Annotated in this window: 54 protein-coding genes and 1 other annotated feature (1 of these 55 running past the window's edge); of the genes, 36 read left to right on the top strand and 18 right to left on the bottom strand. The window is 34.6% G+C overall.

What is annotated here, in order from left to right; all coding sequences use genetic code 11:
* The 28 genes from HMPREF1140_RS01105 to topA form a co-directional block, all read left to right on the top strand.
* Positions 1-219 carry the 3' portion of an energy-coupling factor ABC transporter substrate-binding protein gene (locus HMPREF1140_RS01105; RefSeq protein WP_007592086.1) on the top strand. Its footprint begins 99 nt before the window's first position, so only the last 219 of its 318 coding nucleotides appear in the window; its start codon lies beyond the left edge, outside the window; its stop codon occupies positions 217-219.
* 227 nt (positions 220-446) lie between these two features.
* Positions 447-1430, top strand: a complete 984-nt coding sequence (locus HMPREF1140_RS01100) for a diaminopimelate dehydrogenase (protein ID WP_009662040.1) — start codon at positions 447-449, stop codon at positions 1428-1430.
* A 379-nt stretch (positions 1431-1809) separates the two neighbouring features.
* Entirely contained in the window at positions 1810-4662 is a 2853-nt protein-coding gene (locus tag HMPREF1140_RS01095; RefSeq protein WP_009662056.1) for an FMN-binding protein, read from the top strand.
* Between the two features lie 174 nt (positions 4663-4836).
* On the top strand, positions 4837-5103 hold the full coding sequence (gene rpsO / locus HMPREF1140_RS01090; RefSeq protein WP_009444716.1) for a 30S ribosomal protein S15: 267 nt from the start codon (positions 4837-4839) through the stop codon (positions 5101-5103).
* Between the two features lie 172 nt (positions 5104-5275).
* Positions 5276-7378, top strand: a complete 2103-nt coding sequence (locus tag HMPREF1140_RS01085; protein WP_009662068.1) for a polyribonucleotide nucleotidyltransferase — start codon at positions 5276-5278, stop codon at positions 7376-7378.
* Between the two features lie 30 nt (positions 7379-7408).
* Positions 7409-8758, top strand: a complete 1350-nt coding sequence (gene mgtE, locus HMPREF1140_RS01080) for a magnesium transporter (protein WP_009662069.1) — start codon at positions 7409-7411, stop codon at positions 8756-8758.
* Positions 8759-8865: 107 nt separating this feature from the next.
* A complete protein-coding gene (locus HMPREF1140_RS01075; RefSeq protein ID WP_009662060.1) occupies positions 8866-9498 on the top strand; it encodes a GTP pyrophosphokinase in 633 nt (210 codons plus the stop codon).
* Complete coding sequence (locus HMPREF1140_RS01070) at positions 9479-10150, top strand: response regulator transcription factor (RefSeq protein WP_009662041.1); 672 nt, start codon at positions 9479-9481, stop codon at positions 10148-10150. Before HMPREF1140_RS01075 ends, HMPREF1140_RS01070 begins: the two co-directional genes overlap by 20 nt.
* Before the next feature lies 1 nt (position 10151).
* Entirely contained in the window at positions 10152-11411 is a 1260-nt protein-coding gene (locus tag HMPREF1140_RS01065) for a sensor histidine kinase (RefSeq protein WP_009662076.1), read from the top strand.
* A gap of 108 nt (positions 11412-11519) precedes the next feature.
* Positions 11520-12152: a DUF421 domain-containing protein gene (locus HMPREF1140_RS01060; protein WP_009662105.1), complete on the top strand. Its 633-nt coding sequence runs from the start codon at positions 11520-11522 to the stop codon at positions 12150-12152.
* A gap of 74 nt (positions 12153-12226) precedes the next feature.
* Positions 12227-12577: a TraX family protein gene (locus HMPREF1140_RS01055; protein ID WP_035619662.1), complete on the top strand. Its 351-nt coding sequence runs from the start codon at positions 12227-12229 to the stop codon at positions 12575-12577.
* Positions 12578-12679: 102 nt separating this feature from the next.
* Positions 12680-12811, top strand: a sequence feature (ribosomal protein L10 leader region).
* 52 nt (positions 12812-12863) lie between these two features.
* On the top strand, positions 12864-13352 hold the full coding sequence (rplJ, locus tag HMPREF1140_RS01050) for a 50S ribosomal protein L10 (RefSeq protein ID WP_007592058.1): 489 nt from the start codon (positions 12864-12866) through the stop codon (positions 13350-13352).
* Between the two features lie 27 nt (positions 13353-13379).
* Positions 13380-13754, top strand: coding sequence for a 50S ribosomal protein L7/L12 (gene rplL, locus HMPREF1140_RS01045; RefSeq protein WP_009218717.1), 375 nt, complete (start codon positions 13380-13382; stop codon positions 13752-13754).
* Positions 13755-13890: 136 nt separating this feature from the next.
* Positions 13891-15189: a dihydroorotase gene (locus HMPREF1140_RS01040; RefSeq protein ID WP_009662086.1), complete on the top strand. Its 1299-nt coding sequence runs from the start codon at positions 13891-13893 to the stop codon at positions 15187-15189.
* Positions 15190-15211: 22 nt separating this feature from the next.
* Positions 15212-15643: an HIT family protein gene (locus HMPREF1140_RS01035; RefSeq protein ID WP_009662077.1), complete on the top strand. Its 432-nt coding sequence runs from the start codon at positions 15212-15214 to the stop codon at positions 15641-15643.
* Positions 15644-16108: 465 nt separating this feature from the next.
* A complete protein-coding gene (locus tag HMPREF1140_RS01030) occupies positions 16109-16498 on the top strand; it encodes a GntR family transcriptional regulator (RefSeq protein WP_009662088.1) in 390 nt (129 codons plus the stop codon).
* Between the two features lie 8 nt (positions 16499-16506).
* Positions 16507-17076, top strand: coding sequence for a UvrB/UvrC motif-containing protein (locus HMPREF1140_RS01025; RefSeq protein WP_009662053.1), 570 nt, complete (start codon positions 16507-16509; stop codon positions 17074-17076).
* On the top strand, positions 17066-18097 hold the full coding sequence (locus HMPREF1140_RS01020) for an ATP--guanido phosphotransferase (RefSeq protein ID WP_009662059.1): 1032 nt from the start codon (positions 17066-17068) through the stop codon (positions 18095-18097). Before HMPREF1140_RS01025 ends, HMPREF1140_RS01020 begins: the two co-directional genes overlap by 11 nt.
* A 12-nt stretch (positions 18098-18109) precedes the next feature.
* A complete protein-coding gene (locus tag HMPREF1140_RS01015) occupies positions 18110-20599 on the top strand; it encodes an ATP-dependent Clp protease ATP-binding subunit (RefSeq protein ID WP_009662099.1) in 2490 nt (829 codons plus the stop codon).
* A gap of 157 nt (positions 20600-20756) precedes the next feature.
* The gene (locus HMPREF1140_RS01010) at positions 20757-21431 is read left to right on the top strand and encodes an ABC transporter ATP-binding protein (protein WP_009662066.1); all 675 of its coding nucleotides are present in this window, start codon (positions 20757-20759) and stop codon (positions 21429-21431) included.
* Between the two features lie 5 nt (positions 21432-21436).
* The gene (locus HMPREF1140_RS01005) at positions 21437-23179 is read left to right on the top strand and encodes a COG1361 S-layer family protein (protein ID WP_009662108.1); all 1743 of its coding nucleotides are present in this window, start codon (positions 21437-21439) and stop codon (positions 23177-23179) included.
* The gene (locus tag HMPREF1140_RS01000; RefSeq protein WP_009662073.1) at positions 23180-24541 is read left to right on the top strand and encodes an ABC transporter permease; all 1362 of its coding nucleotides are present in this window, start codon (positions 23180-23182) and stop codon (positions 24539-24541) included.
* A gap of 8 nt (positions 24542-24549) precedes the next feature.
* The gene (locus tag HMPREF1140_RS00995; RefSeq protein ID WP_009662050.1) at positions 24550-25251 is read left to right on the top strand and encodes an IMP cyclohydrolase; all 702 of its coding nucleotides are present in this window, start codon (positions 24550-24552) and stop codon (positions 25249-25251) included.
* Positions 25251-26429 (top strand): phosphoribosylaminoimidazolecarboxamide formyltransferase, encoded by a 1179-nt coding sequence (locus tag HMPREF1140_RS00990; protein ID WP_009662085.1) that lies wholly within the window; start codon positions 25251-25253, stop codon positions 26427-26429. Before HMPREF1140_RS00995 ends, HMPREF1140_RS00990 begins: the two co-directional genes overlap by 1 nt.
* 110 nt (positions 26430-26539) lie before the next feature.
* A complete protein-coding gene (gene galE / locus HMPREF1140_RS00985; RefSeq protein WP_009662042.1) occupies positions 26540-27607 on the top strand; it encodes a UDP-glucose 4-epimerase GalE in 1068 nt (355 codons plus the stop codon).
* A gap of 54 nt (positions 27608-27661) precedes the next feature.
* The gene (locus tag HMPREF1140_RS00980) at positions 27662-29176 is read left to right on the top strand and encodes a YifB family Mg chelatase-like AAA ATPase (RefSeq protein ID WP_009662075.1); all 1515 of its coding nucleotides are present in this window, start codon (positions 27662-27664) and stop codon (positions 29174-29176) included.
* A 9-nt stretch (positions 29177-29185) separates the two neighbouring features.
* The gene (dprA, locus tag HMPREF1140_RS00975) at positions 29186-30301 is read left to right on the top strand and encodes a DNA-processing protein DprA (RefSeq protein ID WP_009662064.1); all 1116 of its coding nucleotides are present in this window, start codon (positions 29186-29188) and stop codon (positions 30299-30301) included.
* A 12-nt stretch (positions 30302-30313) separates the two neighbouring features.
* The gene (gene topA, locus HMPREF1140_RS00970; RefSeq protein ID WP_035619653.1) at positions 30314-32392 is read left to right on the top strand and encodes a type I DNA topoisomerase; all 2079 of its coding nucleotides are present in this window, start codon (positions 30314-30316) and stop codon (positions 32390-32392) included.
* Between the two features lie 70 nt (positions 32393-32462).
* Here the strand turns inward: topA and HMPREF1140_RS00965 are convergent, their stop codons facing one another.
* The 4 genes from HMPREF1140_RS00965 to HMPREF1140_RS00950 form a co-directional block, all read right to left on the bottom strand.
* Entirely contained in the window at positions 32463-33296 is an 834-nt protein-coding gene (locus HMPREF1140_RS00965; protein WP_009662038.1) for a nucleotidyl transferase AbiEii/AbiGii toxin family protein, read from the bottom strand.
* On the bottom strand, positions 33289-33882 hold the full coding sequence (locus HMPREF1140_RS00960; RefSeq protein WP_009662092.1) for a type IV toxin-antitoxin system AbiEi family antitoxin domain-containing protein: 594 nt from the start codon (positions 33880-33882) through the stop codon (positions 33289-33291). The genes HMPREF1140_RS00965 and HMPREF1140_RS00960 overlap by 8 nt, the downstream gene beginning before the upstream one ends.
* Positions 33883-34037: 155 nt before the next feature.
* Positions 34038-34250 (bottom strand): hypothetical protein, encoded by a 213-nt coding sequence (locus HMPREF1140_RS00955; RefSeq protein WP_009662093.1) that lies wholly within the window; start codon positions 34248-34250, stop codon positions 34038-34040.
* 1 nt (position 34251) lies between these two features.
* Entirely contained in the window at positions 34252-36180 is a 1929-nt protein-coding gene (locus HMPREF1140_RS00950) for an ABC-F family ATP-binding cassette domain-containing protein (RefSeq protein ID WP_009662057.1), read from the bottom strand.
* Positions 36181-36419: 239 nt separating this feature from the next.
* Between HMPREF1140_RS00950 and HMPREF1140_RS00945 the strand changes: the two genes are divergently transcribed.
* From HMPREF1140_RS00945 to HMPREF1140_RS00910, 8 genes are read left to right on the top strand one after another with little or no spacing between them, the layout of a single operon-like run.
* Positions 36420-37076 carry a redox-sensing transcriptional repressor Rex gene (locus tag HMPREF1140_RS00945; protein WP_009662054.1) on the top strand — a complete coding sequence of 219 codons (657 nt, stop codon included), beginning with the start codon at positions 36420-36422 and terminating at the stop codon, positions 37074-37076.
* Positions 37069-37437: a holo-ACP synthase gene (acpS, locus tag HMPREF1140_RS00940; protein ID WP_009662048.1), complete on the top strand. Its 369-nt coding sequence runs from the start codon at positions 37069-37071 to the stop codon at positions 37435-37437. Before HMPREF1140_RS00945 ends, acpS begins: the two co-directional genes overlap by 8 nt.
* Positions 37438-37454: 17 nt before the next feature.
* Positions 37455-38333, top strand: coding sequence for an NAD(P)H-hydrate dehydratase (locus HMPREF1140_RS00935; RefSeq protein ID WP_009662043.1), 879 nt, complete (start codon positions 37455-37457; stop codon positions 38331-38333).
* Positions 38320-39498, top strand: coding sequence for an alanine racemase (gene alr, locus HMPREF1140_RS00930; RefSeq protein ID WP_009662097.1), 1179 nt, complete (start codon positions 38320-38322; stop codon positions 39496-39498). Before HMPREF1140_RS00935 ends, alr begins: the two co-directional genes overlap by 14 nt.
* Positions 39499-39538: 40 nt before the next feature.
* Positions 39539-40873 (top strand): hemolysin family protein, encoded by a 1335-nt coding sequence (locus tag HMPREF1140_RS00925; protein ID WP_009662082.1) that lies wholly within the window; start codon positions 39539-39541, stop codon positions 40871-40873.
* A 19-nt stretch (positions 40874-40892) separates the two neighbouring features.
* Positions 40893-42251 (top strand): MATE family efflux transporter, encoded by a 1359-nt coding sequence (locus tag HMPREF1140_RS00920; protein WP_009662074.1) that lies wholly within the window; start codon positions 40893-40895, stop codon positions 42249-42251.
* Between the two features lie 46 nt (positions 42252-42297).
* Positions 42298-43026, top strand: coding sequence for a YebC/PmpR family DNA-binding transcriptional regulator (locus HMPREF1140_RS00915; protein WP_007592007.1), 729 nt, complete (start codon positions 42298-42300; stop codon positions 43024-43026).
* 1 nt (position 43027) lies between these two features.
* Positions 43028-43204 (top strand): DUF4250 domain-containing protein, encoded by a 177-nt coding sequence (locus HMPREF1140_RS00910; RefSeq protein ID WP_009662104.1) that lies wholly within the window; start codon positions 43028-43030, stop codon positions 43202-43204.
* 737 nt (positions 43205-43941) lie between these two features.
* Here HMPREF1140_RS00910 and HMPREF1140_RS00900 read toward each other — a convergent pair.
* The 14 genes from HMPREF1140_RS00900 to HMPREF1140_RS00835 form a co-directional block, all read right to left on the bottom strand.
* Positions 43942-44598: a precorrin-8X methylmutase gene (locus HMPREF1140_RS00900; RefSeq protein WP_009662103.1), complete on the bottom strand. Its 657-nt coding sequence runs from the start codon at positions 44596-44598 to the stop codon at positions 43942-43944.
* Between the two features lie 18 nt (positions 44599-44616).
* Entirely contained in the window at positions 44617-46122 is a 1506-nt protein-coding gene (locus HMPREF1140_RS00895) for a cobyric acid synthase (RefSeq protein ID WP_009662101.1), read from the bottom strand.
* A 5-nt stretch (positions 46123-46127) separates the two neighbouring features.
* Positions 46128-47159, bottom strand: coding sequence for a pyridoxal phosphate-dependent aminotransferase (locus HMPREF1140_RS00890; RefSeq protein ID WP_009662078.1), 1032 nt, complete (start codon positions 47157-47159; stop codon positions 46128-46130).
* Positions 47146-47907, bottom strand: a complete 762-nt coding sequence (cobM, locus tag HMPREF1140_RS00885) for a precorrin-4 C(11)-methyltransferase (RefSeq protein ID WP_009662039.1) — start codon at positions 47905-47907, stop codon at positions 47146-47148. Before cobM ends, HMPREF1140_RS00890 begins: the two co-directional genes overlap by 14 nt.
* The gene (gene cbiB / locus HMPREF1140_RS00880; protein WP_009662071.1) at positions 47892-48914 is read right to left on the bottom strand and encodes an adenosylcobinamide-phosphate synthase CbiB; all 1023 of its coding nucleotides are present in this window, start codon (positions 48912-48914) and stop codon (positions 47892-47894) included. The genes cobM and cbiB overlap by 16 nt, the downstream gene beginning before the upstream one ends.
* A gap of 6 nt (positions 48915-48920) precedes the next feature.
* Positions 48921-49679 (bottom strand): adenosylcobinamide-GDP ribazoletransferase, encoded by a 759-nt coding sequence (locus HMPREF1140_RS00875; protein ID WP_035619646.1) that lies wholly within the window; start codon positions 49677-49679, stop codon positions 48921-48923.
* A complete protein-coding gene (locus tag HMPREF1140_RS00870) occupies positions 49676-50200 on the bottom strand; it encodes a bifunctional adenosylcobinamide kinase/adenosylcobinamide-phosphate guanylyltransferase (protein WP_009662049.1) in 525 nt (174 codons plus the stop codon). The genes HMPREF1140_RS00875 and HMPREF1140_RS00870 overlap by 4 nt, the downstream gene beginning before the upstream one ends.
* Positions 50197-51354, bottom strand: a complete 1158-nt coding sequence (locus HMPREF1140_RS00865) for a nicotinate-nucleotide--dimethylbenzimidazole phosphoribosyltransferase (protein ID WP_009662063.1) — start codon at positions 51352-51354, stop codon at positions 50197-50199. The genes HMPREF1140_RS00870 and HMPREF1140_RS00865 overlap by 4 nt, the downstream gene beginning before the upstream one ends.
* The gene (locus HMPREF1140_RS00860) at positions 51347-52699 is read right to left on the bottom strand and encodes a cobyrinate a,c-diamide synthase (protein ID WP_009662081.1); all 1353 of its coding nucleotides are present in this window, start codon (positions 52697-52699) and stop codon (positions 51347-51349) included. The genes HMPREF1140_RS00865 and HMPREF1140_RS00860 overlap by 8 nt, the downstream gene beginning before the upstream one ends.
* Before the next feature lie 4 nt (positions 52700-52703).
* The gene (locus HMPREF1140_RS00855) at positions 52704-53297 is read right to left on the bottom strand and encodes a DUF6707 family protein (protein ID WP_009662070.1); all 594 of its coding nucleotides are present in this window, start codon (positions 53295-53297) and stop codon (positions 52704-52706) included.
* The gene (locus tag HMPREF1140_RS00850; protein ID WP_009662080.1) at positions 53287-53844 is read right to left on the bottom strand and encodes a hypothetical protein; all 558 of its coding nucleotides are present in this window, start codon (positions 53842-53844) and stop codon (positions 53287-53289) included. The genes HMPREF1140_RS00855 and HMPREF1140_RS00850 overlap by 11 nt, the downstream gene beginning before the upstream one ends.
* 132 nt (positions 53845-53976) lie before the next feature.
* Positions 53977-54807, bottom strand: coding sequence for a formate/nitrite transporter family protein (locus tag HMPREF1140_RS00845; RefSeq protein WP_009662045.1), 831 nt, complete (start codon positions 54805-54807; stop codon positions 53977-53979).
* Positions 54808-54908: 101 nt separating this feature from the next.
* A complete protein-coding gene (locus HMPREF1140_RS00840; RefSeq protein ID WP_009662107.1) occupies positions 54909-56153 on the bottom strand; it encodes a bifunctional cobalt-precorrin-7 (C(5))-methyltransferase/cobalt-precorrin-6B (C(15))-methyltransferase in 1245 nt (414 codons plus the stop codon).
* A gap of 437 nt (positions 56154-56590) precedes the next feature.
* The coding region (locus tag HMPREF1140_RS00835; RefSeq protein WP_009662094.1) for an IS110 family transposase at positions 56591-57671 on the bottom strand (1081 nt) is incomplete at its 5' end.

Here is a 57671-nt window from a genome sequence, read left to right as displayed (position 1 = left end):
TCTGATGATGCCGGAAGTGAAGTTGTATCGGAGATTCAGGGCGGAGAATATGAGCCTTGGTTTAATCCTATTATAGAAACCGCACTGGGAAAGGAACTTCCGGGTGAGGTTGAAAGCCTGCTTTTCTGTGTTCAGACAGGTATAGGTGTAGGGATAATTGCATTCTATATGGGAAGACTTGTTGAAAGGAAAAAGCACGAAGATAAAAGCAAAGAATGATACAGTGAAAGAAAGATTTGAAAAAGTTCTTGCAATTTTTTAAAAAAGTATTATTATATATACAGCAAACAACATAGTTCGTTGTGAATGATTTACATATTTAGGATAGAATGCTCAAAGTGGAGTCTTGGAGTAGTTCTATCCTTTTTCATTAAGATCTATGTATGTTAAAGCAATTAAGAAAGGATTTGCCCGGTTGATTAATTTAGCTGATGGCTGGTGAGAAAATGATAAGAATAGGTATTTTGGGATATGGTAACCTTGGAAGAGGAATTGAGTGTGCTATCAAACATACAAAGGACATGAAGCTTGTCGCAGTATTTACAAGAAGAGATCCTTCAAGTGTAAAGATTCTTACATCTGATGCTAAAGTTGAAAATATTGAAAATGTTTTAAATTATAAAGATGATATTGATGTAATGATACTTTGCGGAGGAAGTGCTACAGACTTACCTAAGCAAACCCCTGAGTATGCTAAGTATTTCAATGTTGTTGACAGCTTTGATACTCATGCAAATATTCCTGAGCATTTTGAAAGAGTAGATGATGCCGCAAAGGTAAGTCATCATTTCGGACTTATATCTGCAGGATGGGATCCGGGTATGTTTTCATTAAACAGAGTTTATGCAAATGCGGTTCTTCCTACAGGTGCAGACTATACTTTCTGGGGTAAGGGAGTAAGTCAGGGACATTCAGATGCTATAAGAAGAATTGAAGGTGTTGTTGATGCAAGACAGTATACAGTTCCTGTTGAAGCGGCACTTGAAGCTGTAAGAAGCGGCAGCAATCCTGAACTTAGTACAAGACAGAAGCATACAAGAGAATGCTATGTAGTTGCAAAGGAAGGTGCGGACAAGGCAAGAATTGAAAATGAAATAAAGACAATGCCGAATTATTTCGCAGATTATGACACAACTGTACACTTTATTTCCATGGAAGAAATGAAGAAAAATCATTCAAGACTTCCACATGGAGGATTTGTTATAAGAACAGGTAAAACAGGTTGGGATAATGAGAACAATCATGTTATCGAATACAGTTTAAAACTTGATTCAAATCCTGAGTTCACAGCGTCTGTAATTGTTGCATATTCAAGAGCTGTATATCGTATGCATAAAGAAGGTAAAATAGGAGCTCATACAGTATTTGATGTTCCACCTGCATATCTTCTTGATATGTCTGCCGAAGAAATGAGAGCACATCTTTTATAAAGTAATAAATGATAAATTTTCCCTATAGGTTGATTATGTATCAACTTATAGGGATTTTTTATATTATTAGGCATAACTGACGGTTAAGGTTTATAACGTATATTTATGAAAAATTGTTATATATTATAAATGCGTTAGGGATTGCTAACAAAATAACATAATGATATAATAGCAAGCATTAAGAAATATGTAAATTTTTAATATATTTTTATATTTTAATTTATAAAGTTAAGCACTAATTTATAAATAAGATTAGTACTTTTATTTTTTATACCAAAAATCGGAAAACATGTTGAAATTAATTCATATATTAAGAAGGGAGGTGGCAGTGTTTTCAACTGTATTCCGTTAATATAAATTATAAAATGGGGGAAAAATTGTGATTAATAAATTAAATAAAGCATATTTATTATTGCTTGCCGTTGTAATGACGGTAATTTTAGGTAACTTCAGTTCTTTTGCCGCAGTTACAGCAGGTAATTGGGAGCTGATTGAAGGAAATTGGAAGTTTTATGATGAAAGTCATAATGAAGTCAGGGGTTGGATCAATACCGAAAACGGTTCATATTATATAGATCCTGAAAACGGTATGATGGTAACAGGATGGAAGAATATTGAAGGTAAGTGGTATTATTTTAATTCCGTACCTTCAAATCCTAAGTTTGGAGAAATGCTTAGAGGATGGCAGTATATTGACGGTGAATACTATTATCTTGATTCTGTTTCACCCAAAAGACTGCAAAGAAACGGCGGTAATTCCGGAGGAAGTTCTCATAGCACAAATAGCGGAGCAAAAAGTTCCGATACAAAAAACATAAAGCCTGTACAACCTGATAAAAGGACAGAGGATACAAAGCCTGAAATCGGAAAGGAAAATTCTAAAGAAAATTCACCTGAAAATACTGAACAGGTAACACCGAATAAGGTTGTAGAGCCTGAAACTCCTAAGAACAAAGATATAAATAAGCCTGAAGAAAAGGTTGATACTACTAAAAAAGAAAATAGTGACACAAAATCAGAACCTGAAAAAAAGACTGATAATGAGAATACAGGAAGTGATGATACGGTAGTAATAAGACCTGATAACAGCGGCGAACTTGTAGACGGGGAATGGTATGGAACAGCTACATGGAGTAGATATAGTATTCAGAGAGGTCCAAATGTAGTTAAAGTAACTATTAAGGACGGTAAAATTGAAAAAGTTGATTCGGTCGTTTATACTGATGATGATAAACAGGCCGGATCTTATGAAATAAAGAGAGACCGTATTTTAAAGATGTTGGAAGGACTTAACAGTACCAAGGAGATTGCAAAGCAACTTCAAAACAGTACAGGAGAGGCCTATGATGCGGTAAGCGGTGCAACAGAAACTGCTAAAGGACATGTAAGTGCTGTAGAAAATGCACTTGAAAGATCAAGAAAGTTTAAAAAAGACGGAAAGAAATCAGATATTGATTATATAGAATTTGTAAAGAGGCCTGACGGAGTTGCAAAGGGTAAGACTCTTGATTTAACAAATACAGTACTTAGACTTCATATGTCAGGTGATACAAAGGATATAGGTTTTGATGATTTTGTAAACTACGGAATAGTTACAGATCCTGCAAACGGTACAGAACTTCCAAAGCAAGGGGAGTTTAGACGTGTAACATTTAGACAGAATGCGGCTCTTATTAAGCTTGAAACTGATATACAGACTGAAAAGAAGATAACCAAAAAATATGCGAGTCATATTTTGGTTAATTATGAGTCCGGAGAAACAAAGAAAATAGAACTGAGTAATGACGAGTACCGTTATAAGATTGAGGCTGCAGGCAAGATAACAGGTATGTCTATTTTTGACGGAGAAAATAAACTTACAGATGGTGAATATGACAGCCATATTTCACAGTGGCAGTTTAATCTGAAGAATATAAGCCATGAGGGGTATGATTTCTGGGGATTTGAAACTTATGCTGTAATAGTTGATTCATCTCATGATTCTTCAGACATAGCATCATTTGAAATAATATCTGACAATGTAAAGAAAAACTTCTATGTAGGAGATGTGCTGAATTTAGATGAGATTGCTATAAAGGCTGTAACTAAGAATGGAAATAATAAAACATTTACTACATTCGAAGTTGTAAGAGAAAATAAGTTCAGTTTCAGTCCTGACAATAAGTATATCTTTACAACTGCGGATATCGGCACAAAAAAGATAAGTGTAAGCCATGAGATAGACGGAAAGACTGTAACTGAAACATTTGATGTAAATGTTTCGGATCCGCATAATGATGCTCCTGCAAAGGTTGAAATTTACGATAAAGATAAGCTTGTAGTAACAAAGAACATCAGTTTTGAAGAATTTACAAACAATAGTGGCTACATGAGTTTTTTCAATACTGAAATACCGAAAAAATATGAGGGCAAATGGAATAAGGACACATTTACTGTAAAGGTATACAACGCATCAGGCAATCTTTTAAATATTAACGTAAAAAAAAGAACGGCAATTTTAAATGTTGAATTACCGGATTACATGGCTCTTCATGGTAGTGGCGGCTATATTATGTTTTCATTCAAATATGTAGACAATGAGCCTAAAACAGAACCCAAAACAGATTCTAAACCGGAGCCTAAAACAGAGGTTGTAGATATAGTTTCAGAAAACACTCCTTCTACTGTAGAGCTTTATGACGGAAGTGAACTGTTAAAAAAGGAGACTATAACAAGAGAACAGTTTGAAAACAGCAATGCGCATTATATGATATATGATGTGACGATTCCTAAGAAATATGAAAATTGGACAAAGTCTACATTTAATGTAAAAGTATTGAACTCAAAGGGTGGTGAAATTGAGAATACTATTAACAAGAGTGATAATATACTTGGCATAAATCTTACTAAATATAAGAGCCCACGTTATGGCAAAGGCTATGTGGGACTAAGGCTTAAATATAAGGACGAAATAGTTACAAAGACCGTCACTGCAAGTGCACCTGTAGATTTATATGATTATGACGCCAGAGTAAAGGTGGTTTATAATGCAAAAACAGGTGAAATAATAAGTGTGGAAGATGATGATACCTATTCAGGCTCAAATCAGCCTTTCTGGAGAAAAGCTCAGAAAATATTTGAAAAACTTGTCGGAAAGAAAAAATCGGAAGTTGACGGTGTGGATGCTATAAGTTATGCCACTCTTTCATCAAATGCTATTAAAGCTGCCGTTAAAAAAGCTCTTTCAGAGTAGATTTTTTAGCTGCAAATAGAATTTGGCCATTTTTTAGCTGCAAATAGAATTTGGCCATTGACATCGCCTGATGATTTTGTTATTATTTTGGAGTAGTAACGCCTATACATGAGATTTGGATACTCCAACCTTTCCTTATGTATACGGTAAGATTTTTTAAAGGAGAAAGAAAAAATGATTACAAAAGAGAAAAAGACAGCTATCATGGAAGAGTATGCAAGAAAAGCAGGCGATACAGGTTCACCTGAGGTTCAGATAGCAGTTCTTACAGCAAGAATCACTGAGTTAACAGAGCATTTAAAGGCAAATCCTAAAGATCATCACTCAAGAAGAGGTCTTTTAAAGATGGTTGGTAAGAGAAGAAATCTTTTACAGTATCTTAAGAATAAGGATCTTGAGGGTTATCGTGCACTTATAGAGAAGCTTGGACTTAGAAAATAATAAAAGTCTTTGGTGGAGAGTTTTTCTCCACCTTTTTTATAATTAATCATATGGCTTGTAGCCGAAGCTAGTGATAAGCATTAAAGCATTGTTTTAGTTTTTATCACTAGTTCATATTTTTATGTTTCAAGAAGAGCTCTTCTCGAATATCGGCAAGCCAAAAGGAGATGAAATGAGTAAGGAATTTAAAAGTTATTCAATGGAACTCGCAGGTCGTACTCTCAGAGTTGATATCGGGAGAGTCGCTGCACAGGCTAACGGTGCCGCATTTATGCACTATGGTGATACAACGGTTTTATCTACAGCAACAGCATCAGATAAGCCAAGAGACGGTATTGATTTCTTCCCTCTTTCAGTAGAATATGAGGAGAAGATGTATGCGGTAGGTAAAATGCCGGGCGGATTTAATAAAAGGGAAGGAAAAGCAAGTGAGAATGCTATACTTACATCAAGAGTTATAGACAGACCTATGAGACCGCTTTTCCCTAAGGATTACAGAAATGATGTTACATTGAACAATCTTGTAATGTCGGTAGATCCCGATTGCTCACCTGAACTTACAGCTATGCTTGGTTCTGCAATAGCAACAGCTATCTCAGATATACCTTTTGACGGACCATGTGCTACTACACAGATTGGCATGGTAGGCGGTTTCTTTGTTGTAAACCCTAATGAAGAGCAAATGGCCGTATCGGATCTTAAGCTTACAGTAGCATCTACAAGAGATAAGGTAATAATGATTGAGGCGGGTGCAAATGAGATACCTGATGAGAAGATGATTGAGGCTATATACAAGGCTGACTCTGTAAATAAGGAGATTATTGCATTTATCGATAAGATTGTAGCGGAAGTAGGTAAGGAAAAGCATGCTTACACAGCATTTGTTATTCCTGAGGAGCTTACTTCGGCTATTAAGGAAATTGTACCTCCACAGGAGATGGAAGTAGCGGTTTTCACAGATGAAAAGCAGGTTAGAGAAGAAAATATAAAGGCAATCACACAAAGACTTGAAGAAGCATTTGCAGACAAAGAAGAGTGGTTACCGCTACTTGGTGAGGCTATTTATCAGTATCAGAAAAAGACTGTAAGAAAGATGATTCTAAAGGATCAAAAGAGACCTGACGGAAGAGCTATGAATCAGATTCGTACACTTGCGGCTGAGACGGATATTATTCCGAGAGTACACGGTTCAGCTATGTTTACAAGAGGACAAACTCAGATTTGTAATATAGTTACACTTGCACCTTTAGCAGAGGCACAAAAGATTGACGGACTTAATCTTTTAGAGACTACAAAGAGATATATCCATCAGTACAATTTCCCTTCATACTCAGTAGGTGAGACCAGACCTTCAAGAGGTCCGGGAAGAAGAGAGATTGGACATGGTGCATTGGCTGAGCGTGCGCTTATTCCTGTACTTCCTTCTCCTGAAGAGTTCCCATATGCTATAAGATCAGTATCAGAGACTTTTGAGTCAAACGGTTCTACTTCTATGGCATCTACATGTTCTTCATGTATGGCACTTATGGCTGCCGGAGTTCCGGTAAAGAAGATGGTAGCAGGAATCTCATGTGGACTTGTAACAGGTGATTCTGATGATGACTATGTTCTTCTTACAGACATTCAGGGACTTGAGGATTTCTTCGGAGATATGGACTTTAAGGTAACAGGAACCGATGCGGGTATTACAGCCATTCAGATGGATATCAAGATTCATGGTCTTACAAAGGACATTGTAAAGGGCGCTATTGCAAGATGTCATGAAGCAAGAGATTTCATCATGGATACATGTATGAAGCCATGTATATCAGAGCCTAGAAAAGAACTCAGCCCGTATGCACCTAAGATTTCACAGATTCAGATTAATCCTTCTAAAATCGGTGATGTTGTAGGCAAGCAAGGTAAGACCATTAATAAGATTATTGAGGATACAGGAGTAAAAATCGACATAAGCGAAGAAGGACTTGTTTCTGTTGCAGGTACGGATCAGGCTATGATTGATAAAGCTATCGATATAATCAGAGGAATAACAATAGAAATTGAAACCGGAATGGTTATGAGAGGTACGGTTGTTCGTATGCTCGAGTTCGGCGCTTTTGTAGAGCTTGCACCGGGTAAGGACGGTATGGTTCATATTTCAAAGCTTTCAGACAAGAGAGTGGAGAAAGTTGAAGATGTTGTAAAAATAGGAGATGAGGTTACTGTAAAGGTAGTTAAGGTTGATCCTATCAAGGGAAGAATCGATCTATCTATGAAGCCTTCAGATCTTGAGTAAAAATAATTTTTTGCAGAGAAAGGTGGGACTATGGAAGAGAATGTAAAAGAAGTATTATTTGATCTTGTATCAAGAAAACAGTTCCGACAACTAAAAGATGAGCTCTGCGAGATGAATGAGTTTGATATTGCATCCTTCTTAGAGGAGCTGGATTCCGAAAAGCAGATTATTATTTTCAGAATGCTCCCCAAGGAGCTTGCAAGTGATGTATTTGCTTGTTTAGAGGTAGAGACTCAGGAACATATAATAAACAGTATCACAGATAAAGAGCTGGCATATATTATTGAAGAATTATATGTGGATGACGCTGTAGACATGCTCGAGGAGCTCCCGGCAACCATTGTAAAGAGAGTTTTACAAAATGCCGCTCCAAGTACAAGATTACAGATAAATGAGTTTCTTAAGTATCCAGAAAATTCTGCAGGATCTATAATGACTGCAGAGTATATAGGTTTAAAGAAGAATATGACCGTGCAGGAGGCCTTTGCCTATATCAGAAAGCATGGTTATGATAAGGAAACCATATATACCTGCTATGTTATGGATGCCAAGCGAATGCTTGAAGGAGTTGTTACGGTTAAGGATCTTTTAATGAATGACTATGAAGTCAAAATTGAAGATATAATGGATACAAATGTTATCAAAGCTGTAACTACAGACGATAAAGAAGAGATTGCGGATTTATTCAATAAATACGATTTGTTATCTTTGCCGGTTGTTGACCATGAAAACAGACTTGTAGGTATTGTTACAATTGACGATGCCGTCGATGTTATGGAAGAAGAGGCTACAGAGGACTTTGAGAAGATGGCGGCTATGCTTCCGTCTGAGAAGCCTTACTTAAAAACAAGCGTATTGGAGCTTGCAAAGAACAGAATTACATGGCTTTTGGTACTTATGATAAGTTCGATGCTTACAGGTGGAATACTTACAAGGTATGAGGATGCATTCCAGGTAATGCCTTTGCTTGTTTCATTTGTACCTATGCTTACGGATACAGGCGGTAATGCAGGTTCACAGTCATCTACCATGATTATCCGTGGTATGACTATAGGTGAAGTCGCAAGTTCAGATATATTTAAAGTTATTTGGAAAGAGGCGAGGGTATCCGTTATTGTTGGTTTAATACTTGGTCTTGTAAACTTTATAAGATTGGTTATTCAGTATCCGGGACAGCCACTTGTAGCACTTACAGTAGTTTTGGCATTGTTTGCCACAGTATTTGTAGCAAAGGTAATCGGTGGTATACTTCCTATAATTGCAAAGAGACTTAAGCTTGACCCTGCTATTATGGCGGCTCCGCTTATTACAACAATAGTAGATGCGGTTTCTTTAGTGATTTATTTCCAGATTGCTGTAGAGCTTTTACATATCAATTAAATATGAATATTTTCTTAGGCTAAACATGAAAAAAGTTTAGCCTTTTTTCATTCTTTATACACTTATTTATGCTAAACTATATACAAAAGATAAAAGGATCTTACGTGATGAATATATATGGTGAATATGAAAAATACTTGGAATTGATTTTGGAAACATTGTCAAAAGAAGTATATAAATTAAATGATGAGTATAAGAATAAAACCGGATACAAACTCTTTGAACATTTTATTTCAAGGATAAAGACAAATGAAAGTATGATTGAAAAATGTATCAGAAGAGAGTTTGAACCTACAACATATAATGCTTTAAAGGAAATGAAAGATGCCATAGGTGTAAGGATAGTATGCGGATTTGTGGATGATATATACGCTTTGGCAGGTATGTTTAAAAAGATGTCAAATATTAATGTGGTCGAAGAAAAGGACTATATTCTTAATGTGAAGCCTAACGGATACCGCTCTTATCATATGATACTTGAAATTATTACACCATTTCCGGATTGTGATGGAAATGAAAACGGAAGGTATTATATAGAAGTTCAACTAAGAACTATAGCTATGGATTCATGGGCATCACTTGAGCATCAAATGAAGTATAAGAAAAATATAAGAAACCATGAGAGAATTACAAAGGAACTAAAAAGATGTGCCGATGAGTTGGCATCCTGTGATTTGAATATGCAAACTATAAAAAATTTAATTGAGGAGTCAGACATTAATGAAGATATTATTAGCTGAGGATGAAATAGCTCTTTCAAGAGCATATGCTACCGCACTGGAAATGCAAGGTTATGAAGTTGTACAGGCATTTGACGGAGAAAGAGCACTTGAACTTGCAAACAATGAAGTTTTTAATCTGATGATATTTGATATAATGATGCCGAAAAAATCCGGGTTGGAAGTTCTAAAAGAGCTTAGAACATCAGGTAATACCACTTATGTTATTATGCTTACAGCAATGAGTGAAGTGGATGATAAGATTTCAGGACTTGATATGGGCGCTGATGAATATCTTACAAAGCCTATTTTATTAAAGGAGCTTGTTGCAAGGATTCGTTCTTTGGAAAGAAGAATTGATACAAGTTTCAATGAAAATGTACTTACATTCGGAAGTGTCAAGTTAAATGTCTCGGAGCAGGAACTGTCAGCAAAAAATTCTATCATTCTTGCCGGTAAGGAAACCAAACTTATGGAAGTCCTTATGAAAAATAAGAATAAAAAGTTGTCAACCGAGTATATATACAATCATGTATGGTCAAAGGATGATGAATGCGATGCCGGTTATGTATGGATTTATATATCATATTTAAAGCAGAAGCTGAAAGCAATCAATGCCAATATTGAAATAATGGGAGAAGAAAATCGAGAGTTTGAATTAGTTGAGGTGTGATTTGTTTAGAAGACTTCGTATACAATTTATTGTAGCTGCAACTGTAGCGGTCATAGTAATGCTCATTTCAGTAATATGCATTTTGAACGCTTCAAAATATGCAGTTAGTGAAAACAGAATAAATAAAATATTGGATTTATTATCTGAAAACGGCGGAGTCCTTCCGGATGAAGATATTGTAGAGAAAATTCTCGGCAGAAAGACTAATTCGGATATTATAATTCAATACAGATACTTCAGTGCACAGGTTGACAGCAGTAACAAGGTAATTACCATGAATACCGAGCATATTGCAAATTTATCCGATACCGATGTTGTCTTTTATGTAAAGAAAATTCTTTCCGGAGGCAAAACGTATGGAAGTTTTACTACTACAGAAGGACAAAAGTTTGCATATAAATTTAATATTAATGAAAAAGATAACAGCAAGCTTATAGTGGTTTTGGATACTACAAGGTATTCGGAAGACAGAGCGGATTTGATAGAGACATCGGTTTTTATTTTCTTTTCAAATCTTGTCTTCTTTATAATAATATTTGTTATATTCTCGGGTAAGGTAATGATGCCTTTTATGGAAAACTATAGAAATCAAAGGGCTTTTATTACAAATGCAAGTCACGAGCTGAAAACACCCATAGCTATTATATCGGCAAATAATGAGCTTTGTGAAATGCTATACGGTGAAAATGAATGGACGCAAAGCAGTAAAGAACAGATACAGCGTCTGACTGAACTTATCAACAGACTTGTAGTACTTGCAAGATTTGAGGAGCAGGCAAATGTGACCGCTGTAAATATAGATTTTTCAAATATTGTTGAAAAGTCTTCAAAGTCTTTTAAATCTATTGCAATAAAGGGAGGAAAAAACTTTGAATCGGATATACAAAAAGATATATTTATATCCGGAGATGAAGGTGCATTGTATGAACTTATAAATATACTTATAGATAATGCAAATAAGTACTGTGATGAAGGTGGCACTATAGGCGTTAGGTTGTCACAGCATGGTATTACATTTAAAAAGGTGAAACTTGTTATATATAATACCTATAAAGAAGGAAAAAATATAGATTATTCGAAGTTTTTTGAAAGATTTTACAGAGAAGATCAGTCACATAACAGCAGTATTTCGGGTTATGGGGTAGGACTCTCCATTGCAAGAAATATTATAAACAGGCACAAGGGTAAAATACATGTCACATATAAGAATGATATTATTTATTTTAATGTATATTTTAATATGGTAACGAATACAGAATAAAATTTACTAATCATTTAAAGAGTATATTGTTTAGACTTTTGAATTGATTTTATAAAATGTATATAATATAATACAGCTTTATGATTTATTTTCAAACAGGAGGTTTTTATGAATCCGTTTTTGTTGGTAGCTGTAAAGCTTTTAATAGGCTTTTTTGCATTGGTAATAATAATAAACATATCAGGTAAGGGTAACTTGGCACCTTCATCAGCAAGTGACCAGATTGTAAATTATGTGCTTGGTGGCATTATCGGTGGTGTTATATATAACAGCAGTGTACGTATACTTGATTTTATTGCAATATTATGTATATGGTGCATTCTGGTGCTGGGCTTAAAATGGATAAAGACACATAATGTAAAGGCTAAACAGTTAATAGACGGTAAGGCCTTAACAATAATAGATGGCGGAAAAATAATTGTTGAAAATTGTAAAAAGGCAGGCTTATCCGCTCATGATGTTTCTTTTAAATTGCGTACAAACGGAATTTATTCAACAAAGGATGTAAAGAGGGCCGTACTTGAGCAAAACGGACAATTGATTTTAATTCAGTCAGGTGAGGAAAACCCTAAGTTCCCTGTTATTACAGACGGTCAGGTACAATCTGATACACTCGAGGTAATAGGTAAGGACGAGGATTGGCTTCTTGAAGAGCTGAAAAAGCAAGGTATAGAAAAATACAGTGATGTATTTTTAGGAGAATATGTTAATAATTCTCTAATACTTACAATTGACAAATAAAAGCATTTTTTATAGGGCTCGGAATTATTATTTTACCGGTTATATTGTCAATACCGGTATTACTTTTAGGCACAATGCTTGGAGGTGAAGGTGAAATATCACCTGTACTTACTCAGGTGTTTGCAATTGTAATGTTGATGATTCCAAATTTATTTACAGTAGAAGGCGGAATCTTTATGGTTCTGCTCGGTTTGATTTTTTATATTTTCAGAACAAACAGAAAAATACAATTTTTAGTATTGATAATTCTAAGTTTTCTTGCTTTTTATACCAATCGTACAGGAGTACAGTGGATGATGGTATTTGCAATTATTCCGCTATATTTTTATAACGGAGAAAAGGGAAGAGGAGATAAAAATTTCTTTTATATATTCTATCCTGTACATATTTATATATTGTATATAGTAGCAAGCTTATTACATTAGGAAACTGTTTATAAAAGTACAGCCGAAAAACAGATGCAATGATATAAAATATTTTAATAAAAAGTAAAAAGTCGCTTGACAAATGTTTTTTTATTTGGTATCCTAGGCAAGGTAAAACGACCGTAGACAGTAGGTGCCGTATGGCTTAAAGCAATACCTACCGAGGAAGTGACTAAGTACGTTGATGTATTCTCACTCTCTGTCTGCATGTCAGAGAGTTTTTTCATGTATAGATTTACACTTATTGCTTTTACGGGTTTTACTGAAACTATAAAGGAGGTTAGAAATGGCAAAAATCGAATTAAAACAGCCTATAGTTAAGGAAATTGCTGAGCTTTTAGATGGCGCACAGGCAGCTGTAGTCGTTGACTACCGTGGTCTTACTGCTGACCAGGATACAAAGCTTCGTAAGGAACTTAGAGAAGCAGGTGTAACTTATAAGGTTTATAAGAACACAATGATTCGTTTAGCAGCTAAGGGAACTGCATTTGAGACACTTGACAGCTCACTTGAAGGACCTACAGCGATTGCAGTTTCAAAGGAAGATGCAACTGCACCTGCTAGAATCTTACACAATTTCTCTAAGACTGCTCCAAAGCTTGAGTTAAAGGCAGGAGTAGTAGACGGTGTAACATATGACCAGGATGGAATCAAGCTTATAGCTACAATACCATCAAGAGACGAGTTGATTGGAAAGCTCCTTGGAAGCATTCAGTCACCAATTACAAACTTCGCTCGTGTGCTTAATCAGATCGCTGAAAGCAAGGAAGCGTAAATAAAACAAATAATGGAGGATTATTAAATGGCAAAGTTAACAACTGCAGAGTTTATCGATGCAATTAAGGAATTATCAGTTCTTGAATTAAATGAGCTTGTAAAGGCTTGTGAGGAAGAGTTTGGCGTTTCAGCAGCAGCAGGTGTTGTAGTAGCAGCAGCAGGTGCAGGTGCAGCAGCAGCTGAGGAGAAGACAGAGTTCGACGTAGAGCTTACAGCAGCAGGTGACCAGAAGGTTAAGGTTATCAAGGTTGTTCGTGAGGTTACAGGACTTGGACTTAAGGAAGCAAAGGATCTCGTTGATGGAGCACCTAAGGTTCTTAAGGCAGAAGTTTCTAAGGATGAGGCTGAGGCTATCAAGAAGCAGCTTGAAGAAGTTGGAGCACAGGTTACTCTTAAGTAATTTAATTGAAAATTTTTCGGGTGATTGCGAAAGCAGTCACCTTTTTTAGTACAAAATTTTATATATATTTCCATCAAAATCCTTTATATGATATAATATAGCCCGATATAAGTATTTTAGAAAGGAATATATTTATATGATAATGTTAAAAAATGTAAGATTATTAGATCCTTGTACAAGGACTGATGATATAAGAGATATACTAATCTCAGAGGGAAGAATAACAAAGATAGATAAAGACTTATACCTGGATGCAACTCTTATGGCAAGAGCCAATGGCGAGAGACTAAAAGTTTATGATTGTACAGGACTTTGTGCGGCTCCCGGATTTGTAGATGTACATGTACATTTAAGAGAGCCGGGTTTTGAATATAAGGAAGATATAGCAAGTGGAGCAAGAGCTGCTGCTAAGGGCGGTTTTACCACAATAGTTGCCATGGCAAATACAAAACCTCCAATTGACAGTCCTGAGCTGATATTTGAAGTACTTAAAAAGGGTAGAAACACACCTATAAATGTAAAAACCTGTGCTTGCATTACAAAGGGGATGAAGAGTGAAGAGCTTGCAGATTTAAAGGAGCTTAGAGAGGCCGGTGCGGTTGGCTTTACAGATGACGGAAGACCTTTACTTGATGAGAATCTTGCAAGAGAAGCCATGAAGGTTGCACGAAATATCAAAATGCCACTTTCATTCCACGAAGAAGATCCGAAATTTATAAAAGAAAACGGCATAAATCATGGGTTGGCATCGAATGAGTTACATATTTTCGGTTCAGACAGACAGGCTGAAATTTCAATGGTTGAAAGAGACTGCAGACTTGCAAGAGAAACCGGTGCAACTATAAGTATACAGCATATCAGTGCAAAGGAAAGCGTAGAGCTTGTCAGAAAGGCAAAAAAGGCGGGACTTCGTGTATTTGCCGAGGCTACACCTCATCATTTCACACTTACCGATAAGGATGTTATAAAATACGGTACACTTGCAAAAATGAATCCGCCATTAAGAGAAGAAGAAGACAGACTTGCAATAATCGCAGGACTTAAGGATGGTACTATAGACATCATTGCTACAGATCACGCTCCTCACAGTGTTGAAGAAAAAAATAAGGACTTTGTAGATGCACCAAGCGGAATAATAGGACTGGAAACAAGTTTTTCTCTCGGATATATGCATCTGGTTAAACCGGGACATCTTACATTAATGGAGCTTATGAACAAAATGAGCTATCAGCCTGCAAGACTTTACAATATGGACAGGGGAGTATTACGAGAAGATGAAATTGCAGATATTGTAGTATTTGATGTAAATAAAGAATGGAAATACGATAAGAGCGAGAGCAAGTCAAGTAACTCACCATGGATTGGAGATACATTACAGGGGAAGATAGTATATACCATTTGTGAAGGAAATGTAGTGTACGAGAATATTGATTAGAAAAATTAATTAAGGAGAGAAAATGAAAGACAATAATTGTGCTTACTGTGTACAGGGAGATTTACTTGAAAAATTCGGATATCCTGTAGGACAGATGGAGAGCGGATACTTATATATATTTAAAGAGCAGACTAAGATGGGCAGAGTAATACTTGCTTATAAGGACCATGTAAGTGAAATAGTCGATATTTCCGATGAAGAAAGAAATCAGTTCTTTGCAGATGTAAATAAAATCGCAAAAGTAGTACACAAGGTTTTTGCACCAAGCAAAGTAAACTATGGAATGTATGGAGACACAGGGTGTCACTTACATATGCATATAGTCCCTAAATATAAGGGAGGAGATGAATGGGGTTCCACATTTACTATGAATCCTGATAAGAAGTATTTGAAAGAAAGCGACTATGAGGAGATGGCTAAGATCTTCAGAAGAGATTTAAACATAGAAAAATAAATATTGATGCAACGAGAAACAGCAGCCTCGCGGCTGCTGTTTCCCTGTTAGAGTGATATAGGAGTGCATAATGCACATTTTGTAGTGAGAGGTCAACGCAAGAAAACTCTCAACTACGAAGAGTATAATAACATAATCGGAGCATATATGCAATAGGAAAAAAGTTAATAAATTATGAACTTTGGTAACGATAAGAACATAAATAAGAATATAATGATGGAAATTTTATGCAATTCAACTGGACTTAATATAAACTGAAAGTTATATTCAGCTTTTAGTATGAAGTGTGTCGGATAAAGTGTATATCTGTTCAAACTATAAAATATTGTTTTTCATATAGCATTGTGTTATACTATCACTATAACATTTATAACTTACTTAAACAGCAAACCTATATTTTAATATCAATATAGGATGCATAAAACATAAATCAGACAAATTTTTATATTATATTGGAGTGTGGGTATGGATGTAATAATAGATTTTCATAGTGAAGAAGCTATATATGTACAACTTTGTAATCAGATAATAGTTGGAATTGCAACAAACAAATACCACGAAGGAGATATTTTACCTTCTGTAAGACAATTGGCCGAAGAAATAGGTATCAATATGCATACGGTAAACAAGGCTTATGCTACATTAAAAAGAGAAGGCTTTGTACAGCTTGACAGAAGAAAAGGTGCAGTCATAAAAGTGGATGCCGACAAACTGCGTGTACTTGATAATATGCGAAAAGAGTTCGGAGTAGTTGTGGCAAGGGGAATATGCAACGGTGTTACGAGGAGAGAAGCGCATGAACTTATAGATGAACTTTATAATGAGTTTGAAGTACAAGAATTTGAGGAGATGTAATAACAAAGATGTTATGTGAAAAATGTAAAATTAGGGAAGCAAATGTCTTTTACACTGAAATAATAGATGGAGATCAAAAAAATGAACATCATTTATGTTCTAAATGTGCCGGAGAGATAGATCAATATTCAAGTTTGTTTGATAAAGACTTCAGTTTTTCAAAGTTGCTTTCAGGAATACTGGGAGATGTGTTTGAAAAGGAAGAGAACAGTGAATATAGACAGATTGTATGTCCGACATGTAATACGAGCTATGATGATTTTATTAAAAACTCAATGTTCGGATGTAAAGACTGCTTTGAAGTTTTTAATCTTTTGATAAATGACAATATAAAGCAAATTCATGGAAATGATACTCATGTAGGTAAAACTCCTAAGAATTATCATAAAAATGATAAGATACTTCCAAAATCAATAGTTACAGACAGCATTGATAATATCTTCAACAATGAGGACAAAAAAATTGAAAACTTGAAACATAAACTTGAAGATGCGATTAAAAAAGAGGATTTTGCACAGGCTGCTATACTTAGAGACAAAATAAAGACTATCAAAGAGGACAAAGAAGATGTGGTATGATAATGTATCTTTGAATACAGATTATAATTATATAAGTAGTAGAATAAGACTTGCAAGAAACTTTGACAATGCATTGTTTCCGAGTAAACTCTCAGATACGGAAGCAAAAAAACTTATTGATAAAACAATAGGAGAATTGTCAAATATATCTACAGATTTAGGGATGCAAACGAATGCCGATATACTTGACAGAATTTCAGAAATAGAAAGAATGTCAATGTATGACAGAAAAATTTTGAATTTGACATTGGCAAAGAAAAAGACGCCTACAGGTATTATATTAAACGATAATGAAGATATAAGTATTGTAATAAACGGAGATGATCATATAAGATTACAAACACTTTCGGTAGGTATATCTTTATACGAACTGCTTGAAAAGGCAAACAGAATCGATGATTATATAAATGAGCATTTTGAATATGCTTTTAATGAAAAGTACGGGTATTTGACAACCTATCCGACAAATATCGGTACAGGAATGCGTGCTGCAATAGTGCTGCATTTACCTGCATCCACACAGAGTAAAGGCTTTTCAAAACTGATTTCAAGTGTAGGAAGATTTGGAGTGGCTATAAAGGGCTTACATGGTGAAGGTAGAGAAAATCATGGTGCATTGTTTGAAATAAGTAACCCTAAAACTCTGGGAATTTCGGAAAAAGAAATTTTAGACACTGTAATAAAGGTGGCAAATCAACTAAATGCAAATGAAAGGAAACTTAGGGAATCACTAATTATTGAAAAAAGACTTGAGAAGCAGGATGAAGCATATAAATCATTCGGAGTTTTAAAATATGCAAGAAAGCTTTCTTTAAAGGATGCACTAAGCTTTTTAAGTTCACTTATGGAAGGCAGTGCAGACGGATTGATTGAGCTTGCCAATGAAAGTAAATTATATTCAATGATGATAGGTGCTCAGTCATCAAATCTTTTGAAGATGGCAGGTAGACCTTTAAGTGAAGATGAAATAGATGAAATAAGAGCAAAATATATAAGGGACAATATAGGAGAATTACTATAGAAAGGGAAACTAATGGCTGAAAGATATACATCTCAAGCAAAGGAGGCGATTAAGTATGCCGAAATGGCTGCTAAAGAATTATCGCAAAATTATGTCGGCACCGAACATCTCCTTCTTGGTCTGGTACAAGAAGGAAGCGGTGTTGCAGCTAAGATACTTGAGAAAAACGGAATAACGGAAGAAAAAATATTAAATTTAATAGATCAACTTATAGTTTCAAATTACAATGTGGCGATAGAAAGCAGACAAAATTATTCACCGCTTGCAATCGGTGTATTACAAAATGCATACAGAGAAGCGACAAGGTATAAATCTGCACTTATCGGTACGGAACATATTTTGATTGCAATAATAAAGGACAGTGCATGTATCGCTCATAAGCTCCTTTTGACAATGAATATTAATATTCAAAAACTATATATGGAGATTTTATCTGCAATGGGGGAAGAGACTGAGCGAAAAGAAAACTATGAGAAGACGAGCAACAGGTCAAATTCGCTTGCAACCCCTACACTTGATAAATATTCCAGAGATCTTACAGAATTTGCAAGAATAGGAAAACTTGATCCGGTTATCGGAAGAGATAATGAGACAAACAGAGTTATGCAGATTTTATCAAGACGAACCAAGAACAATCCTGTGCTTATAGGTGAGCCGGGAGTCGGTAAAACTGCAGTAGTTGAAGGACTGGCATCGCGTATCATATCAAAGGAAGTTCCTGACACATTGCTTGATAAAAGACTTGTGACACTTGATCTTCCTGCTATGATTGCAGGTTCAAAATATCGTGGTGAATTTGAAGAAAGAATAAAGAAAGTAATAAATGAAGTTGTAAGTGCCGGAAATGTATTACTTTTCCTTGATGAGCTTCATACTATTATCGGTGCAGGAGGCGCCGAAGGAGCGGTGGATGCTTCAAATATTTTAAAGCCGCTTCTTGCCAGAGGTGAGTTGCAGCTTATAGGTGCAACCACTATAGATGAATACAGAAAGCATATAGAAAAGGACTCCGCACTGGAGAGAAGATTCCAACCTATAATAGTTGAAGAGCCTTCTTTGGAAGATGCTACCAAGATACTTCTGGGTCTTAAGCATAAGTATGAAGAACATCATGCGGTATCCATTACAGACAGAGCAATTGAAAGTGCCGTAAAGCTGTCAAAGCGATATATCTCAGACAGATTTTTGCCGGATAAGGCAATAGATCTTGTAGATGAGGCTGCATCCAAGACAAGAATCAGCAATTATATGGAGCCTGAAAAGATTAAAGAAATAAAGGCCGAAATTGAAAAGATGGAAAAAGAGAAAGAGGATGCGGTAAGTGCCGAAGAGTTTGAGAGAGCCGGTGAGATAAAAGAAAAGCAGGAAAAACTCAGAGAAAAGCAAAATAAACTGCGTGATAAATGGATTGAAGACAAGAGAAATAAAAAGCTTGTTGTAGATGAGGATGAGATTGCGGATGTAGTGGCACTCTGGACAAAAATTCCTGTAAAGAAAATCACGGAAAACGATTCTCAAAGACTTAATAATCTTGAGAAGGTTTTACATGAGAGAGTTGTTGGACAGGAAGAAGCGGTTAATGCGGTAGCAAGAGCCATAAGAAGAGGCAGAGTAGGTCTTAAAGATCCGAAAAGACCTATAGGTTCATTTTTGTTCTTAGGACCTACAGGTGTCGGTAAGACTGAACTTTCAAAAGCACTTGCATACAGCATGTTCGGGTCTGAAAGTGCACTTATTCGTGTAGATATGAGTGAGTACATGGAAAAGCATTCGGTTTCAAAGATGGTAGGATCACCTCCGGGATATGTAGGATACGATGAGGGAGGACAGCTCTCCGAGAAGGTGAGAAGAAACCCTTATTCTGTAATACTCTTTGATGAGATTGAAAAGGCTCATCCGGATGTATTTAATATACTTTTACAGGTACTTGATGACGGACATATTACAGACTCAAGCGGGAGAACAGTTGACTTTAAGAATACGGTTATTATTCTTACTTCAAATGCCGGAGCACAGAGAATAGTAGAGCCGAAACATCTTGGTTTTGCTTCAAATACTGATGATGAAAAAGACTATTCAGCAATGAAGAACAATGTTATGGATGAAGTAAAGCAGATGTTTAAACCTGAGTTTTTAAACAGAATTGATGAAACAATTGTATTCCATCAGCTTACACGTGATAACTTAAAGGAGATTTTAGATATTCTGCTTAAGGAGATCAATAACAGACTCTCTGAACAGATGCAGATGAATCTGAAACTTACCGAAAAGGCCAAGGAATTCCTGATTGATAAGGGATATGACAAAAAATACGGTGCAAGACCGTTAAAGCGAGCTTTGCAAAATGAGATAGAGGATAAGATGGCTGAGCAGATACTTCTTGGAAATGTAAAGCAGGGAGACTCTCTTAAGGTAGATTGCAAGGGTGAGGACAAGGACAGAGAACTTGTATTTAAACCTATTGTTAAAAAAACTAAAGTAAAAGAACTTGTAACCCAATAATTTTAAAGCTGACTGATATTTGTATAACATTTATTAGTCAGCTTTTTTATATTTAATAAAAACATAAATAATTTAAAAATAAAAAGATAAATATACAAAATATATGCTATGATAGAATGTGTATAGAAGATTATCGTATTTATTAAAGGTGAGCATAATGGATGAGATAATAATTGAAGTAAAAGGGCTTTATAAGTTCTATAAAGCAGGTGAAAACATAGTACATGCTTTGGACGGTTTGGACTTTACTATAAACAAAGGAGAGTTCGTGGCGATAGTAGGTCCGTCAGGTTCAGGAAAATCCACACTTCTTAATATGCTTGCGGGGTTGGAAAAACCGACTAAGGGTGAAATAATAATTAGCGGAACTCACCTTGAAAAGCTTAAAGAAAATCAACTGGTGGCATTCAGAAGAAACAATGTAGGCTTTATTTTTCAATCATATAATCTGTTACCGACTATGAATGCACTTGACAATGTGGCATTACCACTTGTATTCAGAGGTGTTGACGCAAAGAAAAGGGTTGAAATTGCAAAGAAATATCTGACTTTGGTAGGCCTTGAAAAACAGATATATCAAAACGGAAATGCCATGAGTGGAGGTCAGCAACAAAGAGTAGGCATAGCAAGAGCACTCGCTATGCAGCCGAAAATAATTTTTGCAGATGAGCCTACAGGAAATCTGGATACAAAGACCACGGCTGAAGTGCTTGAGTTGATGAAACAGATTGTAAAAGAGGAAAATCAAACTCTTATTATGGTTACACATGATAATGATATTGCTAAGGTTGCGGACAGACAAATCAGGATTGTAGATGGAAAGGCGGTTTAGTTAAGATGAACGGTGTAAAGAAAATTTTGGGGATTTTGATGATTCTTTTAATGGTCATTATCCCGCAGGTAGAATCATTTGCAAAGTTAAGAAATATAGAAAGCAATAATGTATTTCATCAGGATAAGATACCTGTCGGAAAAACAGGTAAAATGATGAGTGTAACATTCTATGTTGAAACAGGCTCAGACTATGCAGATGCGTGGGCAGGCATAGCCTATGATGATGAAGAAGATGAAAATATTGAATTTCCCTTTGAACTTACATCCGAGACTACGGACAGAAAGCATGTAGGAAAGATAAGTAAGGGTAAGAAAAAAAGTATTACTATTTCAGCAAGAGTAAGAAGAGATATTCCTGAAGGTTACTACGGTATTCCGGTTTATCTGGCTGATGACAAAGAAGGTGGAAGAGGTATACAGGAATATATAAATGTTTATATTCAAAAATCCGCTACAACCGACAGCAGTGAATCTGAAGCTGTAAAGGATGTGGAGTTTACTTTGGGTGAAGGACAGTCAACACCCCGAGGTAAATATCCTGATGTATTAAACTTCGGTCTAAATCTTGCAAATACGGGTAAGCTTACAGCCTTTGATGTTACGGCTCATATGATAATGGATAAGGACAATACGGTTTTTCCTTTTGAAATAAATGATGCCAACTATGACAGACATTTTGATAAGATTGAGAGCGGCGGTGTTACAAGCCTGGATTACAGTTTTGCAATACAAAAAAACACCTATACAGGTTATTATCCGATAAAACTTGAAATTACATATCGTGACTCTACAGAAGGTGAAATAAAAAAGACCGAAGAGCAATTTTTTGTACATATACAAAATAAAGATAAAGATGAAACAACCACTTCACCGGGAGAGTTTAATCCGAATGACAGAACAAAGGCAAGAATAGTAGTAGACAGTTACAGAACAGAGCCGAAGGATGTATATGCCGGAGAAACTTTTGATTTGATTATTGTAATGAAGAATGCTTCTGCGAGTGTAGCCGCCAGCAATATTTTATTTACTTTGGAATCGGAGAAGGCAAATGACAGCGCGGTATTCAGTATGGAGCAGGGATCAAGCTCTCATGCCGTGAATTCTCTGCCTGCAAATCAAACTACAGAGCTCAGACTTAAGATGAGTGCAAGGGCGGGCGTGGATCAAAGGTCATATTCAATTACAATAAATGAGCAGTATGATTCACCTGAGTATAAAAATGCAACAGATAAGGTAAGTGTAGATATACCTGTAAGACAGGTGGCAAGGATGAATATCGGAAGCTTTGAAATCAACCCTGACAGTATAAGCGTTGGTGATGATGCAAATATTACATTTCAGATAAATAATACCGGAAAGGTAGTTCTTTATAATCTTATGGCAAAGTTTAAGGCGGATTCAATAAAGGAGAATGAAGCCTATATAGGAAATGTAAAGCCAGGTGAGAGCGGAAATGTGGATGTAAATTTGACAGGCAAAGCCGTAACTGCAGATGACGGTAAGATAAACCTTACTATAAGCTATGAAGATGAAAACGGAAATATTACAGAGGAAACAAGAGATTTTATCTTAAATGTAAACGAAGAGGCGGAAACCGATTTTGATATAACAGATCAGCAAATACCTGAAGAAGAGAACAGGGGATTTAATCCTTTACCTGTTATAATTGGAGGAGGTTTATCGTCTGTTATTATAGCAGGTGCTTTGATATTGAAGAAAAGAAAATCAAAAAAGGAGCAGATGTAAATGAAACTGCTTGATTTACTTAAATTAAGTATTTCAAACCTGAAAAGAAGAAAGCTTAGAACTGTACTTACAGTACTGGGTGTACTTATAGGTACGGCTTCCGTTGTAACAATGCTGTCACTTGGTATCGGGCTTGATGAATTAAATAAAGAGAGCATAGCACAGTCGGGATCACTAAAGGCTATAGATGTTACTGTTCCATACAACAGACAAGATGATTCATCAAATAAAAAGACGGAACCTTTGCGTATAAAGGATGATACTATTGAAACATTTTCGAAAATAGAGCATGTTGAAGGAGTATCTCCGGTGTTGTCAACTTATGTAATTATAATGCAGGGACCTTATATGCAAAACACTCAAATAAACGGAGTTAATGAAGAATATATGGCTGAAATAAAACTTGAGAGCGGTCATATTCCTACAGATAAGAAAAATCTTGAATTTGTATATGGAAATTTTGTTATTAAAGATTTTCAGAATCCTAAAAAGCCTAATGAATCATTTTATGAGACTAACAAACTTCCAAATGTGGACTACAACAAGCCCATGTTTGTTATTTTTGATACTGAAGGCTATGATAAGGCAAATGCCGGAGGAGAGAATGCACCGAAACCGCCAAAGAAGTATATTATAGATACTGCAGGTGTGGTAAAGGGAGGTGCTTTAATGGATGATTATGACAGTTACAATAATTTCAGCTTCGGAATATATTGTAATATAGATGCTTTAAAAGTAATGCTTAAGAAAGTCTATAAAAACAAACCTATTCCAAATCAACCTACAACAAAGAAAGGTAAGCCTTTAAAGTATCTGGTGTATGATTCTGCCAAGATATATGTGGATGATATGAAAAATGTTTTGACAGTTCAAAAGCAAATAACAGATATGGGTTTTCAGGCCGAGTCACAGATGGAGTGGATTGAACAAAGTAAAGCCTCTACAAATATGATTCAGATGGTACTTGGAGGTATAGGTGCAGTTTCATTGTTTGTTGCTTCTATAGGTATTGCAAATACTATGATGATGAGTATATATGAAAGAACCAAAGAAATCGGAATTATGAAGGTTTTAGGCTGTGATATGAATCGAATAAGAGATATGTTCCTTATAGAATCGGGCGCTATTGGACTTATTGGAGGCTTGACCGGAGTTGTTTTTAGTTTTATTATTTCAATTGTAATCAATGCTCTTGGCGTGGCGGTGGCTGTTTCCGGAGTAGACGGAAATATATCAAGAATACCGCCATGGCTTGTAATATCTGCAATTATTTTTGCAGTTATTATAGGCATGCTGGCAGGTTTTTTCCCTTCTTTAAGAGCAATGAAGCTAAGTCCGCTAACTGCACTTAGAAACGATTAGGAGGTTTTATGTTTAAGTATCTGTCAAAATTAGAGTATCCGGGTAGAGGAATTATACTTGGAAAGTCTGAGGACGGTAAGAATGTCGTTTTCGCCTACTTTATCATGGGGAGAAGTGTAAATTCAAGAAACAGAATATTTGATGTGTATGGCGATGATATAAGGACAAAGGCTTTTGATGAAAGTCTGCTGAACGATCCGTCTTTAATTATCTATTCTCCTGTAAAAGTATTTGGAAATAATGTAATAGTAACAAACGGTGATCAAACGGACACGATTTATGAATATCTAAAGACCGGTAAAAGCTTTGAAGATGCACTGTATACAAGAACTTTTGAACCTGATGCACCGAATTTTACACCAAGAATATCAGGACTTATTGAACTGAAAGACAGACTTAAACTTAAATTTTCTATATTAAAAAGTGATGAAGGTGATGAAAATCAGACTTTAAGATTTTTCTATAATTATGATAATCCGAAACCGGGTGAGGGATTTTTGATTCATACCTACAAAGAAAATTCGGATCCTCTAAAAAGTTTTGAAGGTGAACCGAAAAAAATACAGATAAGCGGAGATATAGATGAATTCAGTGAAAAACTTTGGAACTCTCTTGATTCAGAAAATAAAATATCTTTGGCAGTCAGGTATATAAATTTGGAAACCGGTGAATATATACAGGTTATAAAGAATAAGCTGGAGGGTATGTAATGAAAGAGTTGATTTTAAAGTATGGTTGTAACCCTAATCAAAAACCTGCAAAAATTTTTATGGAAAACGGTGATGAACTTCCCATAAAGGTACTTAGCGGAAATCCGGGTTATATAAATCTATTGGATGCTTTAAACGGGTGGCAACTTGTTTCAGAGTTAAAAAAGATAAGCTCTTTACCTTCCGCAACAAGCTTTAAACATGTATCACCTGCAGGTGCGGGAATAGGACTTATGCTTAATGATGTTTTAAAGAAGATATATTGGGTGGAGGATGAAAAACTTTCACCTCTGGCCTGTGCATATGCAAGAGCCAGAGGGGCGGACAGAATGTCATCATTCGGTGATTTTATCGCTCTCAGTGATATTTGCGATAAAGAAACCGCTATACTTATAAAGAGAGAAGTATCTGACGGTGTTATAGCGCCCGGATACAGCGATGAAGCACTTGAAATACTTCAGTCTAAGAAGAACGGAAAATATAATGTTATTCAAATAGATGAAAACTATATTCCGGAGAAATCGGAAAAGAAGCAGGTCTTCGGTATTACATTTGAACAGGGACATAATGATTTGGATATAAATATGAGCCTGCTTGAAAATATTGTGACTGAAAACAAAGATTTGCCTGAGAGTGCAAAACTTGATCTGCTTATATCTTTAATAATTTTAAAGTATACTCAGTCAAATTCTGTTTGCTATGTAAAAGACGGACAGGCAATAGGTATAGGAGCGGGGCAGCAGTCAAGAATACATTGTACAAGACTTGCAGGAAATAAGGCGGATAACTGGTTTTTAAGGCAGGCTGAATGTGTGCTTAATCTTCCTTTTAAAGAAGGAATAAAAAGAGCGGACAGGGACAATGCTATTGATGTTTATATAGGCGATAACAGTGTAGAGGAACTTTTAACAGACGGTATGTGGGAGCATATCTTTACACAAAAACCGAAGGAATTTACAAGGGAAGAAAAAAAAGATTGGCTAAAGAATCTAAATGGTGTAAGCCTTGGTTCAGATGCATTCTTCCCGTTCAGTGATAATATTGAAAGAGTACAAAGAAGCGGAGTGGAATTTATTGCACAACCGGGAGGCTCTTTAAGAGATGATGCAGTTATAGAATGTTGTAATAAATACAAAATAACAATGGCATTCACAGGCGTTAGGCTTTTCCATCATTAAGCATATTATTGAAAAAATTTGTTGATTTAATATATATTTTATTATAAAATTTAAATAATCAATAGGTTTATAACAGTTTTTATTGATATTCCGGATATTATGGAGGGATTATGGCAATATTAGTTACCGGTGGTGCCGGTTATATCGGAAGTCATACTTGTGTTGAATTGTTGAATGCAGGTTATGAAGTGGTTGTAGTAGACAATTTGGTAAATTCTTCAAAGGAATCACTTAAGAGAGTGGAAGAGATTACAGGAAAGTCTTTACGTTTCTATGAGGTTGATTTGTTGAACCGAAAGGCTCTTACAAATGTATTTAAAGAAAATAATATAGATGCAGTTATACATTTTGCAGGATTAAAGGCGGTTGGAGAGTCTGTATATAAGCCGCTTGAATATTATCACAATAATATTACCGGAACTCTTATTTTATGTGAAGTAATGAGAGAGTTCGGAGTGGAAAAGATAGTATTTTCATCCAGTGCAACAGTATACGGAGATCCTAAAGTAGTTCCTATTACAGAGGATGCACCTCTTGGTGTTATAACAAATCCATATGGAAGAACAAAGGGAATGCTTGAGCAGATCTTGACAGATCTTCATACTGCAAATGACAAATTCTCAGTTATGCTTTTAAGATATTTCAATCCGATAGGAGCACATGAGTCAGGTAGAATCGGTGAAAATCCAAAGGGAATTCCAAACAATCTCTTACCTTATATTACGCAGGTTGCTGTAGGTAAACTTGTATGCCTTGGAGTATTCGGAAACGACTACGATACTAAAGACGGTACATGTGTAAGAGACTATATCCATGTTGTTGACCTTGCAAAGGGACATGTGAAGGCTCTTGAAAAGATGATGAGAGATCCCGGAAAGGTGGATATTTACAATCTTGGAACAGGTATCGGATACAGTGTACTTGATGTAATAAATGCATTTGAAAAAGTAAATGATTTAAAGATCAATTATGTATTCAAAGACAGAAGAGCAGGTGATGTACCTGCATGTTATGCAGATCCTTCACTTGCGTTTAAAGAACTTGGCTGGAAGGCTGAGAAAAATATTGAAGATATGTGCAGAGACTCTTTCAGATGGCAAAAAGCAAATCCGAACGGGTTTGAAGAGGAGAGCTCTGATATAGTAGTTAGAAAAGACGGTTCAGTTGTTAAAAAATAAATATAAATTATCTGCCTTACGGAGTTTTCCGTAAGGCGGTTTATAAAGGAGATTATGCTTAGTAAAATACATACAGCAGGTCTTTTAGGTATCAATGCATTTCATGTCTGTTGTGAAACCGATATTGGTGACGGTCTACCGGGAATAATTCTTATAGGTTCTCTATCCGGTGAAGTCAAAGAGGCGGCAGACAGAGTAAAGACCGCAATAAAAAATTCTAAATATTCTTTTTATCCCAGAAAAATCGTTATTAATCTTTCCCCCGCAGAAATTAAAAAAGAAGGTTGTGGCTATGATTTACCTATTGCCATATCAATACTTGAGGCACTTGGAACAATAAAATCAAATATATTAAACAAATCACTCTTTGTGGGAGAGCTTTCACTAAGCGGTGAATTACTTCCTATAAGAGGTATACTACCGATTGTGATTTTTGCAAAAGAAAACGACTTTGAAAATGTTTTTCTTCCATATGATAATCTGGCAGAGGCAAATATAGTTACAGGCATTAAAAATTTCGGAATAAAAAATCTAAAAGATCTTATTGAAATTCTAAACGGTGAAAAAACTTATTCAGAAAATATTCAAACACAAATTCCTGATAGAAAAGAATACAGTGACTTTTCAGATGTAAACGGACAGATATTACTAAAAAGGGCTGTACAGATTGCTGTTGCAGGAAGGCATAACATATTATTTATAGGACCTGCAGGTACAGGTAAAAGTATGATTGCAAAAAGAATTCCGGGAATAATGCCTAATATGAGTGATGAAGAGGCTTTGGAAGTTTCAAAGATATACAGCGTATGCGGACTGCTTAATTCAAAAGAGCCTGTATTAAAGATAAGACCATATAGGGATCCACATCACAGTGTTTCTCCACAGGCACTTTCAGGAGGTGGAAGGATACCTAAGCCTGGTGAGATTTCTCTGGCACATAAGGGAGTGCTGTTTCTAGATGAGTTGGCTGAGTTTAAGACAAATACCATAGAAGTACTCAGGCAGCCTATGGAAAATAAAACAGTCAGTATTGCAAGAGTAAATGCAAGTATTGAGTATCCTGCCGATTTTATGCTGGTGGCCGCTACAAATCCTTGTAAATGCGGATACTATCCTGACAGAAGCAAATGCAGTTGTAATGAGGCACAAGTAAAGAAATATCTGTCACGAATATCAAAACCTTTACTTGACAGAATAGATATTACAGTTGAAACTTCTTTGATAAAGTATGAGGAACTTAAGGGTGATTTTAAAAATATCAGCAGTGAGGAAATAAAAAGCTACATAGAAAAAGTAAGGCAGATACAGCTGAACCGATATAAAGATTATGGGTTTTCTTATAACTCTGAAATTCCGGCAGGTCTTATAAATAAATTTTGCAATTTAAAAAAGAATGATGATGTTTTCCTATCTGATTTATATGAGATGAAGAAAATGAGCGTAAGAGGACTTCATAAAATATTAAAAGTTGCAAGGACAGTTGCCGACTTTAATGAACATAAAAATATTGAGCATGATGATATATGTGAGGCTATATCATATCGCTCTTTAGAAGATAAATATTGGTAAGGAGGATATATGCAGATAAATAATATCTCAGATAGAGAAGCAATGTTTTTTCTGTCAAGTTTAGCGGAGCTTGGTTATGCTTCAAAGCGTGCTATATATGAGAATATAAAGCCTTTGTACAGTATTTTTGAAATGAACTTTGAAAATTTAAAAATGAAAGTAAAACTAAGAGAAAAGCAAATTAAGGCTGTTTTAGGATTAAAAATCAAACTAAATGAACTACATGAAAAATATCTGTCTTTGGATGAAAGAAAAATAAAATTTATTCTTCCATTTGAAGATGAATATCCAAAAAAGCTTTTGGACTTGAGAGATTATCCTTTCGGCATATTTGTAAAAGGTGATATTCCAAGACAGAGAAAGAGTGTGGCAATAGTGGGCAGTAGAGGTGCAAGTGAATATGGACTTGGAATGGCAAAGTTCATTGCACAGGAACTTGCGGCAAATGATGTGGATATAATAAGCGGTATGGCACTTGGCGTTGACAGCATGGCACATGAAGGTGCTGTTATTTCTAAAGGAAAAACTTATGCAGTACTTGGCACAGGAGTAAATGTATGTTATCCTGATAGCAATTTTACTCTATACAATAAGTTATGTAATGAAGGCTTTGGGGGTGTTATATCTGAATTTCCTTTGGGTACAAATCCTTTAAAGTTTAATTTTCCTATTAGAAATCGTATTATTTCAGGTCTGGCGGATATTACTGTAGTAATTGAAGCGAGATTAAAGTCAGGTTCACTTATAACAGCTACACATGCCATAGAACAGGGCAGAGAAGTGTTTGCACTTCCCGGTAGAATAACAGATTGTATGAGTCTTGGATGTAATAAATTGATATCTGACGGTGCAGGTATTATAACCTCACCTACGGATATTTTGGAAGCACTTGATCTTAATGTTGATAAAAAAATTCAAGTATATGATGAAAAAAACGCTAATATACTTGCAAAGAATGATAAAAAGGTTTATAGTTGCCTTGATTTAAAACCGAAATATATAGATGACATAATTAAAGAAAGCGCTTTAGACATCTCTCAAGTGCTTAGCTCACTTTTATTACTTGAATTGGAAGGTTTTATCGTACAAGTATCATCAAATTATTATTGTAAGAGATTAAGTTAGTAAGGGGTTAAGATGGCTGGAAGTTTAGTGATAGTGGAGTCGCCTGCAAAGGTAAAGACTATTAAAAAATATTTGGGTTCGGGGTATGAAGTTACGGCGTCAAACGGACATGTGAGAGATTTGCCGAAATCCACAATGGGTATTGATGTCGAAAATGACTTTGAACCGAAATATATTACCATAAGAGGCAAGGGCGAGTTACTTGCTAAACTGAAAAAAGATGTTAAAAAAGCTGATAAAATATATCTCGCAACCGACCCTGACCGTGAAGGTGAGGCAATCAGTTGGCATCTGTCAAAGGCTTTAAAGCTTGAAGACAGTGAGAAGAAGGTGTATAGAATCAGTTTTAATGAGATTACAAAAAATGCTATAAAAGAGGCTATCAAGCATCCAAGAAATCTGGATATGAATCTTGTGGATGCTCAGCAGGCCAGAAGAGTACTGGATAGAATGGTGGGTTACTCTATCAGCCCTTTACTTTGGGCAAAGGTAAAAAGAGGATTGTCTGCAGGTAGAGTACAGTCTGTAGCTCTTCGAATGATATGTGACAGAGAGGCACAGATAGATGAGTTTATTCCGGAAGAGTATTGGACACTTGAAGCTGAGCTTTTGACCGAGCACTCAAAAAAGACTGTAAATGCCAAGTTTTATGGTAAAAAGAGTAAGCTTGCCATAAACAATAAAGCAGAGATGGATAAAATATTAAAGGCTTTAAAAGGTGCTTCATATATAGTTTCAGAGATAAATGAAGGTGAAAGAGTAAAGAAAGCTCCAATTCCTTTTACAACATCTACCTTGCAACAGGAAGCCAGCAAAAAGTTAAATTATTCAACTCAAAAGACAATGAGACTTGCACAGCAATTATATGAAGGTGTGGAGGTAAAGGGTAAGGGTACAATTGCTCTTATTACATATTTGCGTACAGACTCAACAAGAATAGCTGCCGAGGCTGATGCCGCGGCAAGAGATTTTGTAGGTAAGAGCTACGGACCTGAGTATGTTTCAAAAAATGTTGTCACAAAAACAAATAACAATAATGTTCAGGATGCACACGAGGCTATAAGACCTACAGATGTAAATCTTACTCCTGCAATGGTTAAAGAATCATTGCCAAGAGAACTTTTCAGGCTATATCAGCTTATATGGAAGAGATTTGTTGCCAGCAGAATGGAAAATGCGAAGTATAAGACCACTTCAGTGAAACTTAGTGCAGGAGATTATATTTTTACAATGTCAGGCTCAAAAATAGTTTTTGAAGGATTTATGAGTGTTTATACTGACGATGATGAAGAAAAGGTTAGTTCGGATGCTATTATAGGAAAGCTTAAGGTAGGAGATGAGCTTAAACTTGAAAAACTTTTGGATGTACAACATTTTACACAACCACCTGCACATTTTACGGAGGCAAGTCTTGTAAAGGCATTGGAAGAGCAGGGAATAGGACGTCCGTCAACATATGCACCTACTATTACCACAATTCTTGCAAGACATTACATTGTAAAAGAGCAGAAAAATCTTTATGTTACCGAGCTCGGACAGATAGTAAACTCCATGATGGTTAATTATTTCGGGAGTATAGTAGATAAGGAATTTACAGCAAATCTTGAGCAATTACTGGATTCTGTAGGTGACGGAAGTGTAAACTGGAAAACTGTAGTATCAAACTTTTATCCGGATTTGGAGTCGGCAGTTGAGCAGGCTTCAAAGGAACTTGAAAATGTAAAGCTTGCAGATGAAGTAACAGATGTAATATGTGAAAACTGTGGAAGAAATATGGTTATAAAATACGGCCCACATGGAAAGTTTTTAGCATGTCCGGGATTCCCTGATTGTAAGAACACAAAGCCGTATCTTGAAAAGATAGGGGTTAAATGTCCTAAATGTGACGGAGAGGTTGTAATAAAGAAGACTAAGAAGGGCAGAATATATTATGGTTGCAGCAATGCGCCCGAATGTGACTTTATGTCATGGAATAAGCCTTCTTCTATAGCCTGTCCAAAATGCGGTTCATATATGGTTGAGAAGGGAAATAAGCTTCTTTGCATGAATGAAGAATGCGGATATTCCGAGAATAAGCCTAAAGAAGAATAAATATTTAAAGTTAAACGACCGACTTAATAAGCCGGTCGTTTATTTACATACAAATACTTTACTTTTTAAGTTATTTTATTTTTTCGACCATTTCTATTACTGTATCTATTACTTCATCAAAGCTGATTTCTTCCGCATATCTAAATCTTCTTTGATAGTTTTTCCATCTTATCCTAATATCTTTTTCCGATTTTAATTTGGATATTAGATTTATAATACTGTCAATTATAAAATCTGTACTTCTATATTTAAAAGTATTTTGACATGCATTTCTTAACATATCATAGTTTATTTTTTCGCTTTTCAAACGGTATAAAATATAAATATCATAAAAGTCCTTACTCCTACTGTTAAATATTCCCCTATAATAAACTGTATGAATTTTCTCAGCAAGAATAGTTTCTATATTGTATGCACATATTTTAAATAAACTGTCACTGAAAATGCTTTTATAATTATATGATATATCACTTGGTGTAATCGGGTCTCCGGTTGCTATATCAAGAGGGATAATCTGTCTAATATTTTCGAGCCTACAAAGAACTGTAATTCTAAATCCTCCATACTCATCTTCTTTACGGATTTCTTCTATTTTCTGAATTGTGTAAGTGATTCCGTTATCATACCCACTGCTAAGAATTTTTTCAAATCTTTGCTTTATATTTTCCTCTGTAAGTGTGAATTTTCTTATCAAAAAATCAATATCGACAGTACTTCTTTGCCTTATTCCTATTACATTAGAAAGTAGAAATCCACCTTTAAAAATAAAATTATTACTCTCATCACTTATTGATATTTTTTCTAAAATACTCTCTAAAAAATAGTGTGTTTGTATTGAATTAAAACTGAGTCCTGTTTCTTTTGAAAGCTTTTGACATAATGATCTAAGTTTATCTTTATTCATAGAGAATCTCCATAACTTTTTTTACTTTTTCATATATTTTCATTTTTTTAGAATATTCATAGAGTCTATTTAAATCTTTATATGAATATTTAATATACCTGTTAAGAGTTTTGGAAAGTAATTCTGTTTCCACTTCATTTCTATTTTTAATAAGATCACAAATAGTTCTTTCTAAATTGTATACTTTTACAGTATTTCCAAACATAGTTTGACAATCTGTTATACCCATATCATAAATTTCTTTCTTTACATAGTGAATTCTAACGTTACTGTTTATTCTATGTTTATTGTATCCTTTATATACTGTGGCTTCAATTTCAAGTGGAATTATATCCGTAAATCCCTGAAGATATAAGGCTGATACATAAGAAAAAATAGCTACTGTATATTTATTTTGAAAAAAAGAATACTCATCATAATCACCACTTGAATTTATATAAATTCCTCTATCTATGCGAATCAACTCACCTGTTTCAACCATCCGTGTTAGATAAATAGTAGGGATGTTAGAGCTTGTAAACTCTTTACTTGTTATTACACCGCCGTTATTTTTTAATTTTTCTTTTATTTTATTTATATAATCCATAGTATCCTCTATTCTTGTTGTAATTATGCTTACATCATATCACTTGGTAAGCACAAATACAACAAAAATGGAAAACTAAATATCAAAAAAGAGAGTGGAACTAATTTAAGCCACACTCTCAAATTTAAAATGAATACTTTATTATAGTTGCTTTGCTATTCCTTATAATCATCTTTTTTATCAAGATTTCGTATCTGTTTTGTTATTACCAGATATGCATATATTATTACCGGCATTACAATATCTATAAATAAGAAAACAAAAAGCAATCTGATATTGTCTGAGAATATTGCAACAAAAACAGTTGAGATTAAACTGAATATAAGTAAAAGTAAGATTATTATTGCAAAAAACTTTTTTATTTTCATATTAATTTTCCTCCAGACTTAAAGTCAACTCTTCCCACTCATTCATAAGCTTTTCAAGCTTTTCTTCCAGAGCCGTTTTTTCTTTTTGTAGTTCCATAAGCTTACCTACATTTGAGGAAATCTCAGGATTGGCAAATTCCTCATCTATGAGTCCAAGTTTTTCTTCAATCTTTTCTATTTCCTTTTCACATTTGTTTAATGCATTTGTGATTTTTTTCTTTTGCGCTTGTGCATTCTTGTTTTCAATCCATTCCTGCTTGGAATCGGAGACCTCTGCCGGTTTTTCTTCTATGTTATTTACAGAAAGATTTGCTGCACCTTCTACAGCTTCTCTTTTTTCAATATAGTAATCATAATTTCCTATATAGTTAAGTAATCTGTTTCCTGTAAGATCAAGAATCCTGGTTGCTGTCTTATTGATAAAATATCTGTCATGTGAGACATAGCAAATGGTGCCGGGGAAACTGTTTAAAGCACTTTCAAGTACATCTTTACTCAGAATATCCAAATGGTTTGTAGGCTCATCCAAAAGCAGGAAGTTTGCTTTTGATAACATAAGCTTTACCAAAGATACTCTGCCTCTTTCTCCACCGGATAAATCACCGATTTTTTTAAATACATCCTCACCTGTAAAGAGAAAAGCTGCAAGTATGTTTCTTATTTGAGTATTGTTCATCTCAGGGTAAGTATCTGAAATCTCATCAAACAAAGTCTTGTCCATATGAAGTACTTGATGTTCCTGATCATAGTATGCAATGGAAACATTTGATCCGTAGATTACTTCACCTGTATCCGGAGATAAAAGACCGTTTATAATCTTTAGAAGAGTAGTCTTTCCTGTACCGTTATCACCTATAATAGCAACTCTTTCTCCTCTTTTGATTTCAAAGTTTATATTTGAGAATAAATGCTTTTCATCAAAACTCTTTGACAAATCATGTACCGTAATAACATCTTTACCACTTTCTTTTGAAATATCCAAAGAGAGTTTCATATTCTCTATATGGGTAACCGGAGCTTCAACTCTATCTATCTTTTCAAGTTGTTTTTGACGGCTCTCGGCTCTTTTTATCGACTTTTCTCTGTTGAACTGCTTAAGCTTTGTAATAACTGCTTCCTGATGTTTTATTTCCTGTTGCTGATTCAAATATTCCTTCATTTTGGCATCTAAAAGCATCTGCTTTTTTGCTGAGAAGTCTGAATAATTTCCGGAATACATCTGAACTTCGGCGTTTTCTATATCTATAACCTTGCTTACTATCTTATCAAGAAAATATCTGTCATGTGAAACTATGATTACAGCTCCTTTATAGTTTAAAAGATAGGATTCAAGCCATTCTATACTGCGAAGGTCCAAATGGTTTGTCGGCTCATCAAGTAAGATAATATCCGGTTCTTCTAAGAGTAACTTTGCAAGGAAAACTCTTGTTTTTTGGCCTCCTGATAATGTATTTATCTTTCTTTCAAAGTCATTTTCATTAAATCCAAGTCCTTTTAAAATACCGATAACTTTACTTTTTGCAGCATACCCGTCCATCAGCTCATAGCTATGTGTCAGAGCGGTATATGAAGAATATAACGCTTCAAGTTCCTCGCCTGAGAGGTGTTGCATCTGTTCCTGCATCTCTAACATTCTTTTTTCCATGTTAAGGATATGCTCTATAACTGTATATAATTCATCTATAATACTTAGAGTAGAATCAACATTATTTATCTGTCTTAGATATCCGAGTTTTGCATCCTTTGCAAGTATAACATTGCCGCTGTCGGCACGTTCCTCACCTGTAAGTATTTTTAGTAGTGTGGTTTTTCCGGCACCGTTTACACCGACAATGGCAACTTTTTCATGTTCATTGACTAAAAAATTTGCATCTTTTATTATCTCATTGCTTCCGAAAGATTTTGAGATATTTGTAGCATTTAAAATCAAAATTTGCCTCCTTAGTCATATAATCCACATAAGTATAGCTTAAATACATGCTTAAATGCAAGACAATTCATGATACAAATGAAGCCTTTATATACTCAAAAACTTAATAAAATATATAATATTCACCATATATATCTGTATTGACATTTATATTAATAGATAATATACTAATTGTAGAATTCTTAACAAAGAGAATTGCTGAGAATAATTTATAAATTGATATTTGGAACGGAATAAATATGGAAGAAAGAAAAATATCCAGAGCGGTCATTTCAAGACTGCCAAGATACTATAGATACTTAGGTGAGCTGTCAGAAGAGGGTGTTGAGAGAATATCCTCAAAAGAACTTAGTGAGAGAATGAAGGTTACAGCTTCTCAAATCAGACAGGATTTAAATAACTTTGGAGGTTTCGGACAGCAGGGATACGGATATAATGTAAGGTATCTGTATAATGAGATTGCAAAAATTTTGGGAATAGACCGTCAGCATAATATTATAATAATAGGTGCTGGTCACTTGGGACAGGCTATTGCAAATTATGCAAACTTTGAGAGAAGAGGTTTTTTAATCAAAGGAATGTTTGATGTGGACCCTAATCTTTTCGGCAAAACAATTCGAGGTGCAAGAGTTTATTCGCTTGATAATCTTGAAAAGTTTGTATCTGAAAATGATATACAGATTGCCGCACTTACAATACCGAAGACCAGAGCAATGGAAGTTGCGGACAGACTTATAAAGTCGGGCATAAAGGCGATTTGGAATTTTGCACATACAGATTTGGTTGTACCGGATGATGTAGTGGTTGAGAATGTGCATCTTTCAGAATCTCTTATGAGACTATCATATAGAGTCAGTAATGTAGATGCCGTTCCGTTTGAAGGAAAGTATGATTAGAGGAATCGGCACTGATATAGTCGAAATAGACAGAATATCAAATGCAATTAAAAAGGAATTTTTTTTAAAGAAGGCTTTCAATGATAGTGAGATAGATATGGCCGTAGGCAGAAAAAAAGACAGTTTTCTGGCCGGAAATTTTGCTACAAAGGAGGCCTTTGTAAAAGCATTGGGAACAGGTTTCAGAGGTGTTGAACTTAAGGACTTGGCTGTACTCAGAGATGAACTTGGAAAGCCTTTTATAAAAATCTGTAATAATTTAAACAGACATTTACAAGGGATTGATGAGAATAAAATCCATGTATCCATAAGCAATACCGATTCATTGGCAATTGCAATGGTAGTAATAGAAACAGACTAATATGTGGAGATGGGGATATGAGAATTCTTGATGAAACTGCATTAAAATACATACCTGAAAGAATTAAGAATGCAAACAAAGGCAGCTATGGACATGTTCTGGTTATTGCCGGAAGTAACGGAATGAGCGGTGCCGCATTTTTGAGTGCAATGGCTGCATATCGTTCAGGTGCAGGTTTGGTTAGAATACTTACAGTAAGTAAAAATCGTACAATTTTACAAACACTTTTACCTGAAGCAATAATAACAACTTATGATGAGAGAGAAGCATATGAGAATAAGGAATGCTTTATAAATAAGATTAAGTCATGTATTGAGTGGTCAAGCGTAGTGGTACTGGGACCGGGACTTTCTACTGATTATTATGCTAAAATCATTGTAGAATATGTTTTGGCCGAATGTTATGTACCGATGATAATAGATGCTGATGCTTTGAATATTATTGCTGCCGACACTACACTTACAAAGTATTATACTGACAATATCATCATAACTCCTCATATAGGAGAGATGTCAAGACTGATAGATGTATCTATAGAGGATATATTATCGGATCCGGTAAAGTATGCCGAGGAATATGCAAATAAATACGGTATTACAGTAGTTTTGAAATCTCATCAAAGTGTTATCGCCGCAAAGGAGGATACATTTATAAATAAATCCGGAAGTGCCGCCATGGCAAAGGCCGGAAGCGGAGATGTTCTATGCGGTATAATTGCAGGCATGTTTTGTCTGGGTATAGATGATGATATGGCTGTGGCACTTGGAGTTTTCATACACGGTATGGCCGGCAGTATGGCCGGTAAAAAATATGGAGAACACAGTATTTTGGCAAGAGAAATCATAGAAAATATAGGTGAAGTGCTTAATAGAAGGAAGAGAAATGGACTCATATAGACGTGCTTATGCGAAGGTTGATCTGGATGCAATAAAGCATAATTTAACAGTTACAAAAAAAGCTTTAAAAGATAATATGAAACTGGCGGCAGTTGTAAAGGCTGACGGTTATGGACACGGAAGTGTTCCGGTATCATTATATATAAAAGATATTGTGGACTTTTTCTGTGTGGCTACACTTGAAGAAGGTGTTAATCTTAGATACCATGGCATTACAAACCCTATTTTGATACTGGCATGTATTCCAAGAAACAGCTACAAAGAATCAATAGTATTTGATATAAGGGAATCGGTTTTTACGCTGGATCAGGCTAAGAGAATAAATGATGAAGCCGGAGAACTTGGGAAAAAGATATCTATTCATATCGCAATAGATACAGGTATGAACAGAATCGGTTTTAAGCCTACAAAAGAGAGTGCTGACATTATAAAAGAAATAAGTGAAATGGAAAATATTGAGATTGAAGGTATTTTCACACATTTTCACAGTGCTGATGAAAGTGATCTTACGTCTGCAAAAGAACAGGAGAGATTATTTGGGCAATTTTTGGATTTACTAAAGAGTATGGGAATAGAACCTTCTATAGTACATGCCTCAAATTCAGCAGCTATAGTAAACGGTATCGGTACCGACTTTGATATGGTGCGCTTGGGAATTACAATGTATGGTGTTGCACCTTCAAATGAAGTGAATTTAACGAACTTTAATTATAAACCTGCATTAAGCATTTACTCAACAATTACATATATAAAGAGAATAAAATCAGGCGAATCTGTAAGTTACGGCGCAACTTTTAAAGCTGAAAAAGATATGGATATTGCAACAATTTCTTTCGGATATGCAGACGGCTATCCCAGAGATTTGAGTAATAAAGGATATGTATTGATTAAAGGTGTAAAATGTAATATTATCGGTAGAATATGCATGGATCAGACAATAGTAGATGTCAGTAATGTTCCAAATGTTAATATAGGAGATAAGGTTGTTATTTTAGGAAAAAGTGATGGAAACAGCATAACTGTAGACGAGCTCACAAAAGATTCAAACACTTTTTCCTATGAATTTATTTGTGGTATTAATAAGAGAGTACCGAGACTTTACTATTCAAATGGTGAATATGTCGGTAAAAAGGACTATATAAGAGATTTATATACTATGATATAGTTTTTAAAAGTTTTAGATATAAGATAAGTAGGAGTTTTTCATGGACGATGCTCATTCGGCATTATTAATTATAATTTGTGTAATTGTATTATTTATTAATTTTTCGATTCATTCGTTTAATTCAGCTATAAATGAGCTGAACAGTTCGGATATTGATGAGGATAAAAACGGGGAAAGACTGAAGTTTCATATAGAAAATATCGGTAAAGTACTTTACTGTATGTATATAATTAATGTTCTTTCCGGAATATTTTTCGGATGGATTTTTGTCAGATCGTTTTCATCCGGTATTAAATCAATATTATCAAATATTTTACCCTTGTCGGCATCAACAGTTTTTTCTACATTTATTGTATTGTTATTGTTTTGTATATTCTTTGTTGTGTTCGGGATATCAATACCTAACAAGCTTGCAAGAAAATCACCTAAAAAAAGTGCTTATACATTTATGAACATTTCAAATGTTTTGATTTTACTTTTTTCGCCGGTTATTTATATTGTTGACAGTATTTCATATGTTATTTTAAAAGTGTTCGGACTTGATATAAAGGCACAGTCAGAAACTGTAAGTGAAGAAGATATTATGAGCATGGTAAATGAAGGCCATGAGCAGGGTATCTTTGAAGGTTCCGAAGCTGAAATGATTACAAATATTTTCGAGCTTAATGATAAGCAGGCAAGAGATGTTATGACTCACAGAAAAAATATTGTATTTATAAACGGTGAAGACAGCTTACAGACTGTAATTGATTTTATGCTTACTTCAGGTATCAATTCCAGATATCCGGTATATGATGATAATATAGACAGCATAATGGGTATTTTAAATATGAAGGATGCACTTATATGTGAAAATACGTCAGATTATCGGAATACTTCAATTAAGGATATACCGAATATTTTGAGACCGATTACATTTGTTCCGGAAAATAAAAACCTTGTTACTTTGTTCAAGGATATGCAATCTCAGAAAAATCATATGGTAATTGTAGTGGATGAATATGGACAGACCTCAGGTATAGTTACTATGGAAGATATACTTGAAGAGATTGTAGGAAATATAATGGATGAATACGATGAAGATGAGGAGCTTATAAAAGAGCTTCCTGACGGTTCATTTATAATAAAGGGAATGACTCCACTGTCTGATATAGAAGATATTTTAAATATAAAATTTGATGAAGAGGAGTTGGAGAATTTTGATACTATAAATGGTCTTATGATATCCAGACTTGACAGGATACCGGAGGATAATGAGAAATTCGATATTATAATGTACGGCTATGAGTTTAAGGCATTACATGTATCAAACAGAATGATCAATACCATTAAAGTAACAAAATCACAAGGGGATGAAGAGCTTAGCGAAGAATAAATTGTTTTTACCTTTAAAGATGTTTGAGGACAGGGAGTACATCAGAAGAGTATTATATATAGCACTTCCGGTCTCATTTCAAACATTATTAAAAATGATAGTTAATTTTGTAGACACTGTAATGATAGGAAAGTTGGGGGAGACCGCCATTGCAGGTGTGGGGTTGGCAAATAAATATTTCTTTGTTTTTATATTGTTGATATTCGGAATAGAAAGTGGGACAGGAGTATTGGCATCTCAATACTGGGGGAACAATGATATAAAAAACATAAGAAAAGTACTTGGAATAGGACTGTTATTATCAATTACCGGTAGTATTATTTTTTCATCTGCGGCATTTATTATGCCGGATAAATTAATGATGATATTTACAGAATCAGATAATGCAATTACAATAGGAGCTGCTTATCTGGGTGTTGTATGTATTTCATATCCGTTTACAGCCGCCACAGATATATATGTATCCACAATGCGTGCAATCGGGGAAGTAAAGGTACCGGTTATATCAAGTATTTTTGCAATTATAGTTAATATTATATTGAATTATATTTTGATATTCGGTAAATTCGGCATGCCTGTACTTGGAGTTGTAGGTGCGGCTGTTGCGACAGTAGCGGCAAGAATATTTGAATTTTTATTGACAATTATACTTGTATCAATAAAGAAATCACCTATCATATGTTCTATAGCAAAGTTAAATCCGTTTTCAAAAGAGTTGATATCGCAGTTTGGAAAAACAGCATTGCCTGTAATAATCAACGAATTTTTTTGGGGAGTAGGAACCACACTTTTTTCTGTCGCATACGGAAGAATGGGAGATGCCGCTATAGCCTCGATAACCATTTCAACCGCATTACAGGATTTACTGGTGGTGTCCTTTCAGGGAATTGCTATAGCAACAGTAATTATACTTGGAAATGAGATGGGAGCAAATAATCTTAAAAAAGCTAAACTATATGGTTCATATTCTTATGTTTTAACTTTTTTAGTAGGAGTTTTTGCATCTATACTTATTATGATATTTAGAATACCATTCGTATCACTATATAAAGTTTCCTATAATGTAATAGAGAATGTAAAGTTATGCCTTATGGTGTTTGCTTTTTTCTTTCCTTTTAAGGCGATTGCAACGGTTAATATTGTAGGAATACTTAGAAGCGGAGGAGATACATTGGCTTGTCTGTTTTTAGATTTATCTGCAGTGTGGCTTATAGGTGTACCCATGGCATTTCTTGGAGGATTATATTTTAAATTTCCGATTTATACAGTTTATGCAATGGTACTTTCATCGGAAGTTTATAAAGCATTGGTAGGATACATCAGATACAAACAGGGGAAATGGCTTAAAAACCTTGCCATAGAATTGACAGCAAGCTGATTTCAGTATAAAATTAATTTTTGGATTAGTAAATAAAGGAGATATTATGTCAGGACATTCAAAATTTGCAAATATTAAACATAAAAAAGAGAAAAACGATGCGGCGAAGGGTAAAATATTTACTGTAATCGGAAGAGAGATAGCAGTGGCAGTAAAAGAGGGCGGACCTGACCCGAACAATAACTCAAGACTTAGAGATGTTATTGCAAAGGCAAAGGCAAACAATGTACCAAATGATACAATTGAAAGAGGTATTAAAAAAGCTGCCGGTGATGTAAACTCTGTAAACTATGAGCAAAACACTTATGAGGGATATGGTCCTAACGGTGTTGCAATTATTGTTGAGACATTGACAGATAATAAAAACAGAACTGCAGCAAATGTGAGAGCCGCTTTTACAAAAGGTGGTGGAAATATAGGAACACCTGGCTGTGTATCATTCATGTTCGATAAAAGAGGACAAATTCTTATAGATAAAGAAGAGTGCGATATGGATGCTGATGAGCTTATGATGGCCGCACTTGACCTTGGTGCAGAGGATTTTAATGATGAAGAGGACAGCTACGAGATACTTACAGATCCTGAGAATTTCTCAGCGGTAAGAGAAGGACTTGAAAAGCTTGGTGTACCGATGGCAAATGCTGAAGTTACAATGATTCCTCAAAACTGGGTTACACTTTCAGATGAAGAAGATATCAAGAAGATGAACCGTATCTTAGATCTTCTGGATGCAGAAGATGATGTACAAAATGTATATCATAGCTGGGATGAGTAATATGACATTACCAAAGGATCCGGTGATGTTATTATCACTTATAAATACCAAGCTTAGAGATTATAATTCATCATTGGATGATTTTTGTAAAGAAAATAATCTAAATGAGGATGAGATAAAGAAAAAGCTTGAGATGATTGATTATCACTATGATGAATTCAAAAACAAATTCGTATGAGTGGGTTACCGGGGATAGATAGTTTTTAATTTATTTCCATTTAATTTTTTTCTTATATTGTTATGCAATATAAATAATTCTATTTGTGAATATTTTATATTGCTTATATTATAATTATAAAGTAGTATTTAAACGGTTAGTGAGTACTAATTGTTTAAATACTATTTTTTGTTTGAAGGAGAATAAGAATGACAGTTTTTCAGGTGAAAAGAATCTTTAAAAAGGATAGTATATTTTTCTGTAGTATACTAAATTTGTTTATGTTTATTATAATTTGTATAGTATTTTATTGGTCCGGATATATTCGTGATCAATATAATATAATGAACGATGGAGAATACTTTGAGACTTTTTATTTAATTTGTATTGTTATAATTGAGACATTTGTATTGGCTCTAATATATTTTTTAAGACAACGTAAATCGGGAATATATAAAGTATTTTATCTATTGTATATTGTTTTACTTATGTTATTTGTATATAAAACTATAAATTATATTATGTACTATAACAATTATAGTATATAAGAGTATATATAAGAGTATTCATAGCTAAAAGAGCAGTATTTATTGTTTTTAAGCTTTATTTATATAGATATAACTATTCGCAAAACTCAAGTTTAACGAATAGTTATTATGGTAAAATATAGAGAGTTAAATACATATAACTCTCTATATTACTTTAATGATTTATATCCTGTAACTATATATGATCATATATCTATATATTTGTACTTACTATTTTGCCAACTGCAATAACACAGCATTTATTATTGCGGCGCATACATTACTTCCACCTTTGTTTCCGTCACATATTATTGCAGGTATATTACTTTGTTTTACAAGTTCTTTTGCTTCTATTACATTTACAAAGCCTACAGGTGCCGCAATTATAAAATCAGGCTTATATTTATCCAACAGTTCATTGATCCTTATAAGGGCTGTCGGTGCATTTCCTACAGCAAAAACTATCGGAATTTTCTTACCAAGTAAAGCTTCCTTTTCTTCATGCATTTGGTATGCAAGATCTATTGCTGCATTTGCCCTTGTTGTTTTATTTTTCTTTGCGTATTCTATGGTCTTTTCATCTGCGATTAAGCATAAAGGCTCAATACCGAATTTACCGGTCAAAATACGCTTATTGATACCGCTAAGTGCCATATTTGTATCTGTAAATATCATTGCACCGGATTGTATACAATCTTTAATTGTTTGCAATGCATTGTTTTGGAAAATGACATTATTTTGATAATCAAAATCCGCTGTTGTATGTATTGTCCTTTTTACTACCAAAAGCTCATCTTCTGAGTAAAACTTCAGTCGGTTTTCATCCATCTGTGATGTCAATATTTCAAAACTTTTCTTTTCTATATCTTCAGGTCTTACTTCTAACATAAAACTCCTTTTCTATATTTATTTTTCTGATTTATCCAGTATATTAAGTATTGCATTTATATCCAATGACTCCTCAATTAAATCAGCCAGCAGTTCATATTGTGACTCTTTGTAGATATCAAAATCATTAATATTTGTATCTATTGTAACTTTCTTGCCTGTTTTCTTTATTAGACCGGAAATAATTGCATCTACGAAATTGTCATTTTCAAATATACCATGTATATAGGTACCCATTATATTATTATTTACAAAACCGCCATTGTCAGTAATATCGGACTTTGTAAAAGGATTCTCTTTAGGATCTATTGTACTTCCCATATGAATTTCATAGCCATTTATAGTGGAATTGCATAAATCAATAAAATCAGGTGTATTTATTATTTCTGTTTCAGTTTGCCTTGTTGTTTTCTCTTTTGCAAAGATTGTGCTGAAGTTTAAAAGTTTTAAACCCTCTTCAGTACCTCCTTCTTCCACTCCGTATTCATCTATAAGCTCATTTCCAAGCATTTGGAATCCTCCACAGATTCCGATAATATTCTTTTTAGACAGATTAGTATGAGTAAATCTCATATTTTTTAGCCATCTTAGATCGTACAAGGTGTTTTTTGTACCGGGGATTATAACAAGATCCGCATCTTCCATTTCCTTTGGAGTGCTGATATATTTCATTACAATTTCTTTTCTTCTGCTAAGCGGATTGAAGTCTGTAAAATTTGAAATATGAGGTAACTTTATAATTGCTATATTTATTTTTTTTGTATTAAATATTACATTATTTGTTTCCAGTCTCTCAGATAAAGAATCTTCATCATCTATATCTATCTTCTTCATTGGTATAACACCCAATACCGGAATATCTATATTTATTTTTTTAAAATGCTCTGCCAGCATATCAAATCCCGGTGTAAGTAAATTCTTATCACCTCTGAATTTATTTATAACTATGCCCTGTATTCTTGCTTTAGCGTCATCATCCATTAAGGCAACAGTGCCGTAAACAGATGCAAATACACCACCTCTGTCTATATCGGCAACCAAAAGTACAGGAGCATCCACAAGCTTTGCTAAGCCCATATTTACAATATCATTTTCATTTAAGTTTATTTCAGCAGGTGAACCTGCCCCTTCTATAACGATGATATCATATGATTCACAAAGTTTATTATATGCTTCAAGTATATATGGTATAAATTTTTTCTTGTTTTTGTAATACTCAGAGGCTCCCATATTTGCATGAACCTTGCCGTTTAGAATCACCTGACTTCCTGTATTTGAAGTAGGCTTTAAAAGTATAGGATTCATTTCAACAGAAGGTTTGATACCTGCCGCTTCCGCCTGCATTACCTGTGCTCTGCCCATTTCCATTCCGTCTTCCGTTATATAAGAATTCAGAGCCATATTCTGTGATTTGAAAGGTGCGACTTTAAAACCTTTTCTTTTTAACATTCTGCAAAGTCCGGCAACCAGAAAACTTTTACCGGAGTTTGACATTGTGCCTTGAACCATTATAACTTTTGTCATATATGTTACCTCTCGATAAGTTCTTTAATATTTTCAAACAATATCATGTTGTCCGAGTTTGTCCTTACAGCAACTCTAAAATAGGTATTATCCATTCCCCTATAGTCTGAACAGTCTCTGACAATAACTCCTTGATTTAACAGAGCATTTGACAGATTTTTTTTGTATCTGCAAAGAAGAAAATTTGCTTTAGAATCAAAAACTTCTATCCCGACAGATTTAAGATTTTTTAATAATATACTCTTCTCCTTTTGTATTTTTAAAACAACCTGACTCATATCCTGTGTTAAAGAAAACTTTGCAGCCTCAAGTGCTAAAGTATTAATATCCCATGAAGGAGTGAGTTTTTTTAAGTTTTCTATTATTTTTTTATTTTCAGTCAAAAGATAGCCGAATCTAAGACCCGGAAAGGCATATAATTTGGTCAGAGATCTAAGTATTGCCAAATTAGTATATTTTGAAAGATTGGATATCTGCGAATACTTTTCACCGTCTAATACAAACTCTAAAAAACATTCATCAAGTAAGACAAATATATTTTCAGCTTTACAATACTCAAGTAATCTTTGTAACAGTTCCTCTTCTATCAGATATCCGGTTGGATTATTTGGATTTGTTAATACTAAAACATCAATATTGTCTGACAATATATCAAATATTTCGTTTGTTATCTTAAATCTGTTCATGTCATAGTAAACTATATTTGCTGAAACAGATTCTGCAGCAAGTCTATAGGATTCAAAACTTGGTGTAGGTATACATATATTTGATTCTTTATCAAATATACTGAAAAGCCTGAAAATAATGCTGTTAGCACCGTTTCCAAGATAGATACTCTCTTCACTTACATCATGCTTACGGCTTATCAAAGCCTTTATTTCACTGTAATCTTGATTCGGATAATGTACTAAAATATCTATAGATTTCTTTAAAATATCTTTTAAATTAGGATCTATACCATAAGGATTTATGCTTGCAGAAAAATCTATATATTTCTTTCCGCTTTTGGAGAATTCTAAAAGTCTACCTCCGTGCATCTTTGGCCTCTCTATATTCGTGGCTGAAGTGCTTGTCATAGAGTTTACTAAGCTCAAATTCATCAGCTAAAAATCTACCGACATATACAAGAGCTGTTTTATTTATATCAGCATTCTTAACCTCTCCTGCAATATTTTCCAGAGTAGACATTATAATCTTTTGATCGGGCCAGCTGGCCTTATATACTACTGCCGCAGGAGTATCCTTAGAATAAGAACTCATAAGTTTATTTGCCAATTCCTCAATACTTGCAATGCTTAAGAATATAGCCATACTTGCCTGTATCTTTGCAAGATTTTCAATACTCTCAGCCTCAGGAACCGGAGTTCTTCCGGCCATTCTTGTAAGAATCATTGTCTGTGTAACACCGGGGAGGGTAAATTCACGCTTTAAAGCGGCCGCACCTGCAAACACCGAGCTTACACCCGGCACAACCTCGTATTCTATACCCTTTTTATCAAGAGCTAACATTTGCTCTCTGATAGCACCGTACATAGCAGGGTCGCCTGTATGAACTCTGGCTATACTAAGTCCCTTTTCATTTGAATCAAATATTATCTCAAGTACCTCATCCAAACTAAGTGATGCTGAATTGATGAGTTTTGCTTCAGATTTAATATCTGTAAATAATTCTTTATTTACAAGAGAACCGGTATAAATAATCACATCTGAATTATCGATTATTCTCTTTCCTTTAATTGTCAAAAGCTCAGGATCTCCGGCTCCTGCACCTATAAAATAAAGCATGCTACGCCTCCAATTAACAAATTTATTATCAGTAAAACTATATAAGATAAATATGTAATATTATTCACTTTTACAATATCATCCGCATTTACGGTATTATTTCCGTCTCCGATACTTCTTTTTTTTACCAACTTTCCAAAATAATATGCATCACCGAGCAGTTTTGTATTTAAAAAACCTGCAATTACACTCTCCGTTTGTCCCGCATTCGGACTGGAGTGAATATATCTGTATTTATAAAAAGCATATACGGAGTTTTTTAATATATTAAAATTATTCTCAACTATTGATACAAAGAAAATAACAAAAAGAAGAATAATAGCGGAAAATCTTGCAGGTAAGAAATTAACAACATCATCAAGTTTTGCCGCTACTTTTCCTATATAAAAATATTTTTCATCCTTATAGCCTATCATAGAATCCATAGTATTTATAACTTTATATATAATTGGAAGTACTAAAACAAGCCATAAGAGCCTGATATCAAAGAATATTGCAAGTAAAGCTCCCAATGTAGCATAAAACCATGGCGCTACAATTCCGTCAGACATATTTTCCGCTACGGTCTCTATAACAGCCTTTGTTATCTGTTCAAAATCAAGACTGTCTGTATCTCTTCCCACTATCATAGAAAGCGATCTTCTTGCCTCATCTATATCGCCTGATTTTATGGAATGATATACTTTCATACTCTCATATCTTAATGAAGCTTTAGCAAATATCTGAAAGAATAAAAAGCATTCTATAATAAAACCTAAATAGAAATTTATTTTGTATATAAATATATCAATAAAATAGATTATACATCCCCAAAATAATATATTTAAAAACACAATAAGAAATCCGGCAAACAAGAGCCCGGTTTTTGTTTTAAATATTTTTCTGAAAAGTTTTTCAAGACCGGAAATACTGTTTCCCATAAATCTAACTAAATGCGGTAAATTATGAAAATCTCTAATAAAGAAATCCAAGATAAATCCGGAAATAAATGCCAAATAATGAACCATTTCTATTTAAGGTGCCAGTGCCAGTACCAAAACCACAACAAGCTCGGCAAGTTGTAGGAAATAGCCGGCTAAATCACCTGTAATACCCCCAAACTCTTCAAAAGATTTCACTCTATAATATAAAAAAACTAAAAATGTTGAAATTGCACATAATAATCCATAATTAACATTGACTACAATCATAGCAGCGCTTCCAAGTAAAATAAATATAATAAGTACTGCCCTATTTGTATATATCAGACTCTTTTTTGAAAACTCAAAGGCCAATCCGCTACCTCTGGCATTCTTAAATACTATTAAAGCCAACGCGCTGTATGCCCTTATAAGCATATATGAAATAGCCAATATGTATATCTTCACAGCACTGTCAAATGTAAGCATAGCTGCAAAATATAATAATATATAGACCAAACCGCCTATTATGGCGAAAGCCCCGGAATTGGAATCCTTTAATATAGCAAGCTTTTTTTGTTTATCCTGATTTGAACCCAGCGCATCCATTGTATCTAAAAAGCCGTCCATATGTATGCCGCCTGTATATAAAATAGGAAAAACCGTAAGAAAAGCCGCAACTAATGTAGGATTGATTCTAAGTTTATAAAAAAATACGGAAAATACAATCATAAAAATCCCTTCCACAATACCGACTACAGGTAAAAATAAAAGGCAATATTTCATATTTTCTTTTTCCCATTTAAAACTTCTTACAGGAATCTTTGAATACATGGCAAATGTGATTGCCATTGATTTTAATAAATTGCTCATTTTAACTTTCTATCATAGGGTAGACCGTAGATTACCTCTATAACCCTGTCTGCTACCTCAATTATTTGTTTATGCAGAGAATACAAACAATCAATAAATATATCAAGTTCTCTGCTTTGATTTCTTTCGGTAGAAAATATATCATTTCCTACAATAAAAACAGAATTACATCTGCTTTTAAGAGTAATTATATCAGAAAAAATCTCTTCTGTAATCTGTTTAAAGTTATTTTTGAGTCCTGATTCATCAAAAAGATTATTGGACAAAAGGTTTGTCAAATCTTCAAGCAAAATATTGTCTTCGAAATTTACATTCAAATCTTTAATATGTCTCGGTTCTTCAACAGTAAAAAAGCCCTTACCTGCTCTTTGCAAGAGATGCTTTTTTATTCTTTTACCGGCATAATCTCCGATATTTTCCATTGTTGCAAGATATATTTTTTTATCAAACTTCTCCGATATAAGACTTTCGGCATATTCAGACTTTCCGCTTGATACACCGCCATAAATATAAACTATCATACAAATCTTTCATACTCATCTATCTTAATATCGGAAAAAGAGGCATTTTTAGTATAAATTTCAGATACAAGATCAAGAAGAGGGAAAAGCAGAGCACAACCGCTTCCCTCTCCAAGAGCAAGTGAAGCGTCAATAACCGGATTTAACTCTAAAATTTTAAATATAGCGGAGGCTACAGGTTCACGGCTTAGATGTGAGGCAATCATATACTCCTTGCACAGAGGATTAAAAAAGTATGCCAAAAGTGCCGCAATCTCTGAAATCACACCGTCTATTACTATAGGAATCTTGTATATAGCCCCACCGATAAAAATTCCGGTAAGAGCTGCTATATCCAAACCTCCAATTGATGAAAGCAAATCGACTACAGTTAAAATCCTTGTATCATCAGACGAATTGATTAAATCCAAGAATGTTTTATCTCTAAAACCGTACTTTTCTATGGCACCTTCTATGACTTCTATTTTTCTTTTAAGTTTCATATCATTTAATCCCGCACCACGTCCTGTAACATTTGTAACAGGTAGATTTAATAGAGCGGCTGAAAGCGCAGATGATGTAGTGGTATTTCCTATACCCATTTCACCGGTCCCTATTATATTGATACCGTTATTTTTTAAATTTTCCACTATTTCAATACCGGTAAAAATTGCTCTTAAACTTATATCTATAGGCATTGCCTTTTCTTTGTAAAAGTTATTTGTTCCATGCATTAACTTATGATTGATAACACCCATTGAATAAATCTCAGTATCAAAACTGTCTATACCCATATCAATAACCATAAGGTCTGAACCTGAGGATTTACATAAAACAGAAATACTTGATGTACCAAGAACCATACTTTTTGCGACAGCTAAAGTCACTTCTTTACCTGATTGAGATATACCCTCTGCGACCACTCCATTGTCGGCACACATAACTGTGACACATTTCTTATCAATACATGGAATTTCACTTTCAAATATAGCTGAGAGTTTTTGAAATATTTTCTCAAACTCTCCAAGACTGTCAAGAGGCTTGGCAATACTGTCCCAATGCTTTTTTGCAAGTTTTTCGTATACTGTTGAAGTATTTGTAATCCGGGATAAGAGATTTTTAAATTTATCCAGTAATTCATTTTGTATATTTGTTAAAACCGGTGGTTTATACATTTCTTTGCCTCTCTAAATATTCAACTAAATTCTCTACTAAAAATTCATAGCCACGAAGGTAAATATGTGGAAATCCGGCAAATATATTCTCATATGCATTGATACAGTTCCATTCCTTACTTTTATTTGCCTTCACTGCATGTGCATACTCGCCGTTATTTGTAGAGTCAAAGTAATGGAACTCGTGACTTCGAATCTTTTGATTTTTTTTCATCAAGAAACTGTCTGATTTTGCTTCTATTTCAATATAACCGAATCTTACAAGTTTTTGAGTTTTAAAGGCTTTTCCGTCTATAAGTCCTACTCCTTCAAAAGTTTCACCGCTATTGTCTTCAAAGTATTTATGCAGATAAATAAAGCCTCCACACTCAGCAATAATCGGTATATTCTTTGCCTCTTTTATACTGTTTAGCATAGAAGTATTTGAACTCAGTTCTTTTGCATAAAGCTCGGGATAACCTCCTGAAAGCCATATAGCATTTATATTATCAGGCAGTTTTTTATCATGTATAGGACTGAATTTTACTATATCAAAACCGTATTCTTTTAATACCTCTATATTTTCTTCGTAGGTAAAAGAAAATGCTTCATCATAGGCAAAGGCAAGTCTATACTTCGGAATTTTAGGATCGGATTTTGCGGTAAAGTTATCAGAACTCTCAATTTTGACAATAAACTTATAAAGTGCATCAAAGTCAAGGCTTTTTTCAAGCTGCTCTGATACTCTTTCTACTATTGAGAATATATCCTTTTGAGGTTCATACAGTCCAAGGTGACGACTTTCTATACGATAGCTTTCATCCATGTATAGATATCCCAGTAAAACAAGATCCAAAGCATTGATTTTTGCCTTTAACAATTCAATATCACAGTCAGGTGGCAATTTGTTTACAATTACCGCTCTCACACGATGGGAAAACTTGTTAAGATATTCTTCAAGCTTTTCCAGTTCATCCATATCTACAACAAGAATAACATCAACGCCTATTTCTTCCGAAACTATACAGGCGCTACATCTTTTTCCTTCACCGTATACTCCGTCAAAAAGACCCATAGCACCTTCGATAATGGCTGTATCATATAAAAAGTTTTTGAAAAAGAGATTTTTTAATTCTTCGGGTCTATATTCCGGTTCCAAAAAGAAAGGATCCAGATTAGTAGACGGACTTCCTGCAATTTTTTCATGATACATGGTATCTATATAGTCCGGTCCTGTTTTATATATAGAAATGGTTTTACCCATTTTTTTTAATATATTTATAAGCCCCAATGTAATAAGAGTTTTTCCGCTCCCTGATTTCATTGCCGAAACCATAAAGGCTTGTTTTTCCTTTGGTAAAATCATAAATTTAACTTCTCAAATACTGAATGTATTCTTTTATTCTTTCCTCAAGTTTATCTCTGTTTTCAACCAAAAGAGGATAAAAGCCTGTTACACCGTATGAAATCATTTTGCAAAGTCCTGAAAATCTATAAGCTTCTTCACCCTTTTTATTTTCAGTCTGTATTGCTCTTTCAATTTCTGCTTCGTAGGATACTGATTCCAAAGTTTGTCTGCCGGCAATCTTTAAATAAAATTTCCAAGTATTTTCCTGTGTATCTTCTTTAGTACGAGGGACGGAATATACTCTTTTCATATTGGCAACAATCTCATCTTTTTTGTTTATCTCACCTTCAGTTTCATAAATATAAGCCTGTAATCCCCATATAGATAAAATCCATGTCCAAATATTAAAATCAATCTTTTCAGGTATATCTATATTTACAAGATTATATATATTTAATATCTCATCCTTATAATCATAAATATAAAGCCAAAAAGCCAACTCATATAGATTTGTCATATCTTTACTTCTTGTAAGAGCAAAACTCTTTGAGAGCTTCTTACAAAGTTTTACAATATTCTTTTCCTTATATTTTAAGCTCAGTTCATCAAAATTCATCTTCCGTCTCCCAATCATAATCTTCTTCATTAAAGTCATCTTCTAGAAAGCCTTCAATAATTCTTTCACTATGACTTCCGTCAGCTTTTGTTTCTAGTAAGACCCAGTTTAAATCATCTTCGTTGGTCCTTGGGTTTCCCTCTTCAAGAAATGAATAAAACTTTGATATAACAGCTTTTGTATAAATCTGTAAAAACTTTTGAGCCTCATTTTCACTGAAACAATCATTAAATTTATCAAGAAGTTCACTGTCTTCTTCATAAAATTCATCCGCAAGCTCAAGATTGCCTTCAATATCTCTTACTATCTTTTGCATTTCCTTAAAAACCGACATCCTAGCAAACTGTGGAATATTTTCTGTAACTTCACTGCATGCGGCAGGTATATTATTTTTAAAACCGGCATTATTCATCTTTACAACAAGATCAAGTATTGCCTGCTGCTTTTCTTTATCCAAAGTTGAAATATTGGATAAATAGAATTCTTTAGCTTTATCATCTAATTTTTCATTTGTAATAATTCTTTTCAATTCATCAAATGTGTCCATAAAGACCTCCGATATGTTTATATAAATACTTTATCACATCTTTTCTATAAGTAAAGTAAACCTTTACAGTAAATATATTCTTATATAAAAAAGCCGTCACATATTGTGACAGCCTTTTAACATCATATTCTATCATTCTTTACTATAAACAATATACATTACAACTCCGATAAAAAGCATACCACCTATTATATTACCGATTGTTACAGGAAGTTCGTTTGTAAGTAAAAAGTTTTTCCAATTCAAAGTTGCAAGTTTTTCAGCAGTTATTCCATACTTTGTCATAGCAACTTCAGCATATTTGCTGTTACCGGCGGCAAATATACCTGCAGGAATATAGAACATATTTGCAACACAGTGCTCAAATCCGCCTGTTACGAAAGTCATAATAGGTAAAAAGCTTGCCAGTACTTTTCCTGATATGTCTTTAGACAGACCTGCCATAACTACTCCGAGACATACGAAGAAGTTACATAATATGCCTGATATAAGTGCGGAACCAAAAGATATATTTGCTTTTGACAATGCAAGTTTTATTGTAAATGCACCCATAAGACCGTCGCTGTATTTGAACTGACCACTGAAAGATACCAGTATTGCAAATAAAATTCCACCTATAAGATTGGAGATGAATACAATAATTAGCACTCTAATCATATCAGAGACCTTATATCTTCCCTTTAAAACACCGATTATCATAAGACAGGCACCTGTAAAAAGTTCTCCGCCAAATAACACCATCATTACAAAACCTATAGGAAATACCAAACCTGCTACAAGTCTTGCAATTCCTGTATTTGAAATATCGTGTATTGCTACACTGCTTGCCATTGCTCCTGCTCCTATAAGCATACCTGCAAGGATACCCAATAAAATCATTTTGTGTAGCGGACGTTTTACTTTGCCTTCACCTGCCTCTATGAGATTTTGTGTAACCTCAGCTGTAGTATTTGAAAAGTTCATAAATACATTTCTCTCCTATTCTTGTTAAAAAAATAACCCTATATATTTTACAAAAAATAGGATATATGTCAAGGTAAAATGAATTTATACCCTCATTATTTTTACATTTTAATTACACCGATAAACACCATATTCTGTGCCATCATCATATTATATGGTCCGACTTCTTTGGACTTAGATACATTTACAGCTGTAATTTCGGTATCATAGCCTTTTTGTTTTGCAATTTTTACTATGTCTGTTAGCTGTGAAATGGTTTCCATTGTTATAGCGGAAATTACAATTGTATGATTTTTTTTCGATGTAAATATCATTTCCATTATACTGATAAGTTCACCGCCACTTCCGCCGATAAATATTTTATCGGCTTCAAGTATATTATCAAGCCCTTCCGGTGCTTTCGCATGTATAAGTTCTATATTTTCAGCACTGAAATTATGTATATTCTTTTTTATAAGTTCCACAGCAAGAGGATTTTTCTCTATGGCATATACTTTTCCTTCATAAGCAAGCCTTGACATTTCAATAGTTACCGAGCCGCTTCCGGCGCCTATATCATAGCAGATACTGTCAGGATGAATATCTAATTTACTCATTATTATTGCTCTGACCTCAGACTTTGTTATCGGCACTTTATCCCTTGCAAATACTTCATCAGAAAGTCCAAAGCCAATAGATTTATCAGCATCAGGATTTGATATTATCATACAGTTTAAATCAGATATATCCATGCCAAGCAAATCAGATGCTGTGCCGATTGTTATTCTTTCATTATCATATGATAAATTTTCACCAAGTATTATATCAAGCTCAAAAAAACCGAAGGAAATAAGTTTTCTACAGATTTCTTTTACTCCTTCAGCTTTAGAAGTGATTATAAAAGTATATTCATTTGAATCTATATTGTGATATAAAAGCTCTTCCTTGCCATGGAATGACAGTATCTTCACCTTTGAAATATCGGTATTTGACTTTGCACATAAATAGCTTAGACTTGATATTCCCGGAAATGTATTTATATTGCAGTCTTTAAAATCTTTTTCGTCTTCTACCAAAGCCTTTAATTTATCAAAGAGCTTTAAACTTCCACTAAAAAGAGAAATATCCCCACTGAATACGACAGCTGTTTCGTTATCTATATTTTCTCTTATTATTTCAATTATCTTCTCCGTATTATACTCTGTAAAATATTTTTTATTCGGAAAATCTTCTTTTACACTTTCAATTATTCTTTTTGCACCGATAATTACTGCGGACCTTTCTATTGCAGAAATTGCAGCCTTTGTTAAAAGGTCAGGATTTCCAAGTCCTATTCCTATAAGATTTATATTTTTAGTATTTCCCATACTTATACCTCTCCATATAATCAAGTGTTTTTTTAATAAATTCAATACTTTTTGATACCTGTCATTGAATAGAACTAAGGTTATGGAGTGATCTTTACCTCATACAGGGCAGATATATAGTAATAATGGGTGCACCAAATAAAACGTCATCACTATTCGTTCTAAATGGCCTCGATGTGTACCCATCCCTATATGGCAGCTCACCTCTCATGTCCAACAGGATTATCCTCCTTACGGTGGGTCCTCACTTCCTTCGTTCTGCCTGTCCATAACCAGGGTGCCAGCTTAGCTATTCATCAGGGTCATGCCCTTTGGAGAAAATTCCTGCCGGCTACCAGCTCATTCTTTGTACTTTCATCACTGATCCAAACACTACGATTACAGCACCTTTCGGTGGACGCTTCCTATAATCATTATGGTTGTTCTTTATTGCTCGGTTATGCAGCCTTTAACTGCTCTCCCGGACGTCGAATATCTTTCAACATCTTTGATGCATCATAACTGATTCCCTTGGTAAGGATCACATGGAATACTCTTATCAGCTTACATGCTACTGCTATCAGCGACTGCATCTTTTTCAATGGATTCTTTTCCCTGGTGGTATAATATCTGTGGATTTCTTTGAATTCTTCATTCTTTCCCACCACCGATATCGCTGCCTCAAAAAGTAGATATCTGAGACGCTTGCGTCCTCTTTTGCTTATCTTTGTTTTTCCGTCGTGCTTACCGGAACTATCTGCCACCAGTTCCAATCCTGCAAGTTTCTGAAGTTCTTTCGTGCTATCAAAGCGCGTGATATCACCAACTTCTGCTATGAAACCAGCTACGGTTGTTATTCCTATACCTTTTATTTCAAGCAGCTTATCCGCATACCTGACCTGTTGGCACAGTTCTTTGATCAGGTCATTGACCCGTTCAAGGCGTTTTGTCTGGAGTTCATAATCCTCTATCAGATCCTGTATCTCCATCCGAGCTTCTGTAAGACCTGCTTTTAATCCTATGCTTTTCATGGCTGCATTCAGAATCAGCATAGCCTTCTTATGCCCATTTCCTCGGAGTTTAGCGTCTTTCCATATCTTTATGATACCTTCCACTCCTAGTCTTACTATCTCCTCAAGAGTTGGTGCCTGCTTTAACACCAGCAGACCTCCCTTGGCATCTATGTGTGTATAAATCCCCTTATATTCCGGGAAATACACTGCAACCCACTTCTGCAGACGGTTCTTCGCCCTTGTCTGTTCTTCTACAAGCACAAACCGGCGGTTTGACGCATTCCGCAGTTCTGCATATACACCTGTCGGCATATATGAATAAAAATATCGTCCATCCCTTACAAGCCCTGCAATAACACGAGGATCTTTTCTGTCATTTTTAGATGGACTATTGTCATCTAATTCTTTGGTCTTATGCACATGGTGCGGATTTACCATCACAAACTTTATGTTCTTTTCACCCATGAACTGCCCAAGATCAAACCAGTAGTGACCGGTTGGCTCTATTCCTACCAGTGCCTCTTTA

It is taken from the genome of Lachnoanaerobaculum sp. ICM7 (genome assembly GCF_000287675.1).
Classification (GTDB): domain Bacteria; phylum Bacillota; class Clostridia; order Lachnospirales; family Lachnospiraceae; genus Lachnoanaerobaculum.
Note: the sequence above shows the minus strand (reverse complement) of the source record. Positions and strands in the feature narration are given on the sequence as shown.

Bases quoted from the DNA above. Each gene is read 5' to 3' on its own strand.
- mgtE (WP_009662069.1), top strand. From the start codon at position 7,409: ATGGAAGAGAATGTAAAAGAAGTATTATTTGATCTTGTATCAAGAAAA.
- HMPREF1140_RS00855 (WP_009662070.1), bottom strand. From the start codon at position 53,297: ATGAATTTTGATGAACTGAGCTTAAAATATAAGGAAAAGAATATTGTA.
- rpsO (WP_009444716.1), top strand. From the start codon at position 4,837: ATGATTACAAAAGAGAAAAAGACAGCTATCATGGAAGAGTATGCAAGA.
- HMPREF1140_RS00870 (WP_009662049.1), bottom strand. From the start codon at position 50,200: ATGATAGTTTATATTTATGGCGGTGTATCAAGCGGAAAGTCTGAATAT.
- HMPREF1140_RS01010 (WP_009662066.1), top strand. From the start codon at position 20,757: ATGGATGAGATAATAATTGAAGTAAAAGGGCTTTATAAGTTCTATAAA.
- HMPREF1140_RS01005 (WP_009662108.1), top strand. From the start codon at position 21,437: ATGAACGGTGTAAAGAAAATTTTGGGGATTTTGATGATTCTTTTAATG.
- HMPREF1140_RS01075 (WP_009662060.1), top strand. From the start codon at position 8,866: ATGAATATATATGGTGAATATGAAAAATACTTGGAATTGATTTTGGAA.
- topA (WP_035619653.1), top strand. From the start codon at position 30,314: ATGGCTGGAAGTTTAGTGATAGTGGAGTCGCCTGCAAAGGTAAAGACT.
- HMPREF1140_RS00945 (WP_009662054.1), top strand. From the start codon at position 36,420: ATGGAAGAAAGAAAAATATCCAGAGCGGTCATTTCAAGACTGCCAAGA.
- HMPREF1140_RS00900 (WP_009662103.1), bottom strand. From the start codon at position 44,598: ATGTTAGAAGTAAGACCTGAAGATATAGAAAAGAAAAGTTTTGAAATA.
- HMPREF1140_RS00890 (WP_009662078.1), bottom strand. From the start codon at position 47,159: ATGCACGGAGGTAGACTTTTAGAATTCTCCAAAAGCGGAAAGAAATAT.
- HMPREF1140_RS01060 (WP_009662105.1), top strand. From the start codon at position 11,520: ATGAATCCGTTTTTGTTGGTAGCTGTAAAGCTTTTAATAGGCTTTTTT.
- HMPREF1140_RS01040 (WP_009662086.1), top strand. From the start codon at position 13,891: ATGATAATGTTAAAAAATGTAAGATTATTAGATCCTTGTACAAGGACT.
- HMPREF1140_RS00980 (WP_009662075.1), top strand. From the start codon at position 27,662: ATGCTTAGTAAAATACATACAGCAGGTCTTTTAGGTATCAATGCATTT.
- HMPREF1140_RS01100 (WP_009662040.1), top strand. From the start codon at position 447: ATGATAAGAATAGGTATTTTGGGATATGGTAACCTTGGAAGAGGAATT.
- HMPREF1140_RS00925 (WP_009662082.1), top strand. From the start codon at position 39,539: ATGGACGATGCTCATTCGGCATTATTAATTATAATTTGTGTAATTGTA.
- HMPREF1140_RS00935 (WP_009662043.1), top strand. From the start codon at position 37,455: ATGAGAATTCTTGATGAAACTGCATTAAAATACATACCTGAAAGAATT.
- HMPREF1140_RS00845 (WP_009662045.1), bottom strand. From the start codon at position 54,807: ATGAACTTTTCAAATACTACAGCTGAGGTTACACAAAATCTCATAGAG.
- HMPREF1140_RS00965 (WP_009662038.1), bottom strand. From the start codon at position 33,296: ATGAATAAAGATAAACTTAGATCATTATGTCAAAAGCTTTCAAAAGAA.
- HMPREF1140_RS01025 (WP_009662053.1), top strand. From the start codon at position 16,507: ATGTTATGTGAAAAATGTAAAATTAGGGAAGCAAATGTCTTTTACACT.
- HMPREF1140_RS01035 (WP_009662077.1), top strand. From the start codon at position 15,212: ATGAAAGACAATAATTGTGCTTACTGTGTACAGGGAGATTTACTTGAA.
- rplL (WP_009218717.1), top strand. From the start codon at position 13,380: ATGGCAAAGTTAACAACTGCAGAGTTTATCGATGCAATTAAGGAATTA.
- HMPREF1140_RS00990 (WP_009662085.1), top strand. From the start codon at position 25,251: ATGAAAGAGTTGATTTTAAAGTATGGTTGTAACCCTAATCAAAAACCT.
- dprA (WP_009662064.1), top strand. From the start codon at position 29,186: ATGCAGATAAATAATATCTCAGATAGAGAAGCAATGTTTTTTCTGTCA.
- cbiB (WP_009662071.1), bottom strand. From the start codon at position 48,914: ATGGTTCATTATTTGGCATTTATTTCCGGATTTATCTTGGATTTCTTT.
- rplJ (WP_007592058.1), top strand. From the start codon at position 12,864: ATGGCAAAAATCGAATTAAAACAGCCTATAGTTAAGGAAATTGCTGAG.
- HMPREF1140_RS00850 (WP_009662080.1), bottom strand. From the start codon at position 53,844: ATGGACACATTTGATGAATTGAAAAGAATTATTACAAATGAAAAATTA.
- HMPREF1140_RS00995 (WP_009662050.1), top strand. From the start codon at position 24,550: ATGTTTAAGTATCTGTCAAAATTAGAGTATCCGGGTAGAGGAATTATA.
- HMPREF1140_RS00955 (WP_009662093.1), bottom strand. From the start codon at position 34,250: ATGAAAATAAAAAAGTTTTTTGCAATAATAATCTTACTTTTACTTATA.
- galE (WP_009662042.1), top strand. From the start codon at position 26,540: ATGGCAATATTAGTTACCGGTGGTGCCGGTTATATCGGAAGTCATACT.
- HMPREF1140_RS01015 (WP_009662099.1), top strand. From the start codon at position 18,110: ATGGCTGAAAGATATACATCTCAAGCAAAGGAGGCGATTAAGTATGCC.
- HMPREF1140_RS01055 (WP_035619662.1), top strand. From the start codon at position 12,227: ATGCTTGGAGGTGAAGGTGAAATATCACCTGTACTTACTCAGGTGTTT.
- HMPREF1140_RS00895 (WP_009662101.1), bottom strand. From the start codon at position 46,122: ATGACAAAAGTTATAATGGTTCAAGGCACAATGTCAAACTCCGGTAAA.
- HMPREF1140_RS00915 (WP_007592007.1), top strand. From the start codon at position 42,298: ATGTCAGGACATTCAAAATTTGCAAATATTAAACATAAAAAAGAGAAA.
- HMPREF1140_RS00840 (WP_009662107.1), bottom strand. From the start codon at position 56,153: ATGGGAAATACTAAAAATATAAATCTTATAGGAATAGGACTTGGAAAT.
- acpS (WP_009662048.1), top strand. From the start codon at position 37,069: ATGATTAGAGGAATCGGCACTGATATAGTCGAAATAGACAGAATATCA.
- alr (WP_009662097.1), top strand. From the start codon at position 38,320: ATGGACTCATATAGACGTGCTTATGCGAAGGTTGATCTGGATGCAATA.
- HMPREF1140_RS00875 (WP_035619646.1), bottom strand. From the start codon at position 49,679: ATGAGCAATTTATTAAAATCAATGGCAATCACATTTGCCATGTATTCA.
- HMPREF1140_RS00860 (WP_009662081.1), bottom strand. From the start codon at position 52,699: ATGATTTTACCAAAGGAAAAACAAGCCTTTATGGTTTCGGCAATGAAA.
- cobM (WP_009662039.1), bottom strand. From the start codon at position 47,907: ATGCTTTATTTTATAGGTGCAGGAGCCGGAGATCCTGAGCTTTTGACA.
- HMPREF1140_RS01070 (WP_009662041.1), top strand. From the start codon at position 9,479: ATGAAGATATTATTAGCTGAGGATGAAATAGCTCTTTCAAGAGCATAT.
- HMPREF1140_RS00865 (WP_009662063.1), bottom strand. From the start codon at position 51,354: ATGTATAAACCACCGGTTTTAACAAATATACAAAATGAATTACTGGAT.
- HMPREF1140_RS00920 (WP_009662074.1), top strand. From the start codon at position 40,893: ATGTTTGAGGACAGGGAGTACATCAGAAGAGTATTATATATAGCACTT.
- HMPREF1140_RS01020 (WP_009662059.1), top strand. From the start codon at position 17,066: ATGTGGTATGATAATGTATCTTTGAATACAGATTATAATTATATAAGT.
- HMPREF1140_RS01000 (WP_009662073.1), top strand. From the start codon at position 23,180: ATGAAACTGCTTGATTTACTTAAATTAAGTATTTCAAACCTGAAAAGA.
- HMPREF1140_RS01085 (WP_009662068.1), top strand. From the start codon at position 5,276: ATGAGTAAGGAATTTAAAAGTTATTCAATGGAACTCGCAGGTCGTACT.
- HMPREF1140_RS00910 (WP_009662104.1), top strand. From the start codon at position 43,028: ATGACATTACCAAAGGATCCGGTGATGTTATTATCACTTATAAATACC.
- HMPREF1140_RS00960 (WP_009662092.1), bottom strand. From the start codon at position 33,882: ATGGATTATATAAATAAAATAAAAGAAAAATTAAAAAATAACGGCGGT.
- HMPREF1140_RS01030 (WP_009662088.1), top strand. From the start codon at position 16,109: ATGGATGTAATAATAGATTTTCATAGTGAAGAAGCTATATATGTACAA.